We start from the raw sequence: 56104 nt of genomic DNA on the forward strand, positions 1-56104 counted from the left end.
GCTCGCGCGTGCTGCCGGTCGTCCCCGACATCATGCCGGACGCGACGCTCCCCGGTGCGCCGGCCATCGACATGTCCGTCCCCGCCGCGTCCGGTGCCGCGACGGAAGTGGCGCCCGACCGCGACGAGCGCCGCATTCGCGGACGCCGCTTGCCGCTGACCGCCATCTTCCTCACGGTGACCGTGCTTGCGGCCGTAGGCATCGGCTTGTTTTTCGCCATGCAGACCGGCGTGTTCAAGACGGCGGCGCAACTCGATACGGCGCCACCTGAAGCGCCGCCAACGGTCGAGGACGATGATTTCACCCCGGCCGATGGCGCCAACGCACCGGCAAAGCCGGGGTCCGCGGACCAGTCGCGCGACTGGATCAATGTTTTCTCGCCGACCGACCCGACGCATGTCGCCGCTCCCTCGGACGCCAAGGCCGAGGTGATGAAGGACGACAGCGGGCCATTCCTGCGCATTCAGTCCGGCGCCTCCGGTTCGGCGGTTGCCTTCGACGTCGGGCAAGGCGTGCTGGAGAAACTCGCCGGCAAACACGCCGTGTTCGACATCCTCGCCCGCGCCGAGGACGGCAAGGACACGCAAATCTCCATCGACTGCAATTTCGGCGAGCTTGGCGACTGCGGCCGCAAGCGCTACGCGGTCGGCCAGCAGCGCAACGAATATCTGTTCGACGTGAAATTCCCCGACAAGCGTCCAGGCTCGGCCGGAACCATCGCCATCAATTCCGATTTCGACAAGCAGGGCAAGGCGGTCGATGTCTACGAGATCCGCGTCTCGATCGAGCCCTGAACGGAAGCTTCAGCTGTAAAGGGATCTATCGGTCGAGCAGTGCCTGCAGCGTCTCGATGCGGTCGGCCTCGTTGGCCGGCTTGTCCCAGCGCAGCCGCGAAATGCGGGGAAAGCGCATGGCGACGCCGGATTTGTGCCGGGTCGAGCGGTTGAGCCCTTCGAAGGCGACTTCCAGCACCAGCCCGTTGTCGCGGTCGGCCCGCACCGAGCGCACCGGCCCGAAGCGCTCGACCGTGTTGTCGCGGACATATTTGTCGATCTGCTTCAGCTCCTCGTCGGTGAAGCCGAAATACGCCTTGCCGACCGGCACCAGTTCCTCCTCGCCCTCGGCTCCGGACCATACGCCGAACGTGTAGTCCGAGTAGAAGCTCGACCGCTTGCCATGGCCTCGCTGAGCATACATCAGCACCGCGTCCACCGTATGCGGGTCGCGCTTCCATTTGAACCATGGGCCTTTCGGCCGGCCGGCGACATAGGTCGAATCCCAGCGCTTGAGCATCACCCCTTCGATGATCGGGTGTGGCGGCGCCCGGCGCAGGTCCTCAAGCGCCTGCCACTCGGTGAAGTCGACGAAGGGCGACAGATCGAAGCGGCTCGGGTCGAGCGTCCCTATGAAGGCTTCGAGGCGGGTACGCCGTTCGCGGAACGACAATCCGCGCAGATCCTCGCCGCCGATCTGCAGCAGGTCGTAGCAGCGCATGAAGGCCGGGTATTGCTGCTGCATCTTCGGGGTCACCGTCTTGCGGTTCAGCCGCTGCTGCAGGTCCGAGAAGGTTCCTGTCGCCTCTCTGGGATCGCCGACCAGCAGCTCGCCATCGAGCGTCGCGGAGAAATTCATGGCGTCCGCGAGGTCGGGAAAGGCGCCGGAGACGTCGTCTCCGGTGCGCGAATAGAGCCGGCGGACGCCGCCTTCGGCCACCGCCTGGACGCGGATGCCGTCCCATTTCCATTCCGCCGCATAGTCGGCGGGATCAAGCTTTTCGAGATCGCCATCGCCGATCGGGTTCGACAGCATCACCGGGCGGAACAGCGCCAGCGCCGTGTTGCGCGGTTTGTCGGCCTTGCCCTCGAGCCAGGCGAACAGCGCCATGTAAGGCGGCGACAATCCGTGCCAGAGTTCCTCGATCTCGGCGATATCGACCTTGCCGAAATCCGCCAGCGCCTGTTTGGCGAGCCGCGCCGACACACCGATGCGCAGGCCGCCGGTGACCAGCTTGATGATGGCAAAACGCGCCGAAATGCCGGCGCTGTCGAGCAGCCCCGCCAGCACCCTCGGTCCGTCGGAGCGGCTCGCCGCCTGCAGCTTGGCCACGACCTCGCCAAGCGTCGGCTCACGGTTCGGGATGTACCCCGGCGTCTGCGGCCAGACCAGCGACACCGTCTCGGCGAGATCGCCGACATAGTCGTAGGAATAGCCGAACAGCACCGGGTCCATGCGTTCGGTGACCAGGGTGCGCAGCATCGCCGGCTTGATCGCCGCTATGTTGAGGTCGCCTGTGATGGCGGCCAGCGCCAGGCCGCGGTCCGGGTCCTCGACGCTGCGGAAATAGTCGGTCAGCAAGGTCAGCTTGCCATTGCGCGACGGCGTCAGCACCAGGCGGTCGAGAAGCTCGGCGAAGCGGTTCATGGTGACACTGGGCGAGCATGGCGCTTCGGCACACCCCCCTCTATCCTGCCGGACATCTCCCCCGCAAGGGGGGAGATTGGCAGCTTCGATGCCGGCACTTTCCTTGCGCCGTTGGCGATTGGCGAAAGCCGCGACAACAGCCAATCTCCCCACAAGTGGGGGAGATGGCCGGCAGGCCAGAGGGGGGCGCCGTAGAACGCTGCATCAACGATTGTTCCCATGCTCAATCGCCCTCGTCCTCATACCCCACCAGATGCAGCGGTCTCGCGGCGATGCCTTCCAGCTCGCACCAGCGCACCAGTGCTTCCTCGCGGCCATGGGTGACCCAGATCTCCCCGGCGCCGGTCTCCTTGATGGTGGCGGTGAGCTCGTCCCAGTCGGCATGGTCAGAGATGATCAGAGGCAGTTCGACGCCGCCTTGCTTGGCGCGCTGGCGGATGCGCATCCAGCCTGACGCGAAGCATGAGATCGGATCGGGAAAACGCCGCGCCCAGCGGTCGGCGAAAGCCGACGGCGGGCCGACGACGATGGCGCCGGCAAAATCCTTCTTGCCGTTTTCCACCGTCGCCGGTTCGAGCATCCCCAGCTCGATACCCTGGCTCTGATAATAGTCGCTGAGCTTGGCCAGCGCGCCATGGATATAGAGCGGCCTGTCGTAGCCGGCGTCGCGCAACAGCCGCATCACTCGCTGCGCCTTCCCCAACGCATAGGCGCCGACCAGATGCGAGCGCTCCGGGAATTGCGCGGCCGATTTCAACAGGCGGGCGATCTCCTCCGTATCGGGCGGATGGCGAAACACCGGCAGGCCGAAAGTCGCCTCGGTGATGAACACGTCGCAGCGGATCGGCTCGAACGGCGCGCAGGTCGCATCCTTCTGTCGCTTGTAGTCGCCGGAGGCGACGATGCGCGTGCCCTGATGGCCGACGCATATCTGCGCCGAACCCAGCACATGGCCGGCCGGATGGAAGCTGACGTCGACGCCGTTGAGGACGACCGTCTCGCCAAGCCGTGCCGCTTGCATCGTGCCGGCAAAATCCTCGCCGTAGCGCAGGCCCATGATGTCGAGCGTCTGCCGCGTCGCCAGCACCGAGCGGTGGCCGGAGCGCGCATGGTCGGAATGGCCATGCGTGATCAGTGCCCGGTTCACCGGCCGCACCGGATCGATGAAGAAATCGCCCGGCGGACAGTAGAGGCCCTCGGGCCGGGGTTGAAGCAGGTCGCTGGCGCGCATCGCTCCAAGATAGGATATAATTCCGCCACGGGAAGCCTGTTGCCGGAGACTGCTGACTCTCCGGCAAAACATGCCTGGCCAGTTCAATTCGGCTTCTGTTTGCTCTACAGAGGCGATGGCTGGCGGTTCTGCCGGCGAAAGCCATCATCATGAAGCCGCTTCAGACCTCGTCCGGCGATTTGAACGCTGATCGCCGTGCCGATTATGCCGAAATGCTCTTTGCCTCCGGCGATCACGCCCAGGCGGCCGAACTGCTGCTCGGCGCGCTGGAACTGGCACCGCGATGGGCGATGGGCTGGTTTCGCCTTGGTGAGATGCAGCAAACCTCAGGCAGGGCCGACTTGGCCGCGCTGGCCTGGGCGACGTCGCTGAAGCTCGATCCGGCGGACCGCCAGGGCGCATCCCTCAAGCTGCAGCTGATCGGCAGGGGTCCTGCGGCCCCGGCGCCGCCGAGTGCCTTTGTCGAAACGCTGTTCGACCACTATGCCGAAACCTTCGAGACGGCGCTGGTCGACAAGCTCGGCTACCGGCTGCCCGAGTTTCTTGAACGACAGATTCGCAAGGCGAGGCCGGGCCGCTTCCGCCTGGCGCTCGACCTTGGCTGCGGCACCGGGCTGATGGGCGAGCGGCTGAGACCGATCGTCGGCCGGCTGGAGGGGTTCGACATTTCCGCCGCGATGCTGAGGAAGGCGCGGGCAAAAGGCATCTATGACGCGCTGGTGAAGGCGGATCTACAGGGGTTCTCCTATTCGGGCGACAAGGCCGATCTGGTGACGTCGGCCGATGTGCTCATCTATGTCGGTCGGCTCGAAGCTCTGCTGGAGACGGTCGCCGGCCTGCTTGCCGGCGGCGGCCTGTTTGCCTTCTCCGTCGAAACCATGGCGGAGGCAGGCGACTTCGCGCTGCAGCCGTCGCGGCGCTACGCCCATTCGCAAGCCTATGTCAGGCGCACGCTCGAGGCCAACGGACTTTCGGTCCTGGCGCTTGAGCCCACGACCATCCGGCTGGATCGCCATGAACCTGTCAAAGGGCTGGCCGTTGTGGCAGGGAAGGCTCACATCGCCTGAACTGCACAATCTTGGTGTGGTGATCCTGGTCTCGTGCGTGCGGCTGCGAAAAAAAGTCTGATTTGCGTGCGCGACTGATATTTGCGATCTGGTCGCATCAGGCGGGATATCAGGAGGAGCATTTCAGATGCGCTGGAACATGATGATCTTGGCGTCTTGCCTGGTAACGGCCGGCTGCGTGGGCAATTCGATGTCCGAGCGGCAGGACGCCAACATAGAGTCCTCCCTGCAGTATGACAGCGTGCCGTGCGATCAATTGCTGGCGAGGCGCAATGGATTGGCGCAGCAATACAACCTTCCCACGACGGCAAAACCGACCTTTTACAATCCCGCAATGGGCTTTGGCCCATTCACGCCCGACATGCGCTCCAAGGCCAAGCGCGACAGCGACCAGGCATCCGGCGAGATCGATGCCATGAACCGGTCGATCGAGCGCCGCGACTGCGGCAAGCCGGACAAGCAGAAGAAGTTCGCCCTGCCCAGCTAATCGCAGGCAGCAGGCCGCGGCTTCGCAAGGGTGTCATCGTATGAAACTCTCGGACCTTGGAGACCGCCTATGCATCCTGGGGCCGTCCAACAGCGGCAAGTCGACCCTGGCCGACGCGATTGCCCGCAAGCGTGGCCTGGAGCCCGTTCACCTCGACCTGCTTCATCATCTGCCCGACACCGACTGGGAACTGCGTCCAAAGGCCGAATTCATCGCCTTGCATGATGCCGCGATTGCCGGCGAGCGCTGGGTGATGGACGGAATTACTCGATCTGCATGCCGCAACGCTATCAGCGGGCGACCGGACTGATCCTGCTGGATATCTCCACGCCGGCAAGCCTGCTGCGTTATTTCAGGCGAACGCTGTTCGAGAAGGAGAGGCGCGGTGCCCTGCAGGGCGGGCGCGACAGCGTCAAATGGGACATGATCCACCATATTGCCGTGACCACGCCGAAAAATCGCGAACGCTACCAGACGTTGTTCGAACAGACAGACCTGCCAAAGTTGCGGTTGTCTTCCATCAAGGCGATCAAGCAATGCTTCCGCAAGTGGGATCTGGGCCAGATGAGGATGGTCCCCGGCTAATACCCCGCCTTGCGGTCCACTAGGTTGTGGAGCTTTTCGCCGCGCTCGAAGGCGTCCATCTGGCGCAGCATGATCGGCGCCAGGTGGACCGGGTCCGAGGTTGCCGCGGCGTGCGGCGTCACGAACACCTTTGGGTGTTTCCACAGCGGACTGGTTTTCGGCAGCGGTTCGACCTCGAACACGTCGAGGCTAGCTTCTTTCAGCGTGCCGTCGTCCAGCGCCCGCGCGATGTCGGCGTCCTTCTGCAGGCGGCCGCGTCCGGCATTGATCAGCACCGAGCCGCCGAGACCGTTGCGTTTCCTCAGTTCCTTCAGCACGCCGTAGTTGATGATGCCTTGCGTGTCCAGCGTCAGCGGCAACAGCACGACCAGTATATCGGTCGCCTTGAGGAAGGGGATCAATCCGGCCTCGCCGCAATAGGTCGCCACGCCTGCCATCGGCCGGTCGGTGCGCGACCAGCCATTGACCGCGAAGCCGAGCGACAACAGCACCGAGGCCGCGGCACGGCCGAGATTGCCGAGCCCCATGATGCCGACCGAAATGTCGCCGGCCGCCCTCTGCTGCGGCTCGTGCCAGATCTTCTTCTGCTGCTGCGAACGGTAGAGCATACCCTGGCGATGATGATCGAGCACCCGCCAGACGACATATTCGGTCATGTGCTGGGTAAGGTTGTCGGCGACGACCCTGACGACGGGCACGTCGGGCAGGCCGGGGTCGGCGAAGACATGGTCGACGCCGGCGCCGATCGAGAAGATGGCGCGCAGATTGGGCAGCGACGACAACAGGTTGGGCCTCTGCTTCCACACCACCGCATAGGTGATCGATGGATCCTTGGTGCCGTCCGGCTCCAGCACCACCTCGCGCTCGGCCGACAACAGGTCGCGCCAGCGCTGTGGATGAAAGCCGGTAACGGCAAGCAGGATGCGGCCTTTTTCCATCGCGGTCTTTCAGTCTCTCTCTATGCAGTCACTGGCTGACAATGCCGACCGGAGCGGTCTCTATCTTGAAGGCCGCCGCGATCAGCGCCCGAGTATAGTCGGTTTGCGGATTTCCAAAAATCTGTTCGGAAGGGCCGGCTTCGACGATCTGGCCGTTGCGCATGACGACGACGTCGTTGGCCAGCGCCCGGATGACCTTGAGGTCGTGGCTGATGAAGAGATAGGCGAGGTCGTGCTTGGCCTGCAGGCTGCGCAGGAGGTCGACGACCTGCGCCTGCACGCTCATGTCGAGCGCCGATGTCGGCTCGTCCAGCATGACGAAGCGCGGGTTGAGCACCATGGCGCGCGCGATGGCGACGCGCTGGCGCTGGCCGCCGGAGAACTCGTGCGGATAGCGGTTGCGGGTCGCCGGATCGAGCCCGACCTCCTTCAGCACGGCCGCCACCTTGTCGTCGCGCTCGTCGGGCGACAGCTTCGGTTCGTGGATCTTCAGGCCTTCCTCGATGATCTCGGCGATCGACATGCGCGGGCTGAGGGAACCGAACGGATCCTGGAAGACGATCTGCAATTCGCGCCTGAGCGGCCGCATGGCGTTGAAGGTGAGCTGGTTGATGTCGCGCCCGTTGAACTGGATGGTTCCCGTCGACGAGATCATGCGCGCCAGCGCCAGGCCGAGCGTCGTCTTGCCGGAGCCGGATTCACCGACCACGCCCAGCGTCTGGCCGGCGCGCACGGTGACGTCGATACCGTCCACCGCCTTCACATGGTCGACGGTGCGGCGAAAGAAGCCCTGCTTGATCGGAAACCAGACCTTGATGTCCTTGCCGGTCATGACCGGCTTGGCATCGGCATTGGCCGCCGGCGGCTTGCCCTTCGGCTCGGCGGCCAGAAGGTGACGCGTATAGGGGTGCTGCGGGTTGGCGAAGATGTCCTTGGTCGGTCCGGTCTCGACGATCTTGCCCTTGGTCATCACGCAGACCCGGTCGGCGATCTTGCGCACGATGCCGAGATCATGGGTGATGAACAGCATCGACATGCCCTTGCGGCTCTTCAAGCCGGCGAGCAGTTCGAGGATCTGCGCCTGCACGGTGACGTCGAGCGCAGTCGTCGGCTCGTCGGCGATCAGGAGTTCCGGCTCGTTGGCCAGCGCCATGGCGATCATGACGCGTTGGCGCTGGCCGCCCGACAGCTGGTGCGGGTAGGCGTCGAGCCGCTTCTGCGGATCGCGGATGCCGACCTCGTTGAGCAGCGCCAGCGTGCGCGCCTTGGCCGGGCGGTCGGCCATGCCCTGGTGCAGCTTCAGGATCTCGACGATCTGCTGCTCGATCGTGTGCAGCGGATTGAGCGAGGTCATCGGCTCCTGGAAGATCATGGTGATCTTGTTGCCGCGCACCTGGCGCAATTGCTTCTCGTTCATGGCCAGGAGGTCGGTGCCCTGGAACAGGATCTTTCCAGAGGGGTGGCTGGCGCTGGGATAGGGCAGCAGCTTCAGCACCGACAGCGCCGACACCGACTTGCCGGAGCCGGATTCGCCGACCAGCGCCACCGTCTCGCCCTTGGCGATATCGAACGAGATGTGGTCGACCGCCATCGACTGGCCGCCGCCCGGGCCGAAGGCGACGCTGAGGTCGCGAACGGAGAGCAAAGAAGCAGTCATGTATCAACTTCCGCTATGATCTTATCAACGGCAGAAATATCCGGTCGTATGATCGAAATTTGCGCTGTCAATTGGGGAGGGACAAGCCGATTTGGCGTGACAGAATAGGCATCCTTCAATCTGGTATCGGCAGTCAGAAATTGTGTGCACCCGAAATGCATCGCCGTCGAAAGATGAATAGCATCCGGCAGCCTGAGAGAAATGAACTGCGAGCGAAGCTGTGCTGCGTGCCAGAGAACCTCGCGAGTTACCGCCCCAATCGAGACAAACGCGTTACCAATCGAGATATTGTCATAGAGTTCAACAAGCGGCTCATTGCCCTTTTTCAGCGGGTCAACCATCAACTCCGCCAGCACGAGCTCGCTTGTCGCGAGGAAAGGCCGCTTTCTGCCCTCGTTCAGTGAAATGAGCTGAAGCAGTTTTTTTGCCAGAGCATCGTTATTTTCGAAAGCGTAGATGAAAATGTTCGTATCGACGTAAAGCCGGAAGGCGGCCATCAATCCTCCCACTCATCGCGGAGGGCACGAACACGCGCAACGGCCTCTTCGAGACTGGTTCCCGCCGCGTTGGCCTGCGCATTCCGCATAAGTTCAAGCAACTGTTTGTGGCCGAGAGGCCGCTTGGCTTCCTCTTCCACCGTCACCTTAACCGAGGCAGTCAAAGCTATACCCTCTCGCAGCTCATCCGGGAGTTTGGATGCAGGGTAATGCTCAAGGATGACCTTATTCACAACTCGGTCCTTTCGTGGGCACGCTCATTTCGTTCAAAACAGCCACACTGAGAATATATCATGGTGAATGCCGGTCCGCATCGTTGTCATCTGAACGTCTTGCGCGGATCGAAGGCGTCGCGTGTCGCCTCGCCGACGAAGACCAGCAGCGACAGCATCAGCGAGATGACGACGAAGCCGGAAATGGCGAGCCACGGCGCATTGAGGTTGCGCTGCGCCTGCTTGAGCAGTTCGCCCAGCGACGCCGAGCCCGGCGGCAGGCCGAAGCCGAGATAGTCGAGCGAGGTCAGCGTCGAGATCGAGCCACTGAGCAGGAACGGCAGGAAGGTCAATGTCGCCACCATGGCGTTGGGCAACAAATGCCGGAACATGATGGTGCGGTTGGGCACGCCGAGCGCGCGGGCCGCGTTGACATATTCGAAATTGCGGGCGCGCAGGAATTCGGCCCGCACCACGCCGACCAGCGCCACCCAGGAAAACAGCAGCATCAGCCCGAGCAGGATGAAGAAGCCCGGCGGCAGGATGGCGGCGACGATGAGCAGGAGATAGAGCACCGGGATCGCCGACCAGATTTCGATGAAGCGCTGGAACAGGAGATCCGTCCAGCCGCCGAAATAGCCCTGCAGGGCGCCGGCGCCGACGCCGATCAGGGCCGAGCCGGCGGTCAGGGTCAGGCCGAACAGCACCGAGATGCGAAAGCCGTAGATGACCCGTGCCAGCACGTCGCGCGCCTGGTCGTCGGTGCCCAGCCAGTTCCAGTTACCGACGACGCAGGCCGGATCGGCGGCACCTTGCGGATACTGGTTGCAGCGCGTCTTGGCGTCATATTCCCACGATGGCTTGGCGGGTGCTGCTTCCGGAATGGCGTTGTTGACGGTCTGGTAGGAGTAGCGCACCGGCGGCCAGATCATCCAGCCATGGGCGTTGATCTCGTCCTGGATTACCGGGTCGCGATAATCGGTGACGGCATAGAAGCCCCCGAACTTTTCCTCGGGATAGGCGACCAGCACCGGAAACAGGATCTCGCCCTTGTAGGAGGCGATGATCGGTTTGTCGTTGGCGATGAATTCGGAAAACAGCGACAGCACGAACAGGACGAGAAATATCCACAGCGACCAGTAGCCGCGCTTGTTGCCCTTGAAATTCTGCAGGCGGCGCTTGTTGAGCGGCGACAGAAACGGCCGTGGCATCCGCTCCGGCACCACGCCTGCGGTAACGCTCGCCTCCGACATCAGACGTCTCTCCGCTCGAAATCGATGCGCGGATCGACCCAGGTGTAGATGAGGTCGGACAGCAATCCGATGAACAGCCCAAGCAGCGAGAAGATGTAGAGGTTGGCGAACACCACCGGATAGTCGCGCTCGACCACCGACCGGAAGCCGAGCAGGCCGAGGCCGTCGAGCGAGAAGATGTTCTCGATCAGGAGCGAGCCGGTGAAGAAGGCCGAGATGAAGGCGCCGGGGAAGCCGGCAATGACGATCAGCATGGCGTTGCGGAAGACGTGGCCGTAGAGTACCTGCCGTTCCGACAGGCCCTTGGCGCGCGCGGTCACCACATACTGCTTGCGGATTTCTTCCAGGAACGAGTTCTTGGTCAGCAGCGTCGTCGTCGCGAAAGCCGACAGCACCAGCGCCGTCAACGGCAGGGTCATGTGCCAGAAATAGTCGACGATCTTGCCCCACCAGGACAACTGGTCCCAATTGTCCGAGGTCAGGCCGCGCAACGGGAACCAATCCCAGAACGAGCCGCCCGCAAACAGCACCATCAGCATGATGCCGAACAGGAAGCCTGGAATGGCATAGCCGACGATGACGACACCGCTGGTCCAGATGTCGAAAGGTGTGCCGTCCTTCACCGCCTTGCGGATGCCGAGCGGGATCGAGATCAGATAGGACAGGAGCGTGATCCAGAGCCCGATCGAGATCGACACCGGCATTTTTTCCAGGATCAGGTCGAGCACCGAAATGTCGCGGAAGTAGCTGTTGCCGAAATCGAAGCGGGCATAATTCCACAGCATCATGCCGAAGCGCTCGAGCGGTGGCTTGTCGAAGCCGAACTGCTTCTCCAGCTTCTTGATGAATTCCGGGTCGAGCCCCTGCGCGCCGCGATATTTCGAGCTGACGTCGCCGGCGACGTCGAGGTTGGAGCCGCCCGCATCGCCGCCACCGCCGCCGAGGCGGTCGCTGCCGCCCTGGTTGGTCAGCTTGGCGATGACCTGCTCGACCGGGCCGCCAGGCGCGAACTGGATGACGGCGAAGGAGATTGCCATGATGCCGAACAGCGTCGGGATCATCAAAAGGATGCGGCGCAGGATATAAGCGCCCATCAGGCTTCCTGCCCTCGTTGGATCTCAGCCTTTGCCAATTTTCGCCGCCTTGCCCTTATCGACCCACCACAGCGCCTCGACCGGAAAGCCGAAATCGGGCTTCTGCTCGGGAAAGCCGAACATATCCCAATAGGCGCTTCGGTGATTCGCCAGGAACCAACTTGGAATCCAATCGCACCGCGCGCGCAAGACCCGGTCGAGCGCGCGCATCGCCACGTTCAGGTCTTCGCGGTTCTTCGCAGCCCCTACCATGTCGATCAATGCGTCGATCGCCGGGTTCGAGATGCCCGGCAGGTTACGCGATCCTGGGAGGTTGGCGGTGCGGGAATGGAAGAAGGCTTCGATGTCGTCTCGGGTCGGCGTTGCGCTGAACGAGAAGGCGGCCGACAGCAGATCGAAATCGAACGTTGCCTGTCTGGACTGGTATTGCGCCGAATCCACCAGCCGGATCGTGGCGTCGATGCCCACCGCCTTCATGTTGGCGACCCAGGGCGAATAGACCTGGACGAAGGTGTCGTCATCGACCATGAACTCGGCCGAAAGCCTGCCGCCCTTGTCGTTGACGACGAAATCGCCCGATCGTTTCCAGCCCGCCGCGTTGAGCAGCTTCACGGCCCGGCCAAGCAGCTTGCGGTCGCGGCCGGAACCGTCTGATGCAGGTTGGACTACGGCCTCGCTGAAGACCTCGGCTGGAAGCTGGCCACGCAGCGGCTCCAGCAGGGCCAGTTCTTGCGGCGATGGCGGTCCTTCGGCGCGAAAGTCCGATTTCTCGAAGCAGGATTGCGAACGCTCGTAGGAGCCGTAGAAGAAGTTACGCCGCGTCCACTCGAAGTCGAAGCAGAGCGCGATCGCCTGGCGCACGCGCGCATCGCGAAACTGGGCGCGTCGCTGGTTGACCGCGGTTCCCTGCATCGTCGGTCGCTTCTCGGCCGGGAATTCGTGTTTGACCACCTTGCCGGCGGTCAGTGCCGGAAAATCATAGGCGGTCGCCCAGACGCGTGAGGTGAACTCCTCGCGATAGGTGATTTCGCCCTTCTTGAAAGCTTCGAAGCCGGCCGTGCGGTTCTGGTAGAACTCGATGCGGATACGGTCGAAATTGTTCTGGCCGCGATTGACGGGCAGGTCGCGGCCCCAATGGTCGGGCACGCGGTCATATTCGATCCATGCGCCGGCCGAAAAGCGCCCGACCTTGTAGGCGCCGGAGCCGAGCGGTGGACTCATCTGCGAAGAGTCGAATGGATTGGCCGTGTAGAAGGCTTTCGACAGGATCGGGAATTCCACGACGTTGAGGACGGTGCGGGCCGATTGCTTGCCGGAAAAGGTAAGCCGCAAGGCGTGGTCGTCGACGGCGGTGGCTTCGACCATGTGCGTCAGCGACAACGACAGGTCGGGGTGGCCTTTTTCCTTGTAGAGCTTGAAGGTGAAGGCCGCGTCCTGCGCAGTCAACGGCGATCCGTCATGGAAACGCGCTTCGGGGCGAAGCGAGAAGGTGAAACTGTTGCGGTCATCCGACAGCGTCACGCCGTCTGCGACCTGGCCATAAACAGCGTCGGGCTCGTCGAGGGCGCGCACCATCAGCCCGTCGAAACACATCTCCATGCGTGGTGGCGCATCGCCCTTGTCGGCGAAGGAGTTCAATGTGTTGAAAGTCTGCGTATCCTGGTTATAGCCCCAGTTGGGTGGCGAGAAATTGAAAATCCCGCCGGCCGGCGCGTCGACGTTGACATAGTCGAAATGGGTGAAATCCGCTTTGTATTTGAGGTCGCCGAAGGCGGAGAGCCCATGCAGTTTCACGCCGGTGGCAATGTCGGCGAAAGCCTTGCCCGGCAGCATCGCGGCGGCAGCGGCGGCAGTGCCAAGGGCGAGAAAATCACGGCGGGGCAGCACCGCCATCAATTGCCGCTCCTGTATTTGGCAGACAAGGCCTTTTCCTTGTCGAGGTCGATCCACCAGGAATTCTGGTCGGCGCCGATATAAGACGGCTGCTTGGCAGGAATGCCGAATTTGTTCCAGTAAGCCAGCCAGACCACGGCTCGATAGTATTGCGGCACCACGTAGTAATTCCACAACAGTACCCGGTCGAGTGCATGGGTGGCCGCAACCAGATCGTCGCGGTCGGTGGCGAAGATGATGCGGTCGACCAGGGCATCGACGACCGGGTTCTTGATGCCGGCGTAGTTACGCGAACCAGGTCTGTCGGCAGCCATGGAGCTCCAGAAGTCACGCTGCTCGTTGCCGGGCGATTCGGACTGGCCGAGCTGCCCGATAATGACGTCATAGTCGAAATTGTTGACGCGGTTGATGTACTGCGTCTGATCGATCAGACGCAGCGTGGTGTCGACCCCGATTTTGCGCAGATTCGCGATATAGGGGCTGGCGATGACCTGATCGGTGTCGTTCCATCCGAGGATCTCGAACTTGAACGGTTCGCCGGTCTTGGCGTTGACCATCTTGCCGCCCTTGATGACCCAGCCCGCCTTGGCGAAGAGATCGACAGCCTGTTTGAGATATTTTCGCTCCGCCTGCGGTGAATCGTAGACCGGCAGCTTGAATTCCTGGGTGAACAGCTCAGGCGGCAGCTTGTCACGATACTTTTCCAGAATCTCCAATTCCTTGCCTTGCGGCAAGCCGCTTGAGGCCAGTTCCGTGCCTTGGAAATAGCTGCTGGTGCGGGTGTTGAAACCGTAGAACAGCGTGCGGTTCATCGTCTCGAAGTCGAACGGGTAGGTCAGAGCGGCGCGCACCAGACGGTCCGCGAAGAGCGGTCGCCTCTGGTTCAGCATGAAGGCCTGCATCGGCTCGGGCGAGGTGGTCTTGAATTCCTTTTTGATGACGTCGCCAGCCTTGATGGCTGGGAAATTATAGAATGTCTTCCAGCGCTTCGAACTGTTTTCCGGCTTGACGTCATCAAGTCCGCCCTTGGTGAAGGCTTGCCATGCCGCATTGTCATCGAGAATGTAGGTGAAGCGCTGTGTGTCGAAGTTCTCGCGGCCGATCTTCACCGGCAGCTTGGCCGCCCAATAGTCCGGCACGCGCTGCCAGACGATTTCCGACCCAGGCTTGAAGCTGACGATCTTGTAGGCGGCCGAGCCGAGCGGGATTTCCAGTGTCGGCTTGGTGACGTCGCGCTTCTTGCCATTGGCATCCGTACCTTCCCACCAGTGCTTCGGCAGCACTGCGAGATCGCCGAGGATCTTCGGCAGTTCCCGGTTGCCCTTCTGGCTGAAGTGGAACTCGACCTCGCGGTCGGAGATCGCCACCGCATCGGTGACGTTCTCGAAATAGCGGCTGTATTGCGGGCTGTTCGCCTTCAGCACCTGGAACGACCAGATCACGTCGTCGACCGTGATCGGCTGGCCGTCATGCCATTTCGCGCGCGGGTCGAGCCGGTAGGTTGCCGAGGAATAATCGGGCGGATATTTGTAGGCATCGGCGATCAGCGGATGGCTGACGCTGCCTTCGTCGGTCGCCTGCTCCATCAGCGTGTCATAGAGCAGGCCGCCGCCGAAGCCGACGAGGCCCGCCGCCGGCGATCCCTGCACGATATAGGGGTTGAAGCTGTCGAATGTGCCGAGCACCACCGAGTTCAGCGTGCCGCCCTTGGGCGCGTTCGGGTTGACGTAGTCGTAGTGCTGGAAATTGTCGCCATATTTGGATTGGCCGATCAGCGATGAGGTGGTGCGCCATTCGTCGGCCCGTGTCGTCTGCAATCCCGCCGCCAGCAGGGCTGCCGCCAGCAACGATTTGAGAAGCGTTCGGCCAACCGTCATGCACTGTCCTCTTCGCACTGCCTGCATCATCGCACTGCCCGTCTTCGTACTGCCCGTCTTCGTACTGCCCGTCTTCGTACGGCCCGTCTTCGTACGGCTTGTCCCGGACCAATCTAGATGATTTGGCGCTGGTGAAAACCGCCATGCGCGGCTTTGTCGCCGTACATGCCGTTTTCCTAACGAAAAAAGCCGGGCTGAACCCGGCTTTTTCAAGGTCGATGCGACGATATCTGGTTATTTGGCGGGTGCAGCCGGGGCAGGCGCCGCGGGCGCCGCCGGCTTGGCCGGTGCGGCGCCGTCAGCGGGCTTTGCCGGAGCGGCTCCATCGGCGGGCTTGGCCGGGGNACCAGGTGCCGGCAGCGGCTTGGGATTGTCCGACAGCGTGCGAAGATAGGCGATGACGTTGGCGCGGTCCTCGTCCTTGGGCAGGCCGGCGAAGCCCATGGCCGTGCCCTTCACGAATTTCTTCGGCGAAGTGATGAAGTGGTTGATGTTGTCGTAGGTCCACTTCTCGGTGCCGCCCTTGGAGAATTCCTTCATGCCGGCCGAATAGGCAAAGCCTTCATGTTCGGCAACCGGACGGTCGACGAGGTCCCACAGATCGGGGCCCACCTTGTTGGGGCCCCCCTTTTCACCAGAATGGCAAGCCTGGCATTTCTTGAATACGGCGGCACCTTGCTCGACATTGGCGGTCGCCAACAGGTCGGCGATCGGCTTGGCCTCGGCGGCCGGCGCTGCCGGGCCGCCTTCGGCGGGCTCGGCGGCCTCGATGGCGAAGCCGGGCTTTTCCGGCGCCGGCGAGGCAAACAGCGCATCGGACACAATGCCGACCGAGAAAACGACGAAAACGGTTCCGAGCAATCCGGCGAGCAGCTTGTTGACTTCGTTGGAATCCATACGCCCCTTGCTCCCTTTTCCGGCGGACTGATCCGTCCACTCCGTCCGTCGGTATCGAGACCCACCCTCCAGGGCCGGTCAAATCGGGCGGAAACTAGGTCTTTTGCTCGGGCGTTGCAACACCTATAAGGGCGCTTCCAGTGAGACCTTTTGCCACTTTTCCCCTCCTCTTTCCGAACGCCTTGCCATCGCGATGTCCACCTTGATCCTGATCCCGGCCCGCATGGCCTCGACCCGCCTGCCGGGCAAGCCGCTGGCCGACATCGCCGGCGCTCCGATGATCGTCCATGTCGCCCGCCGCGCCGCCGAAGCCGGCCTGGGCCGGGTGGTGGTGGCAACCGACACGCAAAGCGTGGCCGAGGCCGTGCGCGCGCACGGTTTCGAGGCGGTGATGACACGGATCGATCATGAATCGGGCTCCGATCGCATCCACGAGGCGCTGGTCGCGCTCGATCCCGGGCGCAAGGTCGAAACCATCGTCAATGTCCAGGGCGACCTGCCGACCATCGATCCCGGCATCATCGCGGCCTCGCTCAGACCGTTCGAGGACAGGGCCGTGGATATCGCCACGCTCGGCGTCGAGATCTTCCGCGACGAGGAAAAGACCAATCCGAACGTCGTAAAGATCGTCGGCTCGCCGCTGTCGGCTACCAGGCTCAGGGCACTGTATTTCACCCGCGCCACAGCACCGTGGGGCGAGGGCGCGCTCTATCACCATGTCGGCCTCTACGCTTATCGCCGCGCTGCACTCGAGCGCTTTGTCGCGCTGAAGCCGTCGCCGCTCGAGCGCCGCGAGCGGCTGGAGCAGTTGCGGGCGCTGGAAGCTGGCATGCGCATCGATGCCGAGATCGTCCAGTCGCTGCCGCTCGGCGTCGACACGCCGGAAGACCTCGAACGCGCCAGAACCATCCTTGCAAATTGAACTATCCTCGCAAATTCAACTATCCCCTTCGAACAGAGACATCTTTGAATCGAGACTTGGCCCATGCCTGAAAAGACCAACAGAATATCCTTCCAGGGCGAGCCGGGCGCCAATTCCGACACCGCCTGCCGCAATGTCTTCCCCTCGATGGAGCCGTTGCCGTGCCCGACCTTCGAGGATGCATTCAACGCGGTCGAGACCGGCAAGGCCGATCTCGCCATGATCCCGATCGAGAACACCATCGCCGGGCGCGTCGCCGACATCCATCATCTGCTGCCGGAGTCGAAGCTGCACATTGTCGGCGAGTATTTCCTGCCCATCCATTTTCAGCTGATGGTGTTGCCCGGCGTCAGGCGCGACGAGATCAAGACCGTGCACAGCCACATCCATGCACTTGGCCAATGCCGCAAATACGTCCGCAAGAACGGCTGGAAGGCGATCGTCGCCGGTGACACCGCAGGTGCGGCCAAGATGGTCTCCGAGGTCAAGGACCGCACCATGGCCGCCTTGTCGCCGGCGCTTGCCGCGACGCTCTACGGGCTCGACATCATCGAGGAGAATGTCGAGGACACCGATTCCAACGTCACCCGCTTCGTCGTCCTGACCAAGAACAAGCAATGGGCCGAGCGCCCGTCACCCGACGTCAAGATGATGACGACCTTCATCTTCCGCGTCCGCAACGTGCCGGCCGCGCTTTACAAGGCCATGGGCGGCTTTGCCACCAACGGCATCAACATGACCAAGCTGGAGAGCTACCAGCTCGGCGCCTTCACGGCGACGCTGTTCTACGCCGACATCGAGGGCCATCCCGACGATCCGCTGGTCAAGCTGGCGCTGGAAGAACTCCGCTTCTTCTCGCGGGAAGTGCGCATCCTGGGCGTCTACCCGGCCAGCGAGTCGCGTGAGCAGTGGAAGGTTGCGGACTGAACTACCAGCCCAGCGGCACGTAATCGATCTCGAGAAATTTCTCGACCTCCGGCACCCAGCGGTCGCGCACGAAGGCGACATGGTCGGGATGGTCGTTGTATCTCGTATAAGCGGCCTGATCGGCGAACTCCATCGAGAAGCCGAACTGATAGTCGTTCTTGAGGCTGACCTGCCGCAACTGCTCGAAATGCGTGACGCCCCGGATCGCCGTGAGGATTTTCCTGGCGTCGACGAGGAACCGCTTCTCCTCCAGCGAGTGCGGCGCATGCTTGAGCGTGAAGACGACGGTGTGACGGATCATTTGCCTCTCCTGCAACGACTTTCGGTATTCGTTATTCGCTGTCCACCCAGGCACGGATCAGGTGATGCGCAATGGCGCCTTTCGGTGGCGTGACCAGATTGCCGGGATGTTCCCGGGCCAGCATCAGGCGCACCTCGTCGCGGCCGAACCAGCGGCAGTCTTCCAGCTCGTTGAGGTCGGCCTGGATGTCCTCGTTGAGCGGCTCGCCGAAGCAGCCGATCATCAGCGAATAGGGAAACGGCCAGGGCTGGCTGGCATGATAGACGACGCGGCCGAGCCGGATGCCGGCTTCCTCCAGCGTTTCGCGGCGCACCGCCGCTTCGATCGTCTCGCCCGGCTCGATGAAGCCGGCGAGTGCGGAATACATGCCCGGCGCGAAATGGGCGCCGCGCCCAAGCAGGCATTTCTCCCGGGTCGCCGTCAGCATGATCGCCACCGGGTCGGTGCGCGGGAAATGCTCGGTGCCGCAATTAGGGCAATGCCGCTTGTAGCCGCCGGCCCGCATTTCCGATTGCGTGCCGCATTTGCTGCAGAAGCGATGGCTGGCATGCCAGGCAAGCAGGGCGGCGCCCTGCGCCATCGCGCCGGCGGCCGCTTCGTCGATCAGCCCTTGCATGTAGACCGAGCGGTAGTCGATCGCCTTGACGGTTTCGGGCAGCTGTTCGGGATCGACGCCGGCCAGCACGGCGACAACCGGCCCGTGTTCGGAAAAGCCGAGCAGGACGCCTTGGTCGAAGGCAGGCTTGAAAGGCTCGCTCTCGGCGAGCCCGAACCAGGGATCGAGGCTGCCGCCTTCATGGAGCTTCAGATGAAGCCGGCCGCCATTCATCAGGAGCAGCCGCGTCGTCGGATCGGCAAGCGCCTTGTCGACCGAATCGTCGGCGCGGTTTTCGGATTGGCGGTCGATCGTGTTGCCGGCAAAGCCGACGAACTGGCTCGGCTCGCGCAAGGGCGCGTCAAACAGGCTGAAGCTCATGGGGACTCTGATGCTTTGGGGATGACATGTCTTGGGATGAATACAGGGAAACGCTTATAGCGCCGCCCTTATCGTTTCGGCAAACCGGCGCAGCTCGGAACGCTGGTAGGGCTCGCGCAGGCCATGGCCCCACACCGGGCCTGGCCAGCCGGCATCGCCTTCGGAACGGGCGACAATATGGATATGCAGCTGGCGCACGATGTTGCCGAGCGCGCCGGTGTTGATCTTGGTGCAGCCGGTCACCTTCTTCAGCGCTTGCGCCACCATGTTGGTCTCGAAGGTCAGCATCGCCTGGTCGAGCGGGGTCATGTCATGGATTTCCTCCGCGCCCGGCCGCTGCGGCACCAGGAGCAGCCATGGCCAGCGGCGGTCGTTCATCACCCGCAATTCGCACAGCCCAAGCCACATCAACTGTTCGCTGTCCGCCTCCAGCCGGGCATCCAGCGTGAATCCGGCCTTGAGGCCCGGCAACATCGGCGTTTCCCTTGCTTTTCTTGGTTTCCTCAAACTCATGAGGCTAGAGCGGCTGCATCGGGGCTGCAAGCGAATCTCTTGGGGATGGTCTCGATTCGCTTGCGCACTTGCATTTCGTCGCGCAATTGCCGATATGGACAGCGGGAGGTTGGTGGTGGACGATCCACTCGCCAACCGGGTCAGGTCCGGAAGGAAGCAGCCCTAACGAGCCCGGAACGGGTCATTGTTCCAGCCTCCCACCTCATCGGCCCTCCTCGCGACATTGACGACGCATTGCAGCGCGGGCGAGACTATGCGCAGGAATCGGCCGCCTTCGGGCGCAGCCTTTTGGAGCTTTACGGGCGAATGAGCGAAGCGGGAAATGAAAAGGCCGCTGCCTATCGCGTGCTGGCGCGCAAGTACCGTCCCTCGAATTTCTCCGAGCTCGTCGGCCAGGAGCCGATGGTGCGCACCCTCACCAACGCCTTTGCCACCGGCCGCATCGCCCAGGCGTGGATGCTGACAGGCGTGCGCGGTGTCGGCAAGACCACCACCGCGCGCATCCTGGCGCGGGCGCTCAACTACAAGACCGCCACCGTTGATCAGCCCTCGGTCGACCTTGCCGTGCTCGGCGAGCATTGCCAGGCGATCATGGAAGGCCGCCATGTCGACGTCATCGAGATGGACGCCGCCTCGCACACCGGCATCGACGACATCCGGGACATCATCGAACGCGTGCGCTACGCGCCGGTCTCGGCCCGCTATAAGGTCTACATCATCGACGAAGTGCACATGCTGTCGACGCAGGCCTTCAACGGCCTTTTGAAGACGCTGGAGGAACCACCTCCGCACGTGAAATTCATCTTCGCCACCACCGAAATCCGCAAGGTTCCGATCACCGTCCTGTCGCGCTGCCAGCGTTTTGACCTGAGGCGTATCGATGCCGGCGCGCTGGTCGCGCATCTCTCCTCGATTGCCGGCAAGGAAGGCATTTCGGTCGACGACGACGCGCTGGCGATGATCGCGCGCGCCGCCGAGGGGTCCGCCCGCGATTCGCTCTCCATCCTCGACCAGGCGATCGCCCATGGCGCGGGCTCCGTCAGCGCCGAGGCGGTACGGGCCATGTTGGGCCTCGCTGACCGCGCCCGCATCGTCGATCTGTTCGAACATGTGATGAAAGGCGATGTGGCGGCGGCCCTGGCCGAATTCCGCGCGCAATACGACACCGGCGCCGATCCGGCCGCGGTGCTGACCGATCTTGCCGAGTTCAACCATCTGGTCACCCGGCTGCGGTTCGTGCCGACCGCCATGGACGACGCCTCGCTGTCGCAGGACGAGCGGCAGCGCGGCGCCGACTTCGCCCGGACGCTGTCGGTCAGGGTGCTGTCGCGGACTTGGCAGATGCTGCTCAAGGGCATTCCCGAGGTGCAGTCCTCCAACCGGCCGGTCAGCGCCGCCGAAATGGTGCTGATCCGGCTGGCGCATGCCGCCGACCTGCCGACACTGGACGAGGCGCTGCGATCGCTCGAGGGCGCCACGCCGGTTCAAAATGGCGCATCGCGCCCGAACGGCGCGCCCGCGGGTCCGGGTAACGGTGGCGGCGCCAGCGCGGTCGCGCAGACCCGCATGCCATCCGGGCAGGGCGGTGCACAGACCATGCGGCTGGTCGAGGCCACCCCTGCGCCGGTCGCCTTCGTAGCACCTCCGCAGCCGGCACCGGAGGCTCAGCCGGTACCACTGAAATCGCTGGCCGACATCGTTGCGCTTGCCGATGCGCAGCGCGACATCGCCTTCAAGGTGCTGGTCAAGCGCTGCATTCGCCTCGTGCGCATCGAGCCCGGCCGTATCGACGTCAGCCTGACCGACGATGCGCCCAAGATGCTGCTCAACGACCTGACGATGAAATTGCGCGCCTGGACCGGCCGCAACTGGCTCGTCTCGTTGTCGAAGGAAGAGGGCGGACAGACGCTCGCCGAAATGGAATCGACCAGGCGCGAGAACGCTTTCCTCGATGCCAAGAGCGATCCGGCCGTGGCCGCCATATTGGCGCGCTTTCCCGGTGCCAAGATCATCGACGTGCGCATTCCCGACGCGCCGGAAGCGGACGCGGACCAAGCCGAAGTGCCGGTCGAACCGCCGGCGGATGACGACGACGCCTGACAAACCAAGAACCCCGACCAACCAAGAACAAGGATCGGATCATGAAAGATCTTCTCGGCCTGATGGGCAAGGCAAAGGAAATGCAGGCCAAGTTCCAGGCCATGCAGGACGAGATTGCCACGGTCGAAGCCGCCGGCCAGTCCGGCGGCGGCCTGGTCAGCGTCACCCTGACCGGAAAATTCGAGATGAAATCGCTGAAGATCGATCCGTCGCTGTTCAAGGAGGACGATGTCGAGGTCCTCGAGGACCTGCTGCTCGCTGCGCACAATGACGCCAGGGTCAAGGTCGAGCAGATCATGCAGGAAAAGACCAAGGCGCTGACCGCCGGCCTGCCGATTCCGCCGGGAATGAAACTGCCGTTCTAGGTCCGGCCGCAGCTCCATGACCAAAGAGCCGTCCGAAAGACTGATCGAGCAGCGTATCCGCAACAGGATCTACGAAATCCTGGAAATCCTCGCCGATTGCGATGCAGGCGTCGATCTCGTCGGCATCAAGGGTTATTTCTACTTGTTCGAGGACTTCGTCCACCGCCCGTCGATCGAGGCTGGCACGTCGGCGCTTTCCAGGGAGGAGCGCTCGGTCGTGCTGGAGATCGCCGAATTTCTCGAGGCGGCCTCCGAAACAAATCCCGACTTCACCAAGGCCGAGTTCATCCACAGCGACTGGCCGGGTAGGATCGCGCCGGCGGCCAGGAACGCTCGCAGGCTCTTCCTCGCACGCGGCCTGTTTTCGGAGAAAGTCGAGGAACGCGAGCCCGGCCAGCCGGCCGTGGTGGCGGCAGGACGATAGAGCGGTCCAGGAACAGCGTGATTCGGGATTTCCCCTTCGAATTGCGGCGAAACAGAGGGAAAGCGGTCATCGGTTTTGTGAAACGATGGCTCGATCTATCTGAAAAGCCAAGAAATTGTGCTAATTATGCAACAGTACCCTGCTAATAACGTTTTGGCCATCATTTCGCCCGAAAGTGTCTCATTCTTGCCGCAGCCTGGGGGCGGGCATCGAAGTGAAGTGAGAGGGTTACCTGTTGATTGTCACGCGATGGAAGGCGCCGCTGTTGCTCGGCGTCGTTACCTCTCCGCTGTTCTTGGCTGCATGCAGCCAGACCACGTCGCACGGCATGTCCGTTGCCAGCCTGACTGACGCCATCACGCCGAGTTTCCTCAGTTCGCGCGCCTACAGCCACACGCCGAAGGACAGGGAATGCCTGGAAAGGGCGATGTTCTTCGAATCCAACCGCTCGAGCCGCGACGGCATGATCGCCGTCGGCACCGTGGTGATGAACCGGCTGCGCTCCGGCAACCATGGCAGCACCATTTGCCAGGTGGTGGGCGAGCCTGGACAGTTCGCGCCCGGCGTCATGACCAGGCCGATGAATTCGCGCGCAATGCCCGATGTCGAGGAAGCCGCCGACGCCGTGCTCAAGGGCGAGCGCAAGGCCAAGCTCAAGAACACCATGTACTTCCACACGGCGGGGCTGCGCTTCCCCTACAAGAACATGCACTACACCATGGTTGCCGGCGGCAATGCCTTCTACGAGAAGCGTGGCCGCAATTGGCAGCCGCTGCCCGATGAGCCGATGGTTGCCTCGGTGGAGACAGAAAAGCCGGCCGTTCCGGTCACGATGGTTGCCTCGGCGGAGCCGGTTCGCTCGGACAGGAAACTTGTTCGCAATGCTCAGACACAGCAGGCCCCAACGCAACAGGCCCCAATACAACAGGCCCCAATACAACGGGCCTATGCGACTGCGGCAGTCGAACCGGCGCGCCCGTTCAAGATGGCCACCGCCCAGCAGACCTACGTGACCGCGGCCGCCGCCCCCTCGGCGAAGTCCGCCCGCGTGGCGCCGAAGCCGGTGGAAGTTGCGATGCAGGAGCCGATGGAAGAACCGGATGCCGCCCGTTTTGGCGGGACCTTGAACAAAAAAATCATCAGTTCGGTTCAGGGCGAACCGCAAGAGGCGTCGATGGGATTCCAGTCGACACCTGAGAACACCGACGCCATAGGTGCGATGATCGTCAGCCAGGGCCGGCCGCTCGAAACCAATTGATCCGCGTCGCATGGCAGCATGGGGCGTCATGCGTTGCCGCGGGATGTTCCAAAACGCGCTGAAAAATCCTAGATCAAGGCGATGTCGAAACGAATCGCCGGTCCCGAGATCGAACGCCTGATCCAACTCCTGGCCAAGGTGCCGGGTCTTGGTCCCCGTTCGGCCAGGCGTGCGGCACTGCACTTGATCAAGAAGAAGGAGCAACTCCTGTCGCCGCTCGCCGCCGCCATGGGCGAGGCCGCCGACAAGGTGCGCATCTGCTCGACCTGCGGCAATGTCGACACGTCAGACCCTTGCATGATCTGCACCGATCCGCGCCGCGATGCCACCACCTTGATCGTCGTCGAGGACGTGTCGGATCTCTGGGCGCTGGAGCGGGCGGCGGCGATGAACGTGCGCTATCACGTGCTCGGCGGCACGCTGTCGCCGCTCGACGGCATCGGCCCCGACCAGCTCAACATCCGCTCGTTGATCGACCGCGTCGCCGGTGGTGAGGTCAAGGAAATCATCCTTGCCGTCAACGCCACGGTCGAGGGCCAGACCACCGCGCACTATCTCACCGACCAATTGTCCGGCTTCGACATCAAGGTGACGCGCCTTGCGCATGGCGTGCCGGTCGGCGGCGAACTCGACTATCTCGACGAAGGCACGCTGGCGGCTGCGCTTAGGTCGCGGACGGCGTTTTGACGAAGGTGCGGCAGAGGATGCGGATCATGAATGTTGCGCGTTCGAAGTTTGTGCCAAGCACCCCCCTCTGTCCTGCCGGACATCTCCCCCTCAAGGGGGGAGATTGGCCGTTTCATCGGCGGCGCTCTTCCTGCTACGTCGGCGATTGGCGAAGGCAAAGACAACAACCGATCTCCCCCCTTGAGGGGGAGATGGCCGGCAGGCCAGAGGGGGGCGCCACAGAACGCGGACTTCGCCGGTTTTGTCTGGCATTTTTCGTGGCTGCGCTTGCCTTCCTCGCCACACCAGCCTCCGCTGCCAAGATCGACGACCAGTTCCGCGCCTGGCTGCAGGACGACCTCTGGCCGCAAGCCAAGGCCCAAGGCATCTCGAAAAACACCTTCGACGCCGCCTTCGACGGCATCAAACCCAATCTGAAGCTGCCCGACCTTGTCATGCCAGGTGAGAAGCCGAAGACGCCGCAGAAGCAGCATCAGGCCGAATTCGGCTCGCCCGGTGCCTATTTCGCCGAGAAGACCATTGGCGCGGTCACAGCGGGGGCGCGCGCGCGCGAAACCGCCAACGCTAAGACGATTGCCGCGATCGAAAAACGCTATGGCGTGCCCGGCGAAATCCTGCTGGCGATCTGGGGCCGCGAGACCGGCTTCGGCGCGGCGAAGATGCCTTACGACGCCTTCGAGGTGCTGGGCACCAAGGCCTTCATGTCGACCAAGAAGGATTTCTTCCGCACCGAGCTTTTGGCCGCGCTCGAAATCGTCGAGCGCGGGCTCGCGCCGGTCGGCGCGATGAAATCGTCCTGGGCCGGCGCACTCGGCCAGCCGCAATTCATGCCGACCTCGTTCCTGAAGCATGCTGTCGATTTTGACGGCGACGGACGCGTCGACATCTGGAACTCGACGCCGGACGTGCTGGCTTCGATCGCCAACTATCTCGTCCATTATGGCTGGGTGAAGGGCCGTGGCTGGGGTTTCGAGGTGACCGTGCCCGAGACGGTCTCCTGTTCGCTGGAAGGCCCCGACCAAGGCAAGAAGATCTCGCAATGGGCAGCGCTGGGCATCAAGCGTGTCGGCGGAAAGCCGTTTCCGGCGAGCGAGCTGAACGCCGAGGGCTTCCTGCTCATGCCGGCCGGCCGCAGCGGGCCTGCCTTCATCGCCACGCCCAATTTCTACGTGCTGAAGGAATACAACACCAGCGACCTCTACGCGCTGTTCATCGGCCATGGCGCCGACCGCATCGCCCATGGCGACTCCAATTTTTCCGGCGGCTGGGGTCCGGTCGGCGATCTCCACCGCTCCGACATAGCCGCCCTGCAGCGGACCCTGCAAGCCAAGGGTTATGACGTCGGCAGCGCCGACGGCCTGCCCGGCTTCAAGACCCGCCGTTCGATCGGCAAATGGCAGGCCAAGAACGGACAGGCGGCGACCTGCTTTCCCGACGCCGGCCTGGTTACCGCGCTGAAATAGCGCCGAAATTGGCAGGCCTCGATTGGGCGACCAGTGCGTCGCCATGCCGCCTGCCATTCTGGTCCAATGAACCGTCGCATAAATGCGCGTTGCCCACCAACGGGCCGCCGAATATGGTGTTGACCAACTGGACAAAAACCACGACGGTAAGTGGGCAGGGGCCATGGCCGGCCCCGAAAAGAATACTGCAACCCTGAGCCGGGAACTCAGGTCAACAAAACAGGGAACAATCACCATGATGATGGAAAAGTTTGCTCTACGCTCCCGCATCTTGCTTGCGGGTGCCGCCATGTCCGCGCTGCTTCTGGCCGGCGCGCCGGCAGGTGCGGTCACGCCCGCAGATACGCTGGTCGAAGGTTTTGCGATCGACGACATCATCTCCATGGATCCGGGCGAGGCGTTCGAGCTGTCGACCGCCGAGGTCACCGGCAACACCTACGATCTGCTGGTCCGTCTCGATCTCAACGACACCTCCAAGGTCAAGCCCGATCTCGCCGAGAGCTGGACCGTATCCGACGATGGCCTCACCTACACATTCAAGCTCAAGCCCGGCCTGAAGTTCGCCTCCGGCAACCCGATCACCGCGGCCGACGTCGCCTATTCGTTCGAGCGCGCCGTCAAGCTGGACAAGAGCCCGGCCTTCATCATCGGTCAGTTCGGCATCAGCGGCGACAACGTCACCGAAAAGGCCAAGGCGGTCGACGACACCACCTTCCAGTTCACCGTCGACAAGGCATATGCGCCGAGCTTCGTGCTGAACTGCCTCTCGGCAACCGTCGCTTCGGTGGTCGATGCCAAGCTGGTGAAGGAACATGTCGCCGCGGCCACGCCGAGCGCCGACTACAAATGGGACAACGACTTTGGGAACGCCTGGCTGAAGACCGGCTATGCCGGTTCCGGTGCCTACAAGCTGCGTGAATGGCGCGCCAACGAAGCTGTCGTCATGGAGCGCAACGATAATTATTACGGCGAGAAGGCCAAGCTCGCCCGCGTCATCTACCGCAACATGAAGGAAAGCTCGGCCCAGCGCCTGGCGCTCGAAGCCGGCGACATCGACGTCGCCCGCAATCTCGAGCCGAACGACCTCGACGCGATCGCCAAGAACGCCGACCTCACCACTACCAGCGCGCCGAAGGGCACGGTCTACTACATCAGCCTCAACCAGAAGAACCCGAATCTGGCCAAACCAGAGGTTCGCCAGGCCTTCAAATATCTCGTCGACTACGATGCGCTGAGCTCGACCATCCTCAAGGGCATCGGCGAGATCCACCAGACCTTCCTGCCCAAGGGCGTGCTCGGCGAACTGGACGAGAACCCGTTCAAGCTCGACGTCGCCAAAGCCAAGGAGTTGCTGGCCAAGGCCGGCCTGCCCGACGGCTTCAGCGTCACCATGGACGTGCGCACCGGCCAGCCGACGACCGGCATGGCCGAATCGATCCAGCAGACTCTCGGCCAGGCCGGTATCAAGCTGGAGATCATTCCGGGCGACGGCAAGCAGACGTTGACCAAGTACCGCGCCCGCAATCATGACATTTATATCGGCAACTGGGGCCAGGACTATTTCGATCCGAACTCTAATGCCCAGACCTTCGCCTCGAATCCCGACAATTCTGATGCCGGCAAGTCACATACGCTTGCCTGGCGCAACTCTTGGGACATTCCGGACCTGACCAAGCAGACAGAGGCGGCTCTGCTGGAGAAGGATTCGACCAAGCGCGCCGATATGTACAAGGATCTTGAGAAGAAGATCCTCGACAACAGCCCCTTCGTCATCATCCACCAGCAACTGGAAGTGGCCGGCCTGCGCAAGAACCTCAAGGGCTTTGCCCTCGGCCCGAGCTTCGACACCAACTTCGTCGGGCCGGTCGCCAAGGAATAACGCCGGCGGTCGCGCAGCATGAGCGCAGTAGAAAACGAGGGCGGGCGCGGCGGTGCCCGCGCCTATGCACTTGCGTCGTCGCTCGGCCGCTTCCTGGTCATCGCGGTGACGACCTATCTTGGTCTTCTCGCGGTGACTTTCTTTATCGGCCGCGTCATCCCGATCGACCCGGTGCTGGCGGTGCTCGGTGACCGGGCGCCGGCCAATGTCGTCGAACGCACGCGCCGCGAGATGGGTCTCGACCTGCCGTTGATCGAGCAGTTCTACATCTATGTGAAACACGCGTTGAGTGGCGATTTCGGCACTTCGGTACTGACCACCAATCCGGTCATGACCGACATCCGTCGCGCGCTTCCGGCAACGACTGAGCTGGCGACGCTCGGAACGTTGATCGGCGCGCTGCTTGGCGTACCGCTTGGCGTGCTGGCAGCGGTCAGGCGAGGCAGCCTCATCGACCAGATCGTACGCGTCATCGGCCTGATCGGTTATTCCGTGCCGATCTTCTGGCTCGGCTTGCTCGGGCTCGTCCTGTTCTACGCCAAGTTGCAATGGGTGGCTTTTCCGGGCCGGCTCGACGTCGTCTACGAATACACCTTCACACCGATCACCGGCTTTTATCTTCTCGATTCGGCGATGCAGGGACAGTGGGATGTCTTTTACGACGCTTTCCGGCACATCATCCTGCCGGCCTCGCTGCTCGGCTACTTTTCGCTCGCTTATATCAGTCGTATGACGCGCTCGTTCATGCTCAACGAACTCGCCCAGGAATACATCGTCGCCGCGCGTGCCAAGGGTCTGTCGGAAACCCGCATCATCTGGGGCCATGCGCTGCGCAATGCCGCCGTGCCGATGGTGACAGTGATCGCGCTCTCCTATGCCGGGCTGCTCGAAGGCTCGGTGCTGACCGAGACCGTCTTCTCCTGGCCGGGCATCGGCCTCTACATCACCAATTCACTCCAGAATGCCGACATGAACGCCGTGCTCGGCGGCACCATCGTCATCGGCTCGGTGTTCATCGCCATCAATCTCCTGTCCGACCTGCTCTACCGCGTCCTCGATCCGAGGACCAAATCCGCATGAGCGCCGACACGATCCAGAGCCGGCGCGACTGGCTGCTCAGTGAGCGGCCGGCATCGCGCATGCAGGCGAGGCTCGGCCGCGCCTATGTCGCCTGGCGGCGGTTCTCCGCCAATCGGCTGGCCTTTGTCGGCCTGCTCATCATCATCGCCTTGCTGGTTATTGCCGCCCTTGCCGGCGTGCTGGCGCCCTATTCGCCGACCTTCGGCGACCTCAAGAACGCGCGGCTGCTGGCACCGAGCGCCGAGCACTGGTTCGGAACCGACGATCTTGGCCGCGATATCCTTTCGCGCATTCTCTACGGCTCGCGCTGGACACTCTATGTGGTCATCCTGGTCGCCATCATCGCGGCGCCCATCGGTCTTCTGGTCGGCACCGTCGCCGGCTATGCCGGCGGCTGGACCGATGCCATCCTGATGCGCATCACCGACATCTTTCTCGCCTTTCCCAAGCTGGTCCTGGCACTGGCCTTCGTCGCCGCCCTTGGCCCAGGCATCGAGAACGCGGTGCTTGCCATCGCCATCACCTCCTGGCCGCCTTACGCGCGCATCGCCCGCGCTGAAACGCTCACCGTTCGCAATTCCGACTACATCAAGGCGGTGCAACTGATGGGCGCCTCGCCGTTTCGCATCGTGCTGCGCCACATCATGCCGCTCTGCATCTCCTCGCTGATCGTCAGGGTGACGCTCGACATGGCCGGCATCATCCTGACCGCCGCCGGCCTCGGCTTCCTCGGCCTCGGTGCGCAGCCGCCATTGCCCGAATGGGGCACCATGATCGCGTCTGGCCGTCGCTTCATCCTTGACCAATGGTGGGTGGCCGGTGCGCCGGGCTTCGCCATCCTTATCGTCAGCCTTGGCTTCAACCTGCTCGGCGATGGCCTGCGCGACGCGCTCGATCCCCGGAGCGGCGACCAATGAGTGGCGACCAATGAGTGGTGACCAATGAGTGGCGAGCAATGAACAGGGAGACGAAGACGCTGCTTGAGGTCGACGATCTCCGCGTCACCTTTCCGACCCGCACCGGCCTGATCGAGGCGGTGCGCGGCGTCTCGTTCTCGCTTGGCCGAGAGCGCCTCGGCATCGTCGGCGAGTCGGGCTCGGGCAAATCGCAGACCGGCCGCGCCATCATGGGACTGACACCGCCCCAGGCCCGCATATCGGCCAACAAGCTGGCCTTCGACGGCATCGACCTGCTCGGCATCTCGCCGCGCCAACGCCGCACGTTGCGGGGCAACCGCATTGCCATGATCCTGCAGGATCCGAAATATTCACTCGACCCGGTGATGAGCATCGGCCGCCAGATCGTCGAGACGCTGCGCACGCATGAGAAGGTCTCCAAGGCCGAGGCGCGCGAGCGCGCGCTGGCCATGCTGGAGGCGGTGCAGATCCGCGACCCCAAGCGGGTGTTCGACCTGCATCCGCACGAAGTGTCCGGCGGCATGGGTCAGCGCGCCATGATCGCCATGATGCTGATCGCCGGACCGGAATTGATGATCGCCGACGAACCGACCTCGGCGCTCGACGTCACAGTGCAGCTCGACGTGCTCGGCATTCTCGACCGGCTGGTCAGCGAGCGCGGCATGGGCCTGATCTTCATCTCGCACGATCTGCGTCTGGTCTCGTCCTTCTGCGACCGCGTCATCGTCATGTATGCCGGCAAGGTGGTCGAGCAGCTCAAGGCCTCCGAACTCGGTCAAGCCCGGCATCCCTACACGCGCGGCCTGCTCAACTGCATGCCCAAGATCGGCGCCGATCGTCACCCGCTGCCGGTGCTCGACCGCAAGCCGGAGTGGGCGGCATGACATCAGCGATCGCCGTCGACGGGCTGGAGGTGATCTTCGACCGCTTCCGCGCGCTGAAGGGCGTCAGTCTTGACGTGCAGCCGGGCGAATCCTTCGGTCTTGTCGGCGAATCCGGCTCCGGCAAATCGACGTTGCTGAGGGCGATCGCAGGCCTTGCGCCGGTCGCTTCCGGCAACATCGCCGTCAACGGCAAGACGCTTGGCACGCGCCGCGACAAGGCTTTCTACCGCGAGGTGCAGATGGTCTTCCAGGACCCGTACGGCTCGCTGCATCCGCGCCAGACCGTCGACCGCCTGCTGCAGGAGCCGCTGGCCATCCATGGTTTTGCGGACGGCGAAAATCGTATCCAGCGGGCGCTCGACGAGGTCGGCCTCGGCAACGGTTTCCGCTTCCGCTACTCGCATCAATTGTCCGGCGGCCAGCGCCAGCGCGTGGCGATCGCGCGCGCCCTGATCCTCGAACCCTCGATCCTGCTGCTCGACGAGCCGACCTCGGCGCTCGACGCCTCGGTGCAGGCGGAAGTGCTCAATTTGCTGGAAGAGGTCCGCCGGCGGCGCAAGCTGACCTTCCTGATGGTCAGCCACGACCTCGCCATCATCACCCATATGTGCGAGCGGCTGATGGTGATGCAAAGCGGTGAGGCGGTGGAGAACCTGACCGCAAGCGATCTCGTCGAGCGCCATGTCACCAAGGACTATACGCGCAATCTGCTGAGGGCGAGCGAGGGGTTCGTGAGGACCGTTTGAATTCGTTCTTCTGTGCACAGATCGACGGTCTTGGGGGGATTCCATGGAGCAATGGAGATTTGCAGACCCACCCAACGTGGCGGTGCTATCGGACCGAGGCATATTTAAAAGTGGCGATTGGATCGCACACGTTGTGCATGAAGCTGATGACGACGATAGCTACAGCGATGAAGGTGGCAGCTGCCAATTCCACAGCAGCGACACTCGAGATTGGGACGAACGCGAGATAATGCTCGTCAGCTTGCAAAATGTTTTGCGGCGGGATGAAAGCATCCTGGAATTGGCCGATTTGCCAAAGGGCTGGCATGCTTGGCGCAGCTCAAAATCGTCACCGTGGCAGCGCGCCAAATCACTCCCTGTACCCTCCAACGACAATGAATGATCCGGTTACGTCCTAGGCCGGAGTTTGCACTGGTTCGCTGATATCTGGAACGGGTGGCTCATCCCGGGCTTTCGGCTCCTTGATCCGGAACCACGTCACATAGAGTGCCGGCAGGAACAGCAGCGTGATCGCGGTACCCGCGATGATGCCGCCCATCATCGCATAGGCCATCGGCCCCCAGAAGACTTCGCGCGCGATCGGGATCAGCGCCAGGCTGGCTGCCGCCGCCGTCAACGCGATCGGCCGCATGCGGTGTTCGGTCGCCTCGATGACGGCCGCCCAGCGGTCCTTGCCCTCGCGCACGAGATCCTCGATCTGCACGATCAGGATGACCGAGTTCCGGATCAGGATGCCGATCAGCGCCAGCACGCCCAGGATGGCAACGAAGCCGAGCGGGGCGCCGCTCGGCACCAGGGCCGCCACCACGCCGATCAGCCCGAGCGGCGCCACCGCCACCACCAGGAACAGGCGCTGGAAGCTTTGCAATTGCACCATCAGGATGGTCGCCATCACGAACAGCATCAGCGGCACCACGGCGGCGATCGGACCTTGGCTTTTGGCGCTCTCCTCGACCGAACCGGCGGTTTCGACCGAATAGCCTGGCGGCAGCTTGGCGATGAAGGCATCCACCGATGGCTTGAGTTCGTTGACCACCGTGGCCGGCAACACATCGCCGACCAGGCCGGCCCGCACGGTGATCGTCGGAATGCGATCGCGCCGCCACACGGTCGGCTGTTCGAGGTCGTAGCGGAAATTGGCCACAGCCGCGAGCGGGATGGCCTCGCCGCTGCTGGTCGGCAGCTGCATGTTCTGCAGCGTCCCGATCGAGCCGCGCTCAGCATCGCGTGAGCGCGCCACGACATTGATCAGATAGGTGGCGTCGCGCACCTGCGTGATGGTGGCGCCGCCGACCGTGCTGTTCAGCGCGCTGGCGATGTCGGAGGAGGTGATGCCGAGCTGGCGTGCCTTGTCCTGCAGCACGTCGACCCGCAGCACGCGTTGCGGCTCGTTCCAGTCGAAGGTCGACGCGGCGAGCCTCGGATTGGCCGAGATCACGCCGGCGAATTGCTGCGCCAGCTCGCGCACCGTCTGGATGTCGGGTCCACCGACGCGGTATTGCACCGGGCGGCCGACCGGCGGGCCGAGTTCGAGCAGCTTGACGAAGGCGTCGGTGCCGACGAACTCCTCGCGCAGCAGCTTTTCCAGCGCCGGCTTTACCCGGTTGCGCGCCTCGATGCTTTTGGTGACGATGACGGTCTGGCCGAAATAGGGGTTGGCCGGCTGCACGTCATAGGCCAGCACGAAGCGCACCGCGCCCTGGCCGATGTAGGACGAGAAATGATCAATGTCGGGATTGCCGACCAGCGCCCGCTGCTCGAAGCGCTCCATCTGGTCGCGTGTATCCGCGATCGACGAATTCTGTGGCAGGTTCCAGTCGACGATCAGCTCGGGCCGGTCTGATGGCGGGAAGAACTGCTGCTGCACCAGGCCGAAGCCGGCGATCGAGCCAGCAAACAACAGCACCGTAGCGATGATGGTCAGCCAGTGATGGCGCACCGAGCCGACAAGCACCCGCCGGAACAGCGAGGTGAAGCGGCCCGGCTGGTCGTGATGCTTGGTTTTCATCGTCGCCGGCAGGATGGTGACGCCGAGCAGCGGCGCAAACAGCACCGCCACGATCCATGACACCAGCAGCGAAACGGCGATGACGACGAACAGCGTGAAGGTGTATTCGCCGGCCGCGCTGTTGTTGAGGCCGATCGGGATGAAGCCGGCGACGGTCACCAACGTGCCGGTCAGCATCGGGAAGGCGGTCGAGGTGTAGACATAGGTCGCCGCCTTGCGCAGATTGTCGCCGACCTCCAGCCGCGCCACCATCATCTCGACGGCGATCATGGCGTCGTCGACCAGGAGCCCGAGCGCGATGATCAGCGCGCCCAGCGAAATACGCTGCAGCGAAATGCCGAGATAGGCCATGACCGTGAAGGTGATGGCCAGCACCAGCGGGATCGACAGCGCCACCACGAAGCCGGCGCGCATGCCGAGGCTGATGAACGACACGGCGAGCACGATGGCCACCGCCTCGAACAGCGCGCGGGTGAAGCCGGAGACGGCCTCCTCGACGATGACCGGCTGGTCGGCGACCAGATGCACGCCGACGCCGACCGGCAGGTCGGCCAGCACCTTGTTCATCTCCTTGTGCAGCGCCTCGCCGAATTCGAGCAGATTGGCGTTGGGCTTCATGCCGATGGCGAGCCCGATGGCGTCCTGGCCGTTGAAGCGGAACAGCGCTGTTGGCGGATCGGCATAGCCGCGCGTGATCGTCGCCACGTCGCTCAGCCGGAAGAAGCGGTCGTTGACGCGCAGATTGATGGCGCGAAGGCTGTCCTCGGAGGTGAACTGGCCGCCGACGCGCACGCTGATGCGCTCCGGTCCGGACTGGATGACGCCGGACGGCGTGATGGCGTTCTGCGCCTGCAGGCTCGCCACGATCGCCTGCTGGTTGAGGCCGAGTGCCGCGATCTGGCGGGTCGAGAATTCGAGATAGATCGCCTCGTCCTGCGCGCCGACCAGATCGACCTTGCCGGCATTGGGCACGGTGAGGATCTTGGTGCGGGCGTCCTCGACATAGTCGCGCAGCTGGCGCGGCGTCAGCCCGTCCGACGTGAAGGCGTAGATATTGCCGTAGACATCGCCGAAGCGGTCGTTGAAGAACGGTCCTTTCACACCTTGCGGAAACTGCGCCGCGATGTCGTTGACCATGTTGCGCACCTGAATCCAGTTCGGCACCACATCGCGCGCCTTGGTGGTGTCCTTCAGGTTGACGAAGATGACGGTCTGGCCGGCGGTGGTGACCGATCTGGTGAAGTCCAGGCTGTCGAGTTCCTCGAGTTTCTTCTCGATGCGGTCGGTCACCTGCTGCACGGTTTCCTTGACCGAAGCGCCCGGCCAGTTGGCCTGGATGATCATCGTCTTGATGGTGAAGTTGGGGTCTTCTTCACGGCCGAGGTTGAGGTACGAGAACACGCCGGCCACGACGAAGACCAGCATGAAATACCAGACCATGGAGCGGTGGCTGAGCGCCCAGTCGGAGAGATTGAAGCCCTTCATCAGACGCCGCCCTCCGGCACTTTGACCTTCTGGCCTTCGCTCAGGCTGTGGACGCCCGCGGTGACCACGCGCATGCCGGCCTCAAGCCCCTCCGCGACGATGAAGGTGGCGGCGCCCTTGGCGGCCAACTTGATCTCTTTCGCGCTTACGCTCGATGTTTGCGGGTCGACGATCCACACCTTGTCGGCACCGTCCTTTTCGAGCAGCGCCGACAGCGGCAGTTCAATCGTCGGCGTCACCTTGGTCATGCGCGTCGCCGTCACCGTCGAGCCGAGCCGGAAGGCCTGCGGCGGATCGGTGAGCGTCAGCTTGACGCGCCGGGTGCGGGTCGAGCCCTCGGACTGCGGCGCGACCTCGCGCAGCTTGGCCTCGGTCTGGATCGTCGGCAGCGATTGCAGGATGACCTGGAACGGCGTGCCGGCCGCAAGATCGCCGGTCAATTGGTCGGGAATGTCGACCACCGCCTCGCGCAGATCCGAGCGCGCAACGGTGACGACCGTCTGGCCGGGCGAGACCGTCTGGCCGACCTCGGCGCCGACGGCCGTGACGACGCCGTCGAAATCCGAGAATAGCCTGGCATAGCCAAGTTGTTCCTGCGCCTTGGCAAGCGAAGCCTTGGCCCGCTCCACATTGGCCTCGGCCGCTTTGCGTGCCTGCTGCGCGGCATCGAAGACAGCTTGCGTGGTGTTGGCCGAGGCAAGCAGCTGGCGCTGTCGTTCCTCGCTGGCGGCTGCGTTGGCAAACTGCGCCTCGGCGTTGGAGAGTTCCGCCTTGGCCGCCTGGACAGCGAGCTCGAGCGCGGTCGGATCGAGCGTGGCGATCGTCGTGCCCTTGCTGACGATGTCGCCGACCTTGACGTCGCGCGAGACAACCCGGCCAAGCAGACGGAAAGCAAGGTCGGCGCTGACCTGCGGCTCGACCGAGCCGGCAAAGCCGAAAATCTGCGTGGTGCGCGGCTCGACCACCATCGACAGCACCGGCCGGATGATCTCCGGTGGCTTTTCATCGGATTTCGAGCAGGACGCGACCGCGCCCAACATGAACAGGCCTAGCAGGACGGATGGCAGCCGGCTCATTGCCCCGCTCCGGATATTTCGACGGTCTGTCCAGGGCTAAGCAACTGTCCGCCCGCGGTGACGACGCTTTGGCCCTCGTCCAGTCCCTTGGCGATCGCCACCGTGCCGGAACCGAACGCCAGCACCTCGACAGGCGCCATCGTCACCGCCTTGGTCGAGGGGTCGACGATCCAGACCGCCGGCTTGCCGGCGCTGGACGTCAGCGCCTGCCAGGGCAGCAGGATAGCCTTCGCCTGTTTGGCGCTGACCGAGCCGATGACGGCTGCCCCCAGCGGCATGCCGGCGGGCGTGTCGGGAATGCCAACCTTGACCCGGACCGAACCGGAGGCCGGATCAACCGCCGGCGAAATTTCGCGGACCTTGCCCGTCGCCCTGACCTGTGGATCGGACAACAATGTGATCGTCACCGCAGGCGAGGCGGGTGTCCTGGCGACCAGCGTCTCCTGCACGTTGAACACCGCGTCGCGGTCGCCGTCCTCGGCGACGGTGAAGACGGTTTGCGCCGCTTGCACCACCTGGCCGGTTTCGACCTGGCGGGCGGTGATCACGCCGGCGGCTCCTGCCTTGAGTTCGGTGAAGGACAGGTTTTGCTGGGCATCGGCGAACGCGCTCCGCGCGGCATCCACGCTGCCTTGCGCCACCTTCAGCGCCTGGTCGGCCGCGTCGTAGTCGCGCCGGGTGGTGAAGCCCTGGGCCAGCAGTGTCTTCTGCCGCTCGAAAGCGGCGACGGACTGGGTCAGCTGCGCCTGCGCAGCATCGAGATCGGCCTGTGCCGAACGCAGGTCGGATTCCTGCTCCTGCGGGTCGATGCGGGCAAGCACCGTGCCCTGGTCGACATGCTGGCCGACATCGACGAGCCGCTCGGCGACGCGGCCGCCGACCCGGAACGACAGATTGTTCAGCGTGCGCGCGGCGATCACGCCGGTCAGCGAGGTTCTCGGGGCATAGTCGGCCATCGCCACCGTCTCGGTGCGCACCATGATGGGCAGTTTTTTGGCCGCCGCCTCCTGCTTCTGGCAGCCGGCCAGCAGCAGCACCGCAGTGCAGGTGAAGATCGTCGAAGCGGCTGGAAAAGACAAAAGGCGGGGAGCTTGGGCCGGTGGCGGCGAGACGGACGATGTCGCGTTCCTGCTCATGGGCTCCCCCAGCCGCGGGCCGCTCGCTGAGCGCGGTACCTCGCGGACATCGGGAGGATAGTCGATCCCCGGAAAAAGGGAACCGCTCTCGTACGCGTATCGCACGGCTGGTCAAGGTTGGGGATCCGCCTGCCGCAGGCCCAATCGCCCGCCGGTGGTGCCGACTTGAGGAAAACATGAAATAAGGTCAGAAGACGGTATCAAACGAGAACGGGCGCCGGCCCGATGAGGGACATCATGAAGAATTCAGCCATTTCCGAACGCAAGAACCAGTCGATCTCGCGCGGCGTCGGCATGACCACGCAAATCTATGCCGACCGGGCTGAAAACTCGGAGATCTGGGATGTCGAAGGCCGCCGCTACATCGATTTCTCCTCGGGCATCGCGGTCGTCAACACCGGCCACCGCCACCCAAGGGTGATCGAGGCGGTCAAGGCACAGCTCGATCGCTTCACCCACACCTGCCACCAGGTGGTGCCCTATGAGAGCTATGTGCGGCTGGCCGAACGGCTGAACGCCATGCTGCCCGGCAAGTTCGAGAAGAAGACCATTTTCGTCACCACCGGCGCCGAGGCGGTCGAGAACGCCATCAAGATCGCCCGCAACGCCACCGGCCGACCGGCGGTCATCGCCTTTTCCGGCGGCTTCCATGGCCGCACCTTCATGGGCATGGCGCTGACCGGCAAGGTGGTTCCCTACAAGGTCGGCTTCGGCGCCATGCCGGGCGACGTCTACCATGCGCCATTCCCGGTGGCGCTGCACGGCGTCTCCACAGCCGATTCGCTGGCCGCGCTCGACCGGCTGTTCAAGGCCGATGTCGATCCGGCCCGCGTCGCCGCCATCATCGTCGAGCCGGTGCAGGGCGAGGGCGGTTTCTACGAAGCGCCGCGCGAGTTCCTGACCGCGCTGCGCAAGCTGTGCGACCAGCATGGCATGCTGCTGATCGCCGACGAAGTGCAAACCGGCTTTGCCCGCACCGGCAAGATGTTCGCGATGGATCATCATGAGGTGGCGGCCGACATCACCACCATGGCCAAGAGCCTGGCCGGCGGCTTTCCGCTGTCGGCGGTCACCGGCCGCGCCGAGATCATGGATGCGCCCGGCCCCGGCGGCCTCGGCGGCACCTATGGCGGCAGCCCGATCGGCGTTGCCGCAGCACACGCCGTACTCGACGTGATCGAGGACGAAAAGCTGTGCGACCGCGCCAACACGCTGGGCGCGCGGCTGAAGCAGCGCCTGCAGTCGATCCGTGACGACGTTCCCGAGATCGTCGATATAAGAGGCCTCGGCTTCATGAACGCGGTCGAGTTCAACGACGTCAAGAAAGGCTTGCCGTCGGCCGAGATCGCCAACGCCATCCGATTGAAGGCGCTCGACAAGGGCTTGATCCTGCTGACCTGCGGCGTCTACGGCAACGTCATCCGCTTCCTGGCGCCGATCACCATCCAGGACGAAGTCATGAACGAAGCGCTCGACATCCTGGAAAGCTCGATCCGCGAAATCTGCGCCGCCTGAAAGCCTTTACCTCCCACTCATGGGGAGGTCGGACCGAAGGTCCGGGTGGGGGGCTTGGCGCCGCCCCCCGCTCCGCAGCGGCCCCCCACAAGGTGAGGGTAAAACGTGCCATCAGGAGCTCGGATTCTGTAGCCAGGCCGGAATGTCCATCTTGGCGTGCAGCACCCGCCACACATCGATATGGTCGGCCTGTTCAATGTAGAAAATCAGGTATGGGTGGCGCTTGAATTGCACGCTGCGTAGCCCAGGCAATCCGATTTCGTAGCCATACCTGAGAGAGCCCGATGCCGGATGGCTGGCCATCAATCGGTAGGCGTCTTGAAGGTCATCGACATAGCCCAACGCCACATGGGAACCAACTTCGCGCCTATAGTAATCAACGGCGTCCTCGATATCCCGCAAAGCAAGGCTCCGAGGAACGATTGCCTTTGCGGCCACTTGATCTATTGGCCCTGCGCTCGTCTTCGCAGCGCTGCGAAATAGTCATCATCAATGGCAGTGCCCGGCGCGGATGACGCGCCTTCAAGGAGCAAACCACGCAGAAGCTGACGATCCCGATCGCGGCGGATCAATTCACGCACATACTCGCTGCTTGTGCCATAGCCTCGATCGGTCACTTGCCGATCGACGAAATGCTTCAAGCTATCAGGCAGTGAGATATTCATTGTGCTCATACCGGTATTTTACGGAGTATGGCAAAAATTGGCAAGTCTAGGCAGTGGCCTTGGCTGGCTCCGTATTCTGAAACGCGGCCAGCGCCGCCTTTAGCCCGTCCGGGCCAGCCGCAACGGTCTCCGGCTTCGGCGAAAACCCGGCGCCGAGCATCTTGCGGCCAAGCATATGGTCGCCGGGGCGGTTGACCGATTCGATGCCGAGCAGCCGGTCCCCGGCATAATGGTAGATCGAGAACTTGTTGTCGGGCAGGTCGCCGAGCACGACATGGCTGTCGCCGCCGGCGGTCAGCCCGACCATCTGCAGCTTCATGTCGCCAATGTCGGACCAGAACCACGGTACGGCGCAATAGGCATCGGCATGGCCGGTGATCGTGCGCGCCGCGAGCCGCGCCTGGTCGGTGGCGTTCTGCACCGATTCCAGCCGCACGTCGCCGCCGGTGAACCAGTGCCGATAGGAGGCGACATCGCCGATGGCCAGGATTTCCGGCACCGGGCTGCGCATCTGCTGATCGACGCGGATGCCGTTGGCGATGGCAAGGCCGGCGTCCTGCGCCAGTTCGACATTCGGCACAGCGCCGATGCCGACGATGATCATGCGCGCCGGCAGCCTTTCGCCTGATAAGGTGATCGCGGCGGCGACATGGCCGTTTTCACCTTCCAGTTTTGCAATCGAGGTGCCGGTGAGGATGCGCACACCTGTCGCTTCCAACCTTTGGCGGACATGGCTCGCCACCACCGGTGCAACCGCGCGGCCGAGCAGCCGGTCGACTGCCTCCACCACTGTCACCGTGCGGCCGGCCGCACGCAGCGTCGCGGCGATCTCCAATCCGATGAAACCGCCGCCGAGGATGACGACGTCGTCGCTCCTTGCACTCAATTCCCGGATCAGCCGCGCATCGGAAAGCGAGCGCAGCGACAAAACGCCGGAAAGATCCGCGCCTGGCAGCGGCAGCAGGCGCGGGCGCGATCCGGTCGCCAGGACCAGATGGTCGAAGGCAAGTGCGCCGCCGCCGGCGATCTCCAGGCTGCGACGGCCGGCATCGATGCGCTCGATCCTGATGCCGGGCCGGTAGTCGATGGCGTTGCCGGTGTAGAAGGCTTCGCCACGCAAGGGTTGCGGCTTGGCTTCGGCATCCTTGATGAAGGTCTTCGACAGCGGCGGCTTGTGATAGGGCAGTTCGTTCTCATCACCGATGAGGATCACCGGCCCGTCATAGCTATCCTCGCGCAGGCTTGCCGCCGCTTGCACGCCTGCATGACCCGCACCGACAATGACCACGCCGTTCTTCATCGCATTCCAATCCCGGTTCGATTCTAGGATGTCTCGCCAAGTGGCAATTGTCTGACGCCGCCGCAAGAGCGTGTCTGCGGGTCGCACCCGGAATGGCGGCTGTCAATCGTGCAGTTCCCTGGCCTGCAGTCCCGGGCAAGGACGGTGCAGCAAGGTCATAAAGTTGACCGTTGTAGTTTAGAATAGTTCTAAACTATTGTTTCAATTGGCTTTTCCTGTCGATTTTCGTTGACTTCCATCGGCGTCGAAGCTTTATGGAAACCTGCGCGCTAGCGCATCCCCTGATGTTTGGGCCTTGAACCCGTTCGATTGGAGGCATTTTTGGTGTCTTTCTTCCGCGAACCGCGCGATGACGCGGCAAGTCTTGTGCCTTATGGCATCGATGTGGCCTGGCGCGGGTTGCCGCGCGCGCCATTCATGAAATTCCCGAGAAACTGGAGAGCGATAATGACAGCACGATATGGCGGCAGGCTTGCGGCGATGGGCGCCACGGCCTTGCTGACGGCAGCGGTGTTCGTGCTGCCCGCCAAGGCGCAGACCGATGCTAAAGCGGTCATCACGACTTATTCCGACATCGCGCTCGCCAAATACGAGGATTCGCTGACCACGGCGCAAGCCCTCGACAAGGCGGTCGACGCGCTGCTCGCCAACCCGTCGGCGGATACGCTCAACGCCGCACGCGAGGCCTGGAAGGCGTCGCGCGTTCCCTACCAGCAGACCGAGGTCTACCGTTTCGGCAACAAGATCGTCGACGACTGGGAGGGCAAGGTGAATTCCTGGCCGCTGGACGAAGGCCTGATCGACTATGTCGCCAAGAGCTACGGCACCGAGTCCGATGCGAATTCGCTCTATACGGCCAATGTGATCGCCAACAAGGAAATCGAGATCAACGGCAAGAAGGTCGACGCCTCGAAGCTTTCGCCGGAATTCCTCTCCGGTACGCTGCAGGAGGCTGGCGGCGTTGAAGCCAACGTCGCCACCGGCTATCACGCCATCGAGTTCCTGCTCTGGGGCCAGGACCTGCATGGCACCGGCCCGGGCGCCGGCGAGCGCCCCTATACCGACTATGACCTCAAGAACTGCACCGGCGGCAATTGCGACCGCCGTGCCGAATATCTGAAGTCCGCAAGCACCCTCCTGGTTTCGGACCTGCAGGAGATGGTCGGCAACTGGAAGGCGGATGGCGCGGCGCGCAAGGCCCTGGCCGACGGCGAGCCGAACACCGCCATCTCGACGATCTTCACCGGCATGGGCTCGCTGTCCTACGGCGAACTGGCCGGCGAGCGCATGAAGCTCGGCCTCTTGCTGCACGATCCCGAAGAGGAGCACGACTGCTTCTCCGACAACACCTACAACTCGCATCTCAACGACGCCATCGGCATCCGCGCCGCCTATCTCGCCAGCTATACCAGGCTCGATGGCACTGTCGTCTCGGGGCCTTCGGTGCACGAGATGGTGAAGGCTGCCGATCCGGCGATCGACAAGGAACTGTCTGACAAGCTCGACGTCACCGTCGCCAAGATGGAGGCGATCAAGGCTCGGGCCGAGGCCGGCGAGGCCTATGACCAGCAGATCGCCGAGGGCAACACCGAAGGCAATGCGACCGTGCAGGCCGCGATCGACGCCTTGATCGACCAGACCAAGTCGATCGAGCGCGCCGTCGGTTCCCTGAAGCTCAACGCCATCGCCTTCGAGGGCTCCGACAGCCTTGACGCACCCGACAAGGTGTTCAAGTAAGCGCCGAACGGGAGCTGGTCCGGAGCCCAATAATCGGCTTCGGAGTGGGCTCCGGAAGCGAAACAGCCACACGGCGCGGAAGGCGCCGTCAGCCATCCGGGCACTGTAAATGCTGATCTGCCATTGCAACATCATCACCGAGAAAGAGATCGAGCAGACGATCATCGATCTGCTGGATCAGGATCCCTGGCAACTTATCGTGCCGGCAAAGGTCTACCACACGATGCAGAAGCGCGGTCGTTGTTGCGGCTGCTTCCCAAATGTGGTCGAAACGATCATTCGGGTCACCGAGAACTACCACGCCCGCTCGGAGGCGAATGGCGTGGACATCGTTTCACACCTGGACCGCGTCAGGGGCCTGCGCGTCCAATACGGGAGCAGAATTCATGAAAGGCGAACCGCAGGTCATCGAGCGGCTTAACGAAGCTCTGTTCTTGGAACTCGGAGCGGTCAATCAGTATTGGGTGCATTTCCGTCTGCTCGAGGACTGGGGGTATGCCAAGCTGGCCAAGAAGGAGCGGGCGGAATCGATCGAGGAGATGCACCACGCCGACAAGCTCGTCGCCCGCATCATCTTCCTCGAAGGCCATCCGAACCTGCAGTCCGTGGCGCCGTTGCGCATCGGGCAGAACGTCAAGGAAGTGCTCGAATCCGACCTTGCCGGCGAATATGACGCACGCACCGCCTACAAGCGCTCGCGTGAAATCTGCAACGAGGCCGGCGACTATGTGTCGATGAAGCTGTTCGAGCAATTGCTGGCCGACGAGGAGGGGCATATCGACTTCCTGGAGACGCAGCTCGATCTGCTTGCCTCGATCGGCGAGGAAAAATACGGCCAGCTCAACGCCGCATCGGCGGACGACGCGGAGTAAGGATATGCGGGAATGCGGCGCCCCTTAGAATTCTTGCGCCGCTCGCGGCGGGCCGAAAGCTCGCCGCACCTTCGGAAGACGCCAGCCGGCTCGACGGGTCGGCGCTGCGCCATTCTCGTGCTGGCGCTGACTTCGTCGGCGCTGGCCGGCGACCTTCAACCCTCCGGCCTCGCCACCACGCGCACCGACCTCGATGCGAAGGATCAGGCGCGTGTCACCGCCATCACCAGGCCGACCGCGGATTTCTCCAGGCCCGAACGGTTCGAGTTGATGCAGGGTGGCGCCGGAACCTCTGAGAAGGACGTCAACCGCGACGCCTTCTCGCAATTCTCGGCCAACATCACCTTCGAGGAAGAAGGCACCTTCGAGCTCGGCAATGCGCTGTTCCGCAAGAACTGGGTGTCGTCGCCATCCTCGACGCAGGCCTCGGACGGGCTTGGCCCGCTGTTCAACGAACGCGCTTGCCAGAATTGCCATCTGAAGGATGGCCGCGGCCGTCCGCCGCAAGGCGACCTTGGCAGCACCTCGATGTTCCTGCGCTTGGCCCGAGACGCCAGCAGCGCGGAAGAGAAGGCCGCCCTTGCCGATCACCAGGTGCTCAACTTCCCCGACCGGGTCTATGGCTCGCAATTGCAGGAGTTGGCGGTGCCCGGCCTGCGCGGCGAAGGCAGGATGCATGTCGACTATCAGGAACGTAAGGTAGAGTTGACGGATGGCACCGTGGTTTCCCTGCGCAAGCCCAGCTATTCGGTCACCGATCTCGTCTATGGGCCGCTTGATCCGCGTACGACATTGTCGCCGCGCCTGACGCCGCCGATGATCGGGCTAGGCCTGATCGAGCAGATCGCGCCGGCCGATATTCTGGCCCATGCCGATCCGCAAGACCGTGACGGCGACGGCATTTCCGGCAGGCCGAACATCGTGCGCGACGGCCAGGGCGGGGAACTGACGCTTGGCCGTTTCGGCTGGAAGGCGCAGACCGCATCGATCCGCCAGCAGGCGGCCGATGCCTTTGCCGGCGACATCGGTATCTCGACGCCGGAAGAACCAAAACACTGGGGTGACTGCACCGCCGCGCAGGCAAAATGCCTTGCCATGCCAAACGGCGTACAGCAGCGTCTTGGTTCCGCCGAAGCGCCGCCACCGGTGATGGATCTCGTCACCTTCTATTCGCGGAACCTGGCTGTGCCGGCGCGCCGCGATCGCGACGCGCCCGATGTGCTCGCCGGCAAGAAGGTCTTCTACGACATCGGCTGCGTTTCCTGTCACACGCCGAAATTCGTCACCCGCCGTGATGCCCCTGACAAGGCGCAGGCCTTCCAGCTGATCTGGCCCTATTCCGACTTCCTGCTGCACGACATGGGGTCCGATCTTGCCGACGGACAGGCCGTGGGTGAGGCCACGGGCAACGAATGGCGCACCCCGCCGCTGTGGGGCATCGGCCTTACCGAGACCGTCAACGGCAATTCCTTCTTTCTGCATGACGGACGCGCGCGCAGCCTGACCGAGGCGATCCTGTGGCATGGTGGCGAGGGCCAGAAGGCGCGCGACCGTTTTGCCGCCGCCGACGCCGCTGAGCGCAGTGCGTTGCTCAAATTCCTGGAGTCACTTTGATGCTGAACCGTTCCGCGCTGTTTCTCGTTCTTCCGCTGGCCTTGCTGGGCTCTTTGCCCGCATCGGCGACGGTGAAGGCCTCCGATGTCATCCAGGGCGCGATCGACGGCTTTGTCCGCCCGGCCTATGCCGGCCTGCATGCGCACACGCAAACCTTGGCGAAGGCGATGCACGAGCTGTGCGAAGCGCCTTCGCCAGAGGAACTCGACGCGGCGCGGACCGAATTTTCGGCCACGGTCTATGCCTGGTCGTCGGCCGAGATCATCGGCATTGGGCCGGTCAAGGAAAACAACCGGCTGGAGCGCATGCTGTTCTGGCCGGACCGCAAGAGCATCGGCCTGAAGCAGGTGCAGGCGGCATTGTCGGCCAAGGACCCGACCGCAACCGACCCGGCGCAACTGGCCGGCAAGAGCGTTGCCATGCAAGGGTTGGGCGCGCTGGAATTCGTGCTTTTCGGCGACGGCGCCGATGCGTTGGCGGGCAAGGACGATCCCTACCGCTGCGCCTACGGCGCGGCGGTTGCCGGCAATATCGAGATCATGGCCAAAGACGTCAACGACGCCTGGAACAAGCCCGACGGCTTTGCCGCGCTTTGGGCCAATCCAGGGCCGCAAAACCCGCTTTACCGCGACGGCAACGAAGCCGTGACCGAACTGGTCGGCGTCTTCATCAACGAGCTGGAAATGGTTCGCGATGTCCGCCTGAAGGGGTTTCTGGGTGGCAAGCCCGAGGCCGACAAGCCGAAACAGGCGATCTACTGGCGCTCGCAAAACAGCGGCAATTCGCTGGCCGGAAACCTGGACGGCATCGATCGGCTGTTCCGGGTCTCGAAGCTTGGCGACGCATTGCCTGAAGATGCGCGCTGGATGGCGGAATCGATCCACATCCAGCTCGTCAACGGCGTCACCACCGCGAAGTCGGTCCAGGGTCCGATCGACAAGGCGCTTGCCGATCCGGCGCTGCGCGGCAAGCTTGAGCATTTCGCGCTGATCACCTCCAGCCTGTCGACTCTGATCGGCACCCGGCTGACCGCCGAATTCGGCCTGACCGCCGGCTTCTCGTCGCTGGATGGAGACTGATCCTTGAAAACGCCACTCATCGATCGCCGGGATTTTCTCCGGGCCGCGGGCATCGGCTTTGCCGCGGCGATGGCGCCGTCGGCGTGGGCCATGACGCTTGCGGCGGACGCTGTCTTCGCCACCGCCTTCGTCAAGCGTGACGGCAGTTTTGGCGCCGCCGTCCTGTCCGAGGCCGGCAAGGTTCTGCACGCGATCGACCTGCCTGATCGCGGCCATGACGTCACCTTCGACCCGATGTCGAAGCGTTCGGTTGTCTTCGCCCGCCAGCCCGGCACCTTCGCTGTCGTCTTCGATCACACCGGGCGCGACGCCCCGCTGACCATCGCCAGCATCCCTGGCCGGCATTTCTTCGGCCATGGTGTATTCTCGCCCGACGGCGCCTTGCTCTACGCCACCGAGAACGACTTCGACAACGCCGCCGGGGTCGTCGGCATCTACGATGCGCGCGCCAAATTCAGCCGTATCGGCGAATTCCCGACCTATGGCATGGGGCCGCACGAGCTTCTGCTGCTGGGCGACGGCAGGACGATCGCGGTTGCCAATGGCGGCATCGAGACCCATCCGGATTACGGCCGGGCCGAGCTCAACATCGCCACCATGAGGCCGTCCTATGTGCTGGTCGACCGCGTCACCGGCGATCTCATCGAAAAGCACGAACTGCCGGCGCCACTGCACCAACTGTCGATCCGCCACATGGACACCGACCAGGCCGGCACCGTCTGGTTCGGTTGCCAGTACAGGGGGGCGGGCACGGATCGTCCGCTGCTGGTCGGCCGTGCCACGCGCGGCAAGGACTTGCAGTTGCTCGACATGCCGGGGGACGTGCTGGCCGGCTTCCGCAACTATATCGGCTCGGTCGCCACCAACCCTGGATCCGGCACCGTCGCCGTATCGTCGCCGGAAGGCAATTCGTTGGTCGTGATCGATGCCGCCAGCGGCCAAGTCCTCTCGAACAGCGCGCTGGTCGAGGTCTGCGGCGTGGCGCCGGATGGGACTGGCTTCATGGCCACCACGGGTGCGGGCGAGATCATCGAAGGCAGCGGTGCGATGCGGTCCGAGCCGGACTATGTCTGGGACAACCACATGCTGCGCATCGAACAGGTGGCATAGCGCGCCGGTCGAAGCGAAGCCGCTTAACAAATTATGCTTGCGGTGGCGCGCCTTGGCGGGCACAGGGAAATGTTTCTCGGAACCGGTTGTTTCATGAAAGTGCTTGCCATCGACTGTGCCGCCAGCCTCTGCGCCGCCTGCGTCTACGACGCGGCGGCTGGGCTGGAGCTTGGCCGCTCGGTGCTCGATCTCGGCAAAGGTCATGCCGAGCACATGATGTCGGTCATCGCCGAGGCGCTGAAGGCGGGCGCGACCGACTATGCCGGTCTTGGCGCCATTGCCGTCTCCGTTGGCCCAGGTTCCTTCACCGGCTTGCGCGTTGGCGTCTCGACCGCGCGTGGTCTGGCGCTGGCGCTCAAGGTTCCCGCGATCGGTGTGACGACGCTCGATGCGCTGGCGGGTGAAGCAGCAGCGGCATTTCCCGGCCGCGCCGTGCTGGCGGCGCTCGATGCCGGGCGTGAAGAGATCCATGCCGCTGTCTACGATGAAACGTCAGTTTTGACTTACGGTCCGGCTGTGACCACGTTTGCTGAGGCCACTGGAATGGCGATCGAAAGCTCTGCGGTGCTTGCGGGCACTGCGGCAGCACAGATCGCCGCATCGGCCGGTCGTGGCTTCGATGTCGGGCCTCGGACGGCCACCGCCGACATTCTCACCTACGCCCGGCTGGCCGCCGCAAAGGGGCAGGGCGAAAGGCCGAAACCGCTTTATTTGCGCGGTGCGGACGCCAAGCCGCAGGCCGGATTCATCCTTTCGAGGCAAAAAAATTAATGCGCATACCTTTCCTCCAGCCGCGCCGCCGGGACTACGCGCTCGAGCCGCTCAGGATCACCGACAGCCAGGCCGTCTCGCTGCTGCATCGCGAGGACTTCGTCCGCCCATGGACCGATGGCGAGTTCGCCTCCCTGCTCGAACAGGACACCGTGTTCGGTTACGCCGCACGCGAAACCGGGCAGGGCGCCAAGCCGCCGGTCGGCTTCGTGCTGGCCCGGCTGGCCGCCGGCGAGGGCGAGATCCTGACTGTTGCGGTGGCGCGATCGCATCGCCGCCAGGGACTTGGCTGGCAGCTGATGGATGCGGTGCTGCGTGAACTGCACGCGCAGCGCGCCGAAGCGCTGTTCCTCGAGGTCGACGAGACCAATGTCGCCGCGATCGCCCTCTATCGGCGGCTGGGCTTCCGCGAGGTCGGCAAGCGGCCGGACTACTACAGATCGCCTGATCGCGGACCGACCGGCGCGCTTGTCATGCGCCGCGATCTTCGCTAGCCAGAAGACCGGGGTAGGGCGATGATCAAGAAAATCAGAATTTTCCTGGCCCTGTGCCTCGTCGTCGCCGGTTCGCTGATCCTCGTGCCGTTGCAGATACTGTCGATGAAGACCGGCTGGTGGCCGGAAACATTCATCCTCAAGATATGGCATCGGCTGATCCTCAGGGCGCTCGGCCTGCGCGTCCATGTCAACGGGACGCTGGCCGACAAACGGCCCTTGCTGGTTGCCTCGAACCACATTTCCTGGACCGACATCATGGTTCTGGGCTCTTTTGCCGATGTAAAATTCATCGCCAGGGCCGATATGGAAGGCTGGCCGCTGATCGGCATGCTGTCGAAGCTGCAGCGCACCGTCTTCATCGAGCGCGAGCGCAAGCGCTCCTCGGGCGACCAGGCGAGCGAGATCGCCAATCGCATGGCCAAGGGCGACGCCATGGTGCTGTTCGCTGAGGGCTCGACCGGTGACGGCAATGCCATCCTGCCTTTCAAGAGCACCCTGTTCGGCGCCGCCTCGATGGCGATTTCGGAGGGCTCGGCCGAGCAGGTCTTCATCCAGCCGGTGGCGATTGCCTATACCCGCCTGCACGGCGTGCCGCTCGGCCGCCGCCACCGGCCGATCTCGGCCTGGATCGGTGACGAGGATTTGATGCCGCATCTCAAGGTGCTGATGGCGGAAGGCGCACTCGATGTCGAAGTGCATTTCGGCGAGCCGATCGCGTTTTCCAAGGGTTCGAACCGCAAGGAAACGGCGAAGCTGATGGAAAGCCAGGTGCGCGATATGATGATGGCGGCACTCGCCGATCCGCGCCCGAGCCGCTAATTCCGGCTCCGTGTCTGCGGGCGCAGGGCGAGAATCGTCTGTTTTTTGTCACGGAAAGGCGTTAGAAGCCGCCAGATGGACTTGAACACGATTGAAAACGACGACATCGGCACGCTGGCTGGACAGCCGGCGGTGCACACCGTGGCCGCGAAAAAGGTCTTCATCAAGACCTATGGCTGCCAGATGAACGTCTATGATTCACAGCGCATGGCCGATGCGCTGGCCGCCGACGGCTATACCGCGACCGACGCCATCGGCGAGGCCGATCTGGTGCTGCTCAACACCTGCCATATCAGGGAAAAAGCCGCCGAAAAGGTCTATTCCGAACTCGGCCGCATCCGCGACATGAAGGCGGAGCGCGCCAGCGTCGGCCTCGATATGTTGATCGGCGTTGCCGGCTGCGTGGCGCAGGCCGAAGGCACCGAGATCATCCGCCGTTCGCCCGCCGTCGATCTGGTCATTGGGCCGCAGACCTATCATCGCCTGCCAGACGTGTTGGCGAGAGTGCGCGGTGGCGAGAAGATCGTCGAGACCGACTATGCCATCGAGGACAAGTTCGAGCATCTGCCGCAGCCGAAGCGCGCCGAGGTCATCAAGCGCGGCGTGACCGCCTTCCTCACCGTGCAGGAAGGCTGCGACAAGTTCTGCACCTTCTGCGTCGTGCCCTACACGAGGGGCTCCGAAGTCTCGCGGCCGGTGGCGCAGATCGTCGCCGAGGCCGAGCGCCTGGCCGAGGCTGGGGTGCGCGAGGTGACGCTGCTTGGCCAGAACGTCAATGCCTGGCACGGCCAGGGTGAGAATGGCGAGGAATGGGGCCTTGGCCGGCTGCTGTTCCGGCTGGCCGAAATTCCGGGGCTGGCGCGGCTGCGTTACACCACCAGCCATCCCCGCGACATGGACGACGAACTGATCGCCGCCCACCGCGACCTGCCGTCGCTGATGCCCTATTTGCATCTACCCGTGCAGTCCGGATCGGACCGCATCCTCAAGGCGATGAACCGCAGGCACACGGCCAGGGATTATCTGGCGCTGCTCGACCGCATCCGCGCTGCCCGGCCCGACATCGCGCTATCAGGCGATTTCATCGTCGGCTTCCCTGGCGAGACGGAAACCGATTTCGAGGCGACCATGGAACTGGTACGCCAGGTGAACTACGCCTCGGCCTTTTCGTTCAAATATTCGCCGCGTCCGGGGACGCCGGGCGCCGAGATGGCCGATCACGTGCCGGAAACGGTCAAGGACGAGCGCCTGCAGCGTCTGCAGGCACTGCTTCTGAAGCAACAGCAGGATTTCGGCTTGAGCCTGGTTGGCTGTACAATCGACACGCTGATCGAGAAGCCTGGCCGGCAGGCCGGCCAGAAGGTTGGCCGCTCGCCTTGGCTGCAGCCGGTTATTGTTGATGAAAAGGCCGGCGAAATCGGTGACATTATCCAGGTGCGAATCACGAAGACGGGCTACAACAGCCTGTTCGCCGAATTGGCCTGAGGGTCTCGGCAGATGAGGAGAGACGGTTGAGCGCAGCAGAGCTGAAGAACCTGCCCCCGGTACCGGCATCTGGGGCTTCTGATATGGCGCACATCGTTCTGACTTTCGACAACAACAAGCTTGCCAGCGCCCTTTACGGCCAGTTCGATGAAAACCTCGCCCGGCTCGAGCAAAAGCTCGGCGTCGACATACGCTCGCGCGGCAACCAGCTGACCATCAAGGGATCCGCTTCGGCCGCCGAACAGGCACGCCGCGCCTTGGACAATCTCTACGGGATCCTCCAGAAGGGCGTCGATATCGGCCAGTCCGACGTCGATGGCGCCGTGCGCATGGCGGTCGCCGCCGACGATCAGCTCTCGCTGCCGACGCTGGAGCGCAAGGGCAAGGTTTCCGCTGCCCAGATCGCCACCCGCAAGAAGACGATCTATGCCCGCTCGCTCAACCAGGACGCCTATATGCGGGCGCTGGAGCGGTCGGAACTGGTGTTCGGCATCGGTCCGGCCGGCACCGGCAAGACCTATCTGGCGGTGGCGCACGCAGCCATGCTGCTCGAACGCGGCATGGTCGAACGCATCATCCTGTCGCGGCCGGCCGTCGAGGCGGGCGAACGGCTGGGCTTCCTGCCGGGCGACATGAAGGAGAAGGTCGATCCCTATCTGCGGCCGCTCTATGACGCACTTTACGACATGATGCCGGCCGACAAGGTGGAGCGTGCGATTGCCGCCGAAGTCATCGAAATCGCGCCGCTCGCCTTCATGCGCGGCCGCACGCTGGCGCATGCCGCCGTCATCCTCGACGAGGCGCAGAACACCACGCCGATGCAGATGAAGATGTTTCTCACCCGTCTCGGCGAGAACTCGCGCATGATCGTCACCGGCGATCCCACCCAGATCGACCTGCCACCGAGCACCAAATCGGGCTTGGTCGAGGCCTTGCGTGTGCTCGACGGTGTGGCCGGAGCGGTAACCGTGCGCTTCAACGATATCGACGTCGTTCGCCATCCGCTGGTGGCGGAAATCGTCAGGGCCTATGACCGCGACGCCAAGCTGGCGCGCGGCCTCGGTGCCGAGAATTGATCTGACGATGCGGCCTCATGCCTGAGGACAGCACATCCGTCGACGGGAGCCTTCCCATCGAGATCGATATATCGATTGAAGCGGGCGACTGGCCCGCTGAGGCAAGCCTGGCGCGATTGGTCGATCGCGCTGTCGCGGCTGCTTTCGCCGAAACTGGTGCGGCAGGACATTCCGAACTCAGCATCGTTTTTTCCGACGACGCTCATATCCGCACCTTGAATGCGGACTGGCGCGGCAAGGACAAGCCCACCAACGTCTTGTCTTTCCCGGCTTTTCCGCATGTGAAGGATGGTCCATTGCCGCCGATGCTCGGCGACATCGTGCTCGCCGCCGAAACCGTGGCGCGCGAGGCGGCACTGGAAGACAAGCCCGTGGAGAACCATATCACCCATCTCGTGATCCACGGCCTGCTGCACCTCATGGGTTACGACCACGAGACCGACACCGAGGCCGAGGCGATGGAAGCCGTCGAACGCGCAGCGCTTGCAAGGCTTGCCATTCCCGATCCCTACGCGTAACTACAAAAGACCAATTGACCGGACGAAGATGAACGACAAACCAGAGACTGCCGCCCGCCCCGACGCCGGCAGTGCGCCCAAGGCTTCCGATACGTCGGAAGAGGGATCAAGTCCGAGTACCGTTACTCCTGGTGCTGCCAGCATCGGCAGCGTTGCCAGCGAAACTTCGCCTGCCGGCCCCTCCCTGTTCGAACGCGTGCTGGGCCTGTTCCGGCAACGCAACGGCACCAGCCTGCGCGAGGAAATCGCCGGCGCGCTGGCCGAGACGGCGAGTGATGCCGGCGCCTTTTCGCCTGGCGAACGCGCCATGCTCAACAACATCTTGCGCCTGCGCGAGGTGCGGGTAGAGGACGTCATGGTGCCGCGCACCGACATCCAGGGGGTCGAGATCACGACGACGCTCGGCGACCTCCTGGGCACCTTCGAACAATCCGGCCATTCCCGCATGCCGGTCTATTTCGAGACGCTCGACGACCCGCGCGGCATGGTCCATATCCGCGACGTTCTGGCCCACATCACCAAGCTCGCGCGGGTCAAGAAGGGCCGCACGACCAGGAAGACGCCCGTCGCCACGCAGCTCGACCTTGCCCAGGTCGACCTTTCGCGCACCATCGGCGAGCTCAACCTGATCCGCCAGGTTCTGTTCGTGCCGCCGTCGATGCTTGCCTCCGACCTGATGGGCCGCATGCAGACGACGCGCACGCAGATGGCGCTGGTCATCGACGAATATGGCGGCACGGACGGGCTTGTCTCGCTCGAGGACATCGTCGAAATGGTCGTCGGCGACATCGAGGACGAGCATGACGACGACGAGCCGATGATCACCCAGGCCGGTGACGGCGTGTTCGTGGTCGACGGCAAGGCCGAGATCGACGAAGTCGCCAAGATGATCGGTGAGGGTTTCGCTGCCGGCGAACATGGCGAGTATGTCGACACCATCGGCGGCATGATCTTCAACACGCTCGGCCGCGTGCCGGCGCGCGGCGAGGTGGTGCAGGCCATCCCCGGTTTCGAGTTCCATGTGCTCGATGCCGATCCGCGCCGCGTCAAGCGCGTGCGCATCGTGCAGAGCCAGAAGGGCGAGCGACGCCGGCGCGCCACGGCGCGCACCGAGCAGGCGTGAGCGTTTCGCGCGCTCGATGACGATCGACGACCCGTTCAAGCATGCGAGCCTGGGTTCCGGTGTCTTCTACAGGGATCCGCGCGCTGCGCTGGATTGGCTCGAAGCGGCTTTCGGCTTCGAGCGCAGCATGGTGGTCAGCGATGCCGAGGGCAAGCTCGTCCACGCCGAGATGCGGTTCGGCGATTGCACCATCATCGTCGATTCCGAATGGAGCGACTATGTCGCCAGCCCCGTTTCGGTCTCGGGCAAGAACACGCAGTCGGTCTATGTCAGACTGAAGGTCGGACTGGATGGCCATTGCGAGCAGGCGCGGGCGGCCGGTGCTGTAATAATCCAGGAGCCGGCGGACCGGTTCTACGGCGAACGCCAGTATCGGGCGCGCGATCCCGAAGGCCACGTCTGGACTTTCTCGCAGACGATCCGCGTCGTGTCCCGCGAGGAGGCCGAACGGCTTGGTGGCGTGCGGATAGAAGGCTGGCACCGGTAGTCGCCTTGGTGGGAAACCGTGGTCGACCGGCCGGCGTTTGGAGCGCGGACCGCGGCCTGTTAAATCTTTCTTCCTGATTCGCACGACTCGGAAGTATGCATGGTGCGCCTTGCCGGCCGGATAATTCTGCTTTGGGGTTGGCGGCGCGCGCTCGTGGCCTTTCTCGCAGGCGCCCTGGCGGTGCTTGGCCAGGCGCCATACGATTTCTTCGCCGCTTGCTTCATCTCGTTTCCGGTGCTGGTCTGGTTGCTCGACGGCGCGACCGGCGAAGCCTCCGGCAGCCTGGTCCGGCGCCTGCGGCCGGCTTTTGCCGTCGGCTGGTGGTTCGGCTTCGGCTATTTCCTCGCCGGTCTCTGGTGGATCGGTTCGGCGTTGCTGGTCGAGGCCGACAGCTTTGCCTGGGCGCTTCCGTTCGCGGTGGTCGGCATTCCCTTCGCGCTCGCCTTTTTCTATGGCTTTGCAACGGTGGTCGCCCGGCTTTTGTGGAGCAGCGACATCGGCCGCATCGCGGCACTCGCCTTCGGCTTCGCGCTGGCGGAGTGGCTGCGCGGCTTCTTGTTCACAGGTTTTCCCTGGAATGCGATCGGCTACGCGGCGATGCCCGTGCCCCTTCTGATGCAGAGCGTCTCGGTGACCGGCATGATCGGCATGAACGCGCTCGCCGTGTTCCTCTTCGCGCTGCCGGCGCTGCTGGCGGCGCGCCGGCACCTGCGCCTTGGGGCGGCGCTGTTTGTCGCCCTCGCCGCGGCCCATGTCGGCTTCGGCTATGTCAGGCTCGCCGCTCCCGAAAAACCTGCGGATCGCAGCTTGAATGTCCGCATCGTTCAGCCGGCCGTGGACCTGTCGGAGAAGTGGGACGCCTCGGTGCGCGATCGCATCTTCGCCACCTTGCTGGGCCTGTCCGCCAAGGCGCCGGACCCCGGTCACGACAAGCCGCAGCTGATCCTGTGGCCGGAAACATCGGTGCCGTTCCTTTTCACCGAGCGCCCTGACGCGTTGACGGCGCTGGGCGACATGCTGGGCGACGGCCAGATGCTGATCGCCGGCGTCGTTCGCGAGGAAGGCGGCTCGGCCGCCGGCGCCGACAGCCGCTATTATAATTCGGTGGTGGCGATCGACGACAAGGGTGAAATCGCCGATGCCGTCGACAAGGTCCATCTGGTGCCGTTCGGCGAGTACCTGCCTTTTGCCGACCTGCTCAGCCGTTTCGGCATCGAACAGCTCGTCGCCGGGCCGATGACGTTCACGGCCGGCAACGAGCGCCACGCCATCACGCTGCCGGGCGGCCTCCGTGCCCTGCCATTTATCTGTTATGAGGTGATCTTTCCCGACCTGGTGGCAGTTGACGCTACGTCAGCACAGCTTATTGTGAACGTTACCAATGATGCCTGGTTCGGCGACACGCCGGGGCCGTATCAGCATTTCAGGCAGGCTCAGATTCGCGCTGTGGAGAACGGGTTGCCCTTGTTGCGTGCCGCCAACAACGGCATCTCGGCCGTTGTCGACCAACGTGGGCGCATCGTCGATGCGCTGGCGATCGACGCGCGCGGGGCCATCGATGTGAAGGTGCCTATTGCCGAACAGACAGTCGTTTCCGAGGGTCAGCGACGCATTAACGGAATGCTGATCACGTTGCTGTTTGCGCTGGGCGGGGCACTGTTGAACGTAAGGCAAAGGCTACGGGTGAATTGACAGTTGGCACATTAGAAACTCATACTGTACCGCCTGAAATTTCTCGAAGCCGGTGGATCATACTGTTGGGGCAGTCGCCTCCGGCTTTGTTTGGGCGAGAAAAAAATCACAAAGCCGAAAAAATTCGGCGAGGAAAAAATGACAGAAGAAAACAAGAAGAAACCAAATCCCATAGACATCCACGTTGGAAGCCGCGTCCGGCTTCGCCGCAATATGCTCGGAATGAGCCAGGAAAAGCTGGGCGAGAATCTCGGCATCACATTTCAACAGATCCAGAAGTATGAAAAGGGCACCAACCGCGTCGGCGCCAGCCGCCTGCAGGCGATTGCTTCCATACTCGGCGTGCCCGTCGCCTTCTTTTTCGAGGATGCGCCAGGCCAGGAATCCTCGGCCAACCGCGGTTTTGCCGAGGATGCGTCAATGGCTTTCGCCGTCGAATTCTGCGGCAGTCCAGAGGGACTCCAGCTCAACCGTGCCTTTGTCAAGAT

54 protein-coding genes, 1 other RNA gene and 1 pseudogene (1 of these 56 cut by a window edge) are annotated in these 56104 nt (G+C 63.5%); 36 read left to right on the forward strand and 20 right to left on the reverse strand.

Annotated features, from left to right (window positions below):
• On the forward strand, window positions 1-794 hold a 794-nt coding region (locus X741_RS144905), incomplete at its 5' end, for a hypothetical protein (RefSeq protein WP_023779392.1).
• Window positions 795-819: 25 nt separating this feature from the next.
• Here the strand turns inward: X741_RS144905 and X741_RS144900 are convergent.
• The gene (locus X741_RS144900; protein ID WP_023779393.1) at window positions 820-2421 is read right to left on the reverse strand and encodes a cisplatin damage response ATP-dependent DNA ligase; all 1602 of its coding nucleotides are present in this window, start codon (window positions 2419-2421) and stop codon (window positions 820-822) included.
• Window positions 2422-2644: 223 nt separating this feature from the next.
• Window positions 2645-3652, reverse strand: a complete 1008-nt coding sequence (locus X741_RS144895) for a ligase-associated DNA damage response exonuclease (protein WP_023779394.1) — start codon at window positions 3650-3652, stop codon at window positions 2645-2647.
• 149 nt (window positions 3653-3801) lie between these two features.
• Here X741_RS144895 and X741_RS144890 point away from each other — a divergent pair, with 149 nt between their 5' ends.
• The 3 genes and pseudogenes from X741_RS144890 (at window position 3802) to X741_RS01000000167075 (ending at window position 5791) form a co-directional block, all read left to right on the forward strand.
• The gene (locus X741_RS144890) at window positions 3802-4719 is read left to right on the forward strand and encodes a methyltransferase domain-containing protein (RefSeq protein ID WP_023779395.1); all 918 of its coding nucleotides are present in this window, start codon (window positions 3802-3804) and stop codon (window positions 4717-4719) included.
• A gap of 127 nt (window positions 4720-4846) precedes the next feature.
• On the forward strand, window positions 4847-5206 hold the full coding sequence (locus X741_RS144885) for a hypothetical protein (protein ID WP_023779396.1): 360 nt from the start codon (window positions 4847-4849) through the stop codon (window positions 5204-5206).
• 40 nt (window positions 5207-5246) lie between these two features.
• A pseudogene (locus tag X741_RS01000000167075) lies at window positions 5247-5791 on the forward strand (AAA family ATPase).
• Here X741_RS01000000167075 and X741_RS144880 read toward each other — a convergent pair.
• The 9 genes from X741_RS144880 to X741_RS144840 all read right to left on the reverse strand — a co-directional run bounded on the left by X741_RS144880 (window position 5788) and on the right by X741_RS144840 (window position 16109).
• Window positions 5788-6729, reverse strand: a complete 942-nt coding sequence (locus X741_RS144880) for a glyoxylate/hydroxypyruvate reductase A (protein ID WP_023779399.1) — start codon at window positions 6727-6729, stop codon at window positions 5788-5790. The pseudogene X741_RS01000000167075 and the gene X741_RS144880 overlap by 4 nt on opposite strands.
• A 28-nt stretch (window positions 6730-6757) precedes the next feature.
• Window positions 6758-8386: an ABC transporter ATP-binding protein gene (locus tag X741_RS144875; RefSeq protein ID WP_023779400.1), complete on the reverse strand. Its 1629-nt coding sequence runs from the start codon at window positions 8384-8386 to the stop codon at window positions 6758-6760.
• On the reverse strand, window positions 8383-8883 hold the full coding sequence (locus X741_RS144870) for a PIN domain-containing protein (RefSeq protein WP_023779401.1): 501 nt from the start codon (window positions 8881-8883) through the stop codon (window positions 8383-8385). The genes X741_RS144875 and X741_RS144870 overlap by 4 nt, the downstream gene beginning before the upstream one ends.
• Window positions 8883-9116, reverse strand: a complete 234-nt coding sequence (locus X741_RS144865) for a hypothetical protein (RefSeq protein ID WP_023779402.1) — start codon at window positions 9114-9116, stop codon at window positions 8883-8885. The genes X741_RS144870 and X741_RS144865 overlap by 1 nt, the downstream gene beginning before the upstream one ends.
• 86 nt (window positions 9117-9202) lie before the next feature.
• Window positions 9203-10348: an ABC transporter permease gene (locus tag X741_RS144860; RefSeq protein WP_023779403.1), complete on the reverse strand. Its 1146-nt coding sequence runs from the start codon at window positions 10346-10348 to the stop codon at window positions 9203-9205.
• Window positions 10348-11442: a microcin C ABC transporter permease YejB gene (locus tag X741_RS144855; RefSeq protein WP_013891315.1), complete on the reverse strand. Its 1095-nt coding sequence runs from the start codon at window positions 11440-11442 to the stop codon at window positions 10348-10350. The genes X741_RS144860 and X741_RS144855 overlap by 1 nt, the downstream gene beginning before the upstream one ends.
• Window positions 11443-11466: 24 nt before the next feature.
• Window positions 11467-13335 carry an extracellular solute-binding protein gene (locus X741_RS144850; protein WP_023779404.1) on the reverse strand — a complete coding sequence of 623 codons (1869 nt, stop codon included), beginning with the start codon at window positions 13333-13335 and terminating at the stop codon, window positions 11467-11469.
• Complete coding sequence (locus tag X741_RS144845; RefSeq protein ID WP_023779405.1) at window positions 13335-15212, reverse strand: extracellular solute-binding protein; 1878 nt, start codon at window positions 15210-15212, stop codon at window positions 13335-13337. Before X741_RS144845 ends, X741_RS144850 begins: the two co-directional genes overlap by 1 nt.
• A 234-nt stretch (window positions 15213-15446) precedes the next feature.
• On the reverse strand, window positions 15447-16109 hold the full coding sequence (locus X741_RS144840; RefSeq protein WP_023779406.1) for a cytochrome c family protein: 663 nt from the start codon (window positions 16107-16109) through the stop codon (window positions 15447-15449).
• Between the two features lie 193 nt (window positions 16110-16302).
• Between X741_RS144840 and X741_RS144835 the strand changes: the two genes are divergently transcribed.
• Both X741_RS144835 and X741_RS144830 read left to right on the forward strand, forming a co-directional pair.
• On the forward strand, window positions 16303-17031 hold the full coding sequence (locus X741_RS144835) for a 3-deoxy-manno-octulosonate cytidylyltransferase (protein WP_023779407.1): 729 nt from the start codon (window positions 16303-16305) through the stop codon (window positions 17029-17031).
• Window positions 17032-17094: 63 nt separating this feature from the next.
• Entirely contained in the window at window positions 17095-17958 is an 864-nt protein-coding gene (locus X741_RS144830; protein ID WP_023779408.1) for a prephenate dehydratase, read from the forward strand.
• A gap of 1 nt (window position 17959) precedes the next feature.
• Here the strand turns inward: X741_RS144830 and X741_RS144825 are convergent, their stop codons facing one another.
• Genes X741_RS144825 through X741_RS144815 form a run of 3 tightly spaced genes read right to left on the reverse strand, consistent with a single transcriptional unit; the run spans window position 17960 to window position 19709 of the window.
• Window positions 17960-18259, reverse strand: a complete 300-nt coding sequence (locus X741_RS144825; RefSeq protein WP_023779409.1) for a Dabb family protein — start codon at window positions 18257-18259, stop codon at window positions 17960-17962.
• 31 nt (window positions 18260-18290) lie between these two features.
• Window positions 18291-19235, reverse strand: coding sequence for an NAD(+) diphosphatase (nudC, locus tag X741_RS144820; protein WP_023779410.1), 945 nt, complete (start codon window positions 19233-19235; stop codon window positions 18291-18293).
• Window positions 19236-19289: 54 nt separating this feature from the next.
• Window positions 19290-19709 carry an HIT family protein gene (locus tag X741_RS144815; protein WP_013891307.1) on the reverse strand — a complete coding sequence of 140 codons (420 nt, stop codon included), beginning with the start codon at window positions 19707-19709 and terminating at the stop codon, window positions 19290-19292.
• A gap of 143 nt (window positions 19710-19852) precedes the next feature.
• On the opposite strand from X741_RS144815, the gene ffs reads away from it, so the two are divergent.
• From ffs to X741_RS1000000169980, 13 genes are all read left to right on the forward strand, one after another.
• Window positions 19853-19949, forward strand: an RNA gene (gene ffs / locus X741_RS1000000168870) — signal recognition particle sRNA small type.
• A 105-nt stretch (window positions 19950-20054) separates the two neighbouring features.
• On the forward strand, window positions 20055-21848 hold the full coding sequence (locus X741_RS144810) for a DNA polymerase III subunit gamma/tau (RefSeq protein ID WP_023779411.1): 1794 nt from the start codon (window positions 20055-20057) through the stop codon (window positions 21846-21848).
• A gap of 41 nt (window positions 21849-21889) precedes the next feature.
• Entirely contained in the window at window positions 21890-22213 is a 324-nt protein-coding gene (locus X741_RS144805; protein ID WP_013891305.1) for a YbaB/EbfC family nucleoid-associated protein, read from the forward strand.
• Between the two features lie 16 nt (window positions 22214-22229).
• Window positions 22230-22637, forward strand: a complete 408-nt coding sequence (locus X741_RS144800) for a hypothetical protein (RefSeq protein WP_023779412.1) — start codon at window positions 22230-22232, stop codon at window positions 22635-22637.
• Between the two features lie 235 nt (window positions 22638-22872).
• On the forward strand, window positions 22873-23895 hold the full coding sequence (locus tag X741_RS144795) for a cell wall hydrolase (protein ID WP_023779413.1): 1023 nt from the start codon (window positions 22873-22875) through the stop codon (window positions 23893-23895).
• 81 nt (window positions 23896-23976) lie between these two features.
• Window positions 23977-24582 carry a recombination mediator RecR gene (gene recR / locus X741_RS144790; RefSeq protein ID WP_023779414.1) on the forward strand — a complete coding sequence of 202 codons (606 nt, stop codon included), beginning with the start codon at window positions 23977-23979 and terminating at the stop codon, window positions 24580-24582.
• Window positions 24583-24773: 191 nt separating this feature from the next.
• Window positions 24774-26045 carry a lytic murein transglycosylase gene (locus X741_RS144785; RefSeq protein WP_031250304.1) on the forward strand — a complete coding sequence of 424 codons (1272 nt, stop codon included), beginning with the start codon at window positions 24774-24776 and terminating at the stop codon, window positions 26043-26045.
• Between the two features lie 235 nt (window positions 26046-26280).
• Complete coding sequence (locus tag X741_RS144780) at window positions 26281-27924, forward strand: ABC transporter substrate-binding protein (RefSeq protein ID WP_031250305.1); 1644 nt, start codon at window positions 26281-26283, stop codon at window positions 27922-27924.
• A gap of 18 nt (window positions 27925-27942) precedes the next feature.
• A complete protein-coding gene (locus X741_RS144775) occupies window positions 27943-29004 on the forward strand; it encodes an ABC transporter permease (protein WP_023779417.1) in 1062 nt (353 codons plus the stop codon).
• Window positions 29001-29921: a nickel transporter permease gene (nikC, locus tag X741_RS144770; RefSeq protein WP_023779418.1), complete on the forward strand. Its 921-nt coding sequence runs from the start codon at window positions 29001-29003 to the stop codon at window positions 29919-29921. The genes X741_RS144775 and nikC overlap by 4 nt, the downstream gene beginning before the upstream one ends.
• A gap of 38 nt (window positions 29922-29959) precedes the next feature.
• The gene (locus X741_RS144765; RefSeq protein WP_023779419.1) at window positions 29960-30805 is read left to right on the forward strand and encodes an ABC transporter ATP-binding protein; all 846 of its coding nucleotides are present in this window, start codon (window positions 29960-29962) and stop codon (window positions 30803-30805) included.
• Window positions 30802-31551: an ABC transporter ATP-binding protein gene (locus X741_RS144760; protein WP_031250306.1), complete on the forward strand. Its 750-nt coding sequence runs from the start codon at window positions 30802-30804 to the stop codon at window positions 31549-31551. The genes X741_RS144765 and X741_RS144760 overlap by 4 nt, the downstream gene beginning before the upstream one ends.
• Before the next feature lie 43 nt (window positions 31552-31594).
• A complete protein-coding gene (locus X741_RS1000000169980) occupies window positions 31595-31933 on the forward strand; it encodes a hypothetical protein (protein ID WP_156937933.1) in 339 nt (112 codons plus the stop codon).
• A 12-nt stretch (window positions 31934-31945) separates the two neighbouring features.
• Here the strand turns inward: X741_RS1000000169980 and X741_RS144750 are convergent, their stop codons facing one another.
• From X741_RS144750 to X741_RS144740, 3 genes are read right to left on the reverse strand one after another with little or no spacing between them, the layout of a single operon-like run.
• On the reverse strand, window positions 31946-35044 hold the full coding sequence (locus tag X741_RS144750; RefSeq protein ID WP_023779422.1) for an efflux RND transporter permease subunit: 3099 nt from the start codon (window positions 35042-35044) through the stop codon (window positions 31946-31948).
• Entirely contained in the window at window positions 35044-36120 is a 1077-nt protein-coding gene (locus X741_RS144745) for an efflux RND transporter periplasmic adaptor subunit (RefSeq protein WP_023779423.1), read from the reverse strand. The genes X741_RS144750 and X741_RS144745 overlap by 1 nt, the downstream gene beginning before the upstream one ends.
• Window positions 36117-37256 carry an efflux RND transporter periplasmic adaptor subunit gene (locus X741_RS144740; protein ID WP_031250307.1) on the reverse strand — a complete coding sequence of 380 codons (1140 nt, stop codon included), beginning with the start codon at window positions 37254-37256 and terminating at the stop codon, window positions 36117-36119. Before X741_RS144740 ends, X741_RS144745 begins: the two co-directional genes overlap by 4 nt.
• Window positions 37257-37493: 237 nt before the next feature.
• On the opposite strand from X741_RS144740, the gene X741_RS144735 reads away from it, so the two are divergent.
• On the forward strand, window positions 37494-38771 hold the full coding sequence (locus X741_RS144735; RefSeq protein WP_031250308.1) for a 4-aminobutyrate--2-oxoglutarate transaminase: 1278 nt from the start codon (window positions 37494-37496) through the stop codon (window positions 38769-38771).
• Between the two features lie 111 nt (window positions 38772-38882).
• On the opposite strand, the gene X741_RS0135565 is transcribed toward X741_RS144735, so the two are convergent.
• The 3 genes from X741_RS0135565 to X741_RS144730 are packed head-to-tail and all read right to left on the reverse strand — an operon-like array spanning window position 38883 to window position 40736.
• The gene (locus X741_RS0135565) at window positions 38883-39209 is read right to left on the reverse strand and encodes a type II toxin-antitoxin system RelE/ParE family toxin (protein ID WP_031250309.1); all 327 of its coding nucleotides are present in this window, start codon (window positions 39207-39209) and stop codon (window positions 38883-38885) included.
• A gap of 5 nt (window positions 39210-39214) precedes the next feature.
• On the reverse strand, window positions 39215-39436 hold the full coding sequence (locus tag X741_RS1000000168880) for a type II toxin-antitoxin system ParD family antitoxin (RefSeq protein WP_023779427.1): 222 nt from the start codon (window positions 39434-39436) through the stop codon (window positions 39215-39217).
• A 46-nt stretch (window positions 39437-39482) separates the two neighbouring features.
• Window positions 39483-40736, reverse strand: a complete 1254-nt coding sequence (locus X741_RS144730) for an FAD-dependent oxidoreductase (RefSeq protein WP_023779428.1) — start codon at window positions 40734-40736, stop codon at window positions 39483-39485.
• Between the two features lie 447 nt (window positions 40737-41183).
• On the opposite strand from X741_RS144730, the gene X741_RS144725 reads away from it, so the two are divergent.
• The 16 genes from X741_RS144725 to X741_RS144650 form a co-directional block, all read left to right on the forward strand.
• A complete protein-coding gene (locus tag X741_RS144725; RefSeq protein WP_051410499.1) occupies window positions 41184-42473 on the forward strand; it encodes an imelysin family protein in 1290 nt (429 codons plus the stop codon).
• 109 nt (window positions 42474-42582) lie between these two features.
• Window positions 42583-42894 (forward strand): hypothetical protein, encoded by a 312-nt coding sequence (locus tag X741_RS144720; protein ID WP_023779430.1) that lies wholly within the window; start codon window positions 42583-42585, stop codon window positions 42892-42894.
• Entirely contained in the window at window positions 42860-43345 is a 486-nt protein-coding gene (bfr, locus tag X741_RS144715; RefSeq protein ID WP_013891287.1) for a bacterioferritin, read from the forward strand. Before X741_RS144720 ends, bfr begins: the two co-directional genes overlap by 35 nt.
• 12 nt (window positions 43346-43357) lie before the next feature.
• The gene (locus X741_RS144710) at window positions 43358-44959 is read left to right on the forward strand and encodes a di-heme oxidoredictase family protein (protein WP_023779431.1); all 1602 of its coding nucleotides are present in this window, start codon (window positions 43358-43360) and stop codon (window positions 44957-44959) included.
• Window positions 44959-46038: an imelysin family protein gene (locus X741_RS144705; protein WP_023779432.1), complete on the forward strand. Its 1080-nt coding sequence runs from the start codon at window positions 44959-44961 to the stop codon at window positions 46036-46038. Before X741_RS144710 ends, X741_RS144705 begins: the two co-directional genes overlap by 1 nt.
• Window positions 46039-46041: 3 nt before the next feature.
• A complete protein-coding gene (locus X741_RS144700) occupies window positions 46042-47148 on the forward strand; it encodes a DUF1513 domain-containing protein (RefSeq protein WP_023779433.1) in 1107 nt (368 codons plus the stop codon).
• 93 nt (window positions 47149-47241) lie between these two features.
• Complete coding sequence (gene tsaB / locus X741_RS144695) at window positions 47242-47919, forward strand: tRNA (adenosine(37)-N6)-threonylcarbamoyltransferase complex dimerization subunit type 1 TsaB (RefSeq protein WP_023779434.1); 678 nt, start codon at window positions 47242-47244, stop codon at window positions 47917-47919.
• Window positions 47919-48413, forward strand: coding sequence for a ribosomal protein S18-alanine N-acetyltransferase (gene rimI / locus X741_RS144690; RefSeq protein WP_023779435.1), 495 nt, complete (start codon window positions 47919-47921; stop codon window positions 48411-48413). The genes tsaB and rimI overlap by 1 nt, the downstream gene beginning before the upstream one ends.
• A 21-nt stretch (window positions 48414-48434) precedes the next feature.
• Complete coding sequence (locus tag X741_RS144685) at window positions 48435-49235, forward strand: lysophospholipid acyltransferase family protein (protein ID WP_023779436.1); 801 nt, start codon at window positions 48435-48437, stop codon at window positions 49233-49235.
• Window positions 49236-49310: 75 nt separating this feature from the next.
• The gene (gene miaB / locus X741_RS144680) at window positions 49311-50720 is read left to right on the forward strand and encodes a tRNA (N6-isopentenyl adenosine(37)-C2)-methylthiotransferase MiaB (RefSeq protein ID WP_023779437.1); all 1410 of its coding nucleotides are present in this window, start codon (window positions 49311-49313) and stop codon (window positions 50718-50720) included.
• An 83-nt stretch (window positions 50721-50803) separates the two neighbouring features.
• A complete protein-coding gene (locus tag X741_RS144675; protein WP_023779438.1) occupies window positions 50804-51796 on the forward strand; it encodes a PhoH family protein in 993 nt (330 codons plus the stop codon).
• A 17-nt stretch (window positions 51797-51813) separates the two neighbouring features.
• Window positions 51814-52314: an rRNA maturation RNase YbeY gene (gene ybeY, locus X741_RS144670; RefSeq protein ID WP_023779439.1), complete on the forward strand. Its 501-nt coding sequence runs from the start codon at window positions 51814-51816 to the stop codon at window positions 52312-52314.
• 28 nt (window positions 52315-52342) lie between these two features.
• Window positions 52343-53437 carry a hemolysin family protein gene (locus tag X741_RS144665; RefSeq protein ID WP_023779440.1) on the forward strand — a complete coding sequence of 365 codons (1095 nt, stop codon included), beginning with the start codon at window positions 52343-52345 and terminating at the stop codon, window positions 53435-53437.
• Window positions 53438-53453: 16 nt separating this feature from the next.
• Entirely contained in the window at window positions 53454-53924 is a 471-nt protein-coding gene (locus X741_RS144660; protein ID WP_023779441.1) for a VOC family protein, read from the forward strand.
• A 99-nt stretch (window positions 53925-54023) separates the two neighbouring features.
• Window positions 54024-55616, forward strand: coding sequence for an apolipoprotein N-acyltransferase (gene lnt / locus X741_RS144655; protein WP_023779442.1), 1593 nt, complete (start codon window positions 54024-54026; stop codon window positions 55614-55616).
• Between the two features lie 138 nt (window positions 55617-55754).
• Window positions 55755-56104, forward strand: the 5' portion of a protein-coding gene (locus tag X741_RS144650) for a helix-turn-helix transcriptional regulator (protein ID WP_031250313.1). Its footprint extends 70 nt past the window's final position; 350 of the gene's 420 nt are visible here — the first part of the coding sequence; it begins with the start codon at window positions 55755-55757; the stop codon falls past the right edge of the window.

This window comes from Mesorhizobium sp. LNHC221B00 (assembly GCF_000502935.1).
Classification (GTDB): Bacteria; Pseudomonadota; Alphaproteobacteria; order Rhizobiales; family Rhizobiaceae; genus Mesorhizobium; species Mesorhizobium opportunistum.

Excerpts from the sequence above, each read along its gene's own strand:
- X741_RS144900 (WP_023779393.1), bottom strand. The coding sequence starts at position 2,421 with ATGAACCGCTTCGCCGAGCTTCTCGACCGCCTGGTGCTGACGCCGTCG.
- X741_RS144895 (WP_023779394.1), bottom strand. The coding sequence starts at position 3,652 with ATGCGCGCCAGCGACCTGCTTCAACCCCGGCCCGAGGGCCTCTACTGT.
- X741_RS144890 (WP_023779395.1), top strand. The coding sequence starts at position 3,802 with ATGAAGCCGCTTCAGACCTCGTCCGGCGATTTGAACGCTGATCGCCGT.
- X741_RS144885 (WP_023779396.1), top strand. The coding sequence starts at position 4,847 with ATGCGCTGGAACATGATGATCTTGGCGTCTTGCCTGGTAACGGCCGGC.
- X741_RS144880 (WP_023779399.1), bottom strand. The coding sequence starts at position 6,729 with ATGGAAAAAGGCCGCATCCTGCTTGCCGTTACCGGCTTTCATCCACAG.
- X741_RS144875 (WP_023779400.1), bottom strand. The coding sequence starts at position 8,386 with ATGACTGCTTCTTTGCTCTCCGTTCGCGACCTCAGCGTCGCCTTCGGC.
- X741_RS144870 (WP_023779401.1), bottom strand. The coding sequence starts at position 8,883 with ATGGCCGCCTTCCGGCTTTACGTCGATACGAACATTTTCATCTACGCT.
- X741_RS144860 (WP_023779403.1), bottom strand. The coding sequence starts at position 10,348 with ATGTCGGAGGCGAGCGTTACCGCAGGCGTGGTGCCGGAGCGGATGCCA.
- X741_RS144855 (WP_013891315.1), bottom strand. The coding sequence starts at position 11,442 with ATGGGCGCTTATATCCTGCGCCGCATCCTTTTGATGATCCCGACGCTG.
- X741_RS144850 (WP_023779404.1), bottom strand. The coding sequence starts at position 13,335 with ATGGCGGTGCTGCCCCGCCGTGATTTTCTCGCCCTTGGCACTGCCGCC.
- X741_RS144845 (WP_023779405.1), bottom strand. The coding sequence starts at position 15,212 with ATGACGGTTGGCCGAACGCTTCTCAAATCGTTGCTGGCGGCAGCCCTG.
- X741_RS144835 (WP_023779407.1), top strand. The coding sequence starts at position 16,303 with ATGTCCACCTTGATCCTGATCCCGGCCCGCATGGCCTCGACCCGCCTG.
- X741_RS144830 (WP_023779408.1), top strand. The coding sequence starts at position 17,095 with ATGCCTGAAAAGACCAACAGAATATCCTTCCAGGGCGAGCCGGGCGCC.
- X741_RS144825 (WP_023779409.1), bottom strand. The coding sequence starts at position 18,259 with ATGATCCGTCACACCGTCGTCTTCACGCTCAAGCATGCGCCGCACTCG.
- nudC (WP_023779410.1), bottom strand. The coding sequence starts at position 19,235 with ATGAGCTTCAGCCTGTTTGACGCGCCCTTGCGCGAGCCGAGCCAGTTC.
- X741_RS144815 (WP_013891307.1), bottom strand. The coding sequence starts at position 19,709 with ATGTTGCCGGGCCTCAAGGCCGGATTCACGCTGGATGCCCGGCTGGAG.
- X741_RS144810 (WP_023779411.1), top strand. The coding sequence starts at position 20,055 with ATGAGCGAAGCGGGAAATGAAAAGGCCGCTGCCTATCGCGTGCTGGCG.
- X741_RS144805 (WP_013891305.1), top strand. The coding sequence starts at position 21,890 with ATGAAAGATCTTCTCGGCCTGATGGGCAAGGCAAAGGAAATGCAGGCC.
- X741_RS144800 (WP_023779412.1), top strand. The coding sequence starts at position 22,230 with ATGACCAAAGAGCCGTCCGAAAGACTGATCGAGCAGCGTATCCGCAAC.
- recR (WP_023779414.1), top strand. The coding sequence starts at position 23,977 with ATGTCGAAACGAATCGCCGGTCCCGAGATCGAACGCCTGATCCAACTC.
- X741_RS144785 (WP_031250304.1), top strand. The coding sequence starts at position 24,774 with ATGGCCGGCAGGCCAGAGGGGGGCGCCACAGAACGCGGACTTCGCCGG.
- X741_RS144780 (WP_031250305.1), top strand. The coding sequence starts at position 26,281 with ATGATGATGGAAAAGTTTGCTCTACGCTCCCGCATCTTGCTTGCGGGT.
- X741_RS144775 (WP_023779417.1), top strand. The coding sequence starts at position 27,943 with ATGAGCGCAGTAGAAAACGAGGGCGGGCGCGGCGGTGCCCGCGCCTAT.
- nikC (WP_023779418.1), top strand. The coding sequence starts at position 29,001 with ATGAGCGCCGACACGATCCAGAGCCGGCGCGACTGGCTGCTCAGTGAG.
- X741_RS144765 (WP_023779419.1), top strand. The coding sequence starts at position 29,960 with ATGAACAGGGAGACGAAGACGCTGCTTGAGGTCGACGATCTCCGCGTC.
- X741_RS144760 (WP_031250306.1), top strand. The coding sequence starts at position 30,802 with ATGACATCAGCGATCGCCGTCGACGGGCTGGAGGTGATCTTCGACCGC.
- X741_RS1000000169980 (WP_156937933.1), top strand. The coding sequence starts at position 31,595 with ATGGAGCAATGGAGATTTGCAGACCCACCCAACGTGGCGGTGCTATCG.
- X741_RS144750 (WP_023779422.1), bottom strand. The coding sequence starts at position 35,044 with ATGAAGGGCTTCAATCTCTCCGACTGGGCGCTCAGCCACCGCTCCATG.
- X741_RS144745 (WP_023779423.1), bottom strand. The coding sequence starts at position 36,120 with ATGAGCCGGCTGCCATCCGTCCTGCTAGGCCTGTTCATGTTGGGCGCG.
- X741_RS144740 (WP_031250307.1), bottom strand. The coding sequence starts at position 37,256 with ATGAGCAGGAACGCGACATCGTCCGTCTCGCCGCCACCGGCCCAAGCT.
- X741_RS144735 (WP_031250308.1), top strand. The coding sequence starts at position 37,494 with ATGAAGAATTCAGCCATTTCCGAACGCAAGAACCAGTCGATCTCGCGC.
- X741_RS1000000168880 (WP_023779427.1), bottom strand. The coding sequence starts at position 39,436 with ATGAATATCTCACTGCCTGATAGCTTGAAGCATTTCGTCGATCGGCAA.
- X741_RS144730 (WP_023779428.1), bottom strand. The coding sequence starts at position 40,736 with ATGAAGAACGGCGTGGTCATTGTCGGTGCGGGTCATGCAGGCGTGCAA.
- X741_RS144725 (WP_051410499.1), top strand. The coding sequence starts at position 41,184 with ATGACAGCACGATATGGCGGCAGGCTTGCGGCGATGGGCGCCACGGCC.
- X741_RS144720 (WP_023779430.1), top strand. The coding sequence starts at position 42,583 with ATGCTGATCTGCCATTGCAACATCATCACCGAGAAAGAGATCGAGCAG.
- bfr (WP_013891287.1), top strand. The coding sequence starts at position 42,860 with ATGAAAGGCGAACCGCAGGTCATCGAGCGGCTTAACGAAGCTCTGTTC.
- X741_RS144710 (WP_023779431.1), top strand. The coding sequence starts at position 43,358 with ATGCGGCGCCCCTTAGAATTCTTGCGCCGCTCGCGGCGGGCCGAAAGC.
- X741_RS144705 (WP_023779432.1), top strand. The coding sequence starts at position 44,959 with ATGCTGAACCGTTCCGCGCTGTTTCTCGTTCTTCCGCTGGCCTTGCTG.
- tsaB (WP_023779434.1), top strand. The coding sequence starts at position 47,242 with ATGAAAGTGCTTGCCATCGACTGTGCCGCCAGCCTCTGCGCCGCCTGC.
- rimI (WP_023779435.1), top strand. The coding sequence starts at position 47,919 with ATGCGCATACCTTTCCTCCAGCCGCGCCGCCGGGACTACGCGCTCGAG.
- X741_RS144685 (WP_023779436.1), top strand. The coding sequence starts at position 48,435 with ATGATCAAGAAAATCAGAATTTTCCTGGCCCTGTGCCTCGTCGTCGCC.
- miaB (WP_023779437.1), top strand. The coding sequence starts at position 49,311 with ATGGACTTGAACACGATTGAAAACGACGACATCGGCACGCTGGCTGGA.
- X741_RS144675 (WP_023779438.1), top strand. The coding sequence starts at position 50,804 with ATGGCGCACATCGTTCTGACTTTCGACAACAACAAGCTTGCCAGCGCC.
- ybeY (WP_023779439.1), top strand. The coding sequence starts at position 51,814 with ATGCCTGAGGACAGCACATCCGTCGACGGGAGCCTTCCCATCGAGATC.
- X741_RS144665 (WP_023779440.1), top strand. The coding sequence starts at position 52,343 with ATGAACGACAAACCAGAGACTGCCGCCCGCCCCGACGCCGGCAGTGCG.
- X741_RS144660 (WP_023779441.1), top strand. The coding sequence starts at position 53,454 with ATGACGATCGACGACCCGTTCAAGCATGCGAGCCTGGGTTCCGGTGTC.
- lnt (WP_023779442.1), top strand. The coding sequence starts at position 54,024 with ATGGTGCGCCTTGCCGGCCGGATAATTCTGCTTTGGGGTTGGCGGCGC.